50 protein-coding genes and 1 pseudogene (1 of these 51 running past the window's edge) are annotated in these 57,671 nt (G+C 41.9%); 25 read left to right on the top strand and 26 right to left on the bottom strand.

Annotated features, from left to right (window positions below; translation table 11 throughout):
- The 3 genes from H6G97_RS19035 to hetZ all read right to left on the bottom strand — a co-directional run.
- On the bottom strand, positions 1-1,125 hold the start of the coding sequence (locus H6G97_RS19035) for a transglutaminase TgpA family protein (RefSeq protein ID WP_190942285.1). It extends 1,179 nt beyond the left edge of the window; 1,125 of the gene's 2,304 nt are visible here — the first part of the coding sequence; its start codon is at positions 1,123-1,125; its stop codon lies beyond the left edge, outside the window.
- Between the two features lie 349 nt (positions 1,126-1,474).
- On the bottom strand, positions 1,475-2,452 hold the full coding sequence (locus H6G97_RS19030) for a PatU (RefSeq protein WP_190942276.1): 978 nt from the start codon (positions 2,450-2,452) through the stop codon (positions 1,475-1,477).
- Positions 2,445-3,650 (bottom strand): heterocyst differentiation protein HetZ, encoded by a 1,206-nt coding sequence (hetZ, locus tag H6G97_RS19025; RefSeq protein WP_190942275.1) that lies wholly within the window; start codon positions 3,648-3,650, stop codon positions 2,445-2,447. The genes H6G97_RS19030 and hetZ overlap by 8 nt, the downstream gene beginning before the upstream one ends.
- Positions 3,651-3,854: 204 nt before the next feature.
- On the opposite strand from hetZ, the gene H6G97_RS19020 reads away from it, so the two are divergent.
- A complete protein-coding gene (locus H6G97_RS19020; RefSeq protein WP_190942274.1) occupies positions 3,855-4,328 on the top strand; it encodes a hypothetical protein in 474 nt (157 codons plus the stop codon).
- 415 nt (positions 4,329-4,743) lie between these two features.
- Here the strand turns inward: H6G97_RS19020 and sds are convergent, their stop codons facing one another.
- A complete protein-coding gene (sds, locus tag H6G97_RS19015) occupies positions 4,744-5,715 on the bottom strand; it encodes a solanesyl diphosphate synthase (protein ID WP_190942273.1) in 972 nt (323 codons plus the stop codon).
- A 968-nt stretch (positions 5,716-6,683) separates the two neighbouring features.
- On the opposite strand from sds, the gene H6G97_RS19010 reads away from it, so the two are divergent.
- Positions 6,684-6,836: a hypothetical protein gene (locus tag H6G97_RS19010; RefSeq protein WP_190942287.1), complete on the top strand. Its 153-nt coding sequence runs from the start codon at positions 6,684-6,686 to the stop codon at positions 6,834-6,836.
- 66 nt (positions 6,837-6,902) lie between these two features.
- Here H6G97_RS19010 and murI read toward each other — a convergent pair whose 3' ends face one another.
- From murI to H6G97_RS18985, 5 genes are all read right to left on the bottom strand, one after another.
- On the bottom strand, positions 6,903-7,769 hold the full coding sequence (gene murI, locus H6G97_RS19005) for a glutamate racemase (RefSeq protein WP_190942272.1): 867 nt from the start codon (positions 7,767-7,769) through the stop codon (positions 6,903-6,905).
- A gap of 129 nt (positions 7,770-7,898) precedes the next feature.
- The gene (locus H6G97_RS19000; RefSeq protein ID WP_190942271.1) at positions 7,899-9,803 is read right to left on the bottom strand and encodes an N-acetylmuramoyl-L-alanine amidase; all 1,905 of its coding nucleotides are present in this window, start codon (positions 9,801-9,803) and stop codon (positions 7,899-7,901) included.
- A 437-nt stretch (positions 9,804-10,240) separates the two neighbouring features.
- Complete coding sequence (locus tag H6G97_RS18995; RefSeq protein WP_190942270.1) at positions 10,241-12,130, bottom strand: N-acetylmuramoyl-L-alanine amidase; 1,890 nt, start codon at positions 12,128-12,130, stop codon at positions 10,241-10,243.
- A 602-nt stretch (positions 12,131-12,732) separates the two neighbouring features.
- Positions 12,733-14,208 (bottom strand): cation:proton antiporter, encoded by a 1,476-nt coding sequence (locus H6G97_RS18990; RefSeq protein WP_190942269.1) that lies wholly within the window; start codon positions 14,206-14,208, stop codon positions 12,733-12,735.
- 83 nt (positions 14,209-14,291) lie between these two features.
- Positions 14,292-14,462: a hypothetical protein gene (locus tag H6G97_RS18985; protein ID WP_190942268.1), complete on the bottom strand. Its 171-nt coding sequence runs from the start codon at positions 14,460-14,462 to the stop codon at positions 14,292-14,294.
- A gap of 62 nt (positions 14,463-14,524) precedes the next feature.
- Here H6G97_RS18985 and H6G97_RS18980 point away from each other — a divergent pair, with 62 nt between their 5' ends.
- Complete coding sequence (locus H6G97_RS18980; protein WP_190942267.1) at positions 14,525-15,265, top strand: SIMPL domain-containing protein; 741 nt, start codon at positions 14,525-14,527, stop codon at positions 15,263-15,265.
- Between the two features lie 54 nt (positions 15,266-15,319).
- On the opposite strand, the gene H6G97_RS18975 is transcribed toward H6G97_RS18980, so the two are convergent.
- Positions 15,320-15,682, bottom strand: coding sequence for a single-stranded DNA-binding protein (locus H6G97_RS18975; RefSeq protein ID WP_190942266.1), 363 nt, complete (start codon positions 15,680-15,682; stop codon positions 15,320-15,322).
- Between the two features lie 373 nt (positions 15,683-16,055).
- Here H6G97_RS18975 and H6G97_RS18970 point away from each other — a divergent pair, with 373 nt between their 5' ends.
- The 4 genes from H6G97_RS18970 to ribD all read left to right on the top strand — a co-directional run bounded on the left by H6G97_RS18970 (position 16,056) and on the right by ribD (position 20,123).
- On the top strand, positions 16,056-17,063 hold the full coding sequence (locus H6G97_RS18970) for a rod shape-determining protein (RefSeq protein ID WP_190942265.1): 1,008 nt from the start codon (positions 16,056-16,058) through the stop codon (positions 17,061-17,063).
- Between the two features lie 101 nt (positions 17,064-17,164).
- Complete coding sequence (mreC, locus tag H6G97_RS18965; RefSeq protein WP_190942264.1) at positions 17,165-17,959, top strand: rod shape-determining protein MreC; 795 nt, start codon at positions 17,165-17,167, stop codon at positions 17,957-17,959.
- Between the two features lie 24 nt (positions 17,960-17,983).
- A complete protein-coding gene (gene mreD, locus H6G97_RS18960) occupies positions 17,984-18,601 on the top strand; it encodes a rod shape-determining protein MreD (RefSeq protein WP_190942263.1) in 618 nt (205 codons plus the stop codon).
- Between the two features lie 304 nt (positions 18,602-18,905).
- Positions 18,906-20,123 carry a bifunctional diaminohydroxyphosphoribosylaminopyrimidine deaminase/5-amino-6-(5-phosphoribosylamino)uracil reductase RibD gene (gene ribD / locus H6G97_RS18955; RefSeq protein ID WP_190942284.1) on the top strand — a complete coding sequence of 406 codons (1,218 nt, stop codon included), beginning with the start codon at positions 18,906-18,908 and terminating at the stop codon, positions 20,121-20,123.
- Between the two features lie 63 nt (positions 20,124-20,186).
- Here ribD and H6G97_RS18950 read toward each other — a convergent pair whose 3' ends face one another.
- The 3 genes from H6G97_RS18950 to H6G97_RS18940 form a co-directional block, all read right to left on the bottom strand.
- Positions 20,187-20,405 carry a hypothetical protein gene (locus tag H6G97_RS18950; RefSeq protein ID WP_109012126.1) on the bottom strand — a complete coding sequence of 73 codons (219 nt, stop codon included), beginning with the start codon at positions 20,403-20,405 and terminating at the stop codon, positions 20,187-20,189.
- A 356-nt stretch (positions 20,406-20,761) separates the two neighbouring features.
- Positions 20,762-22,534: an HAD family hydrolase gene (locus H6G97_RS18945; RefSeq protein WP_199349473.1), complete on the bottom strand. Its 1,773-nt coding sequence runs from the start codon at positions 22,532-22,534 to the stop codon at positions 20,762-20,764.
- 57 nt (positions 22,535-22,591) lie between these two features.
- Positions 22,592-24,442 (bottom strand): serine/threonine-protein kinase, encoded by a 1,851-nt coding sequence (locus H6G97_RS18940; RefSeq protein ID WP_190942262.1) that lies wholly within the window; start codon positions 24,440-24,442, stop codon positions 22,592-22,594.
- 1,015 nt (positions 24,443-25,457) lie between these two features.
- On the opposite strand from H6G97_RS18940, the gene H6G97_RS18935 reads away from it, so the two are divergent.
- Entirely contained in the window at positions 25,458-26,276 is an 819-nt protein-coding gene (locus H6G97_RS18935) for a carbonic anhydrase (RefSeq protein ID WP_190942261.1), read from the top strand.
- Between the two features lie 425 nt (positions 26,277-26,701).
- On the opposite strand, the gene H6G97_RS18930 is transcribed toward H6G97_RS18935, so the two are convergent.
- Entirely contained in the window at positions 26,702-27,751 is a 1,050-nt protein-coding gene (locus H6G97_RS18930; RefSeq protein ID WP_190942260.1) for a tellurite resistance TerB family protein, read from the bottom strand.
- Positions 27,752-28,099: 348 nt separating this feature from the next.
- On the opposite strand from H6G97_RS18930, the gene H6G97_RS18925 reads away from it, so the two are divergent.
- The 4 genes from H6G97_RS18925 to aspS all read left to right on the top strand — a co-directional run bounded on the left by H6G97_RS18925 (position 28,100) and on the right by aspS (position 33,073).
- Entirely contained in the window at positions 28,100-30,028 is a 1,929-nt protein-coding gene (locus tag H6G97_RS18925; RefSeq protein WP_190942259.1) for an alpha-amylase family glycosyl hydrolase, read from the top strand.
- A 652-nt stretch (positions 30,029-30,680) separates the two neighbouring features.
- Entirely contained in the window at positions 30,681-30,890 is a 210-nt protein-coding gene (locus tag H6G97_RS18920) for a type II toxin-antitoxin system HicB family antitoxin (RefSeq protein WP_185586674.1), read from the top strand.
- 2 nt (positions 30,891-30,892) lie between these two features.
- Positions 30,893-31,090, top strand: coding sequence for a type II toxin-antitoxin system HicA family toxin (locus tag H6G97_RS18915; protein ID WP_242054991.1), 198 nt, complete (start codon positions 30,893-30,895; stop codon positions 31,088-31,090).
- A 195-nt stretch (positions 31,091-31,285) separates the two neighbouring features.
- The gene (aspS, locus tag H6G97_RS18910) at positions 31,286-33,073 is read left to right on the top strand and encodes an aspartate--tRNA ligase (protein WP_190942258.1); all 1,788 of its coding nucleotides are present in this window, start codon (positions 31,286-31,288) and stop codon (positions 33,071-33,073) included.
- A gap of 25 nt (positions 33,074-33,098) precedes the next feature.
- Here the strand turns inward: aspS and H6G97_RS18905 are convergent, their stop codons facing one another.
- Positions 33,099-33,443, bottom strand: coding sequence for a hypothetical protein (locus tag H6G97_RS18905; RefSeq protein ID WP_190942257.1), 345 nt, complete (start codon positions 33,441-33,443; stop codon positions 33,099-33,101).
- A 161-nt stretch (positions 33,444-33,604) separates the two neighbouring features.
- On the opposite strand from H6G97_RS18905, the gene H6G97_RS18900 reads away from it, so the two are divergent.
- Complete coding sequence (locus H6G97_RS18900; RefSeq protein WP_190942256.1) at positions 33,605-34,048, top strand: GNAT family N-acetyltransferase; 444 nt, start codon at positions 33,605-33,607, stop codon at positions 34,046-34,048.
- 321 nt (positions 34,049-34,369) lie between these two features.
- On the opposite strand, the gene pirA is transcribed toward H6G97_RS18900, so the two are convergent.
- Positions 34,370-34,525 (bottom strand): arginine synthesis PII-interacting regulator PirA, encoded by a 156-nt coding sequence (gene pirA, locus H6G97_RS18895; protein ID WP_190942255.1) that lies wholly within the window; start codon positions 34,523-34,525, stop codon positions 34,370-34,372.
- 106 nt (positions 34,526-34,631) lie between these two features.
- Between pirA and H6G97_RS18890 the strand changes: the two genes are divergently transcribed.
- From H6G97_RS18890 to H6G97_RS18880, 3 genes are all read left to right on the top strand, one after another.
- Positions 34,632-35,435: an SAM hydrolase/SAM-dependent halogenase family protein gene (locus H6G97_RS18890; protein WP_190942254.1), complete on the top strand. Its 804-nt coding sequence runs from the start codon at positions 34,632-34,634 to the stop codon at positions 35,433-35,435.
- A gap of 147 nt (positions 35,436-35,582) precedes the next feature.
- Positions 35,583-36,239, top strand: a complete 657-nt coding sequence (locus tag H6G97_RS18885) for a DUF2301 domain-containing membrane protein (protein WP_190942253.1) — start codon at positions 35,583-35,585, stop codon at positions 36,237-36,239.
- Complete coding sequence (locus tag H6G97_RS18880) at positions 36,239-36,928, top strand: YdcF family protein (RefSeq protein ID WP_190942252.1); 690 nt, start codon at positions 36,239-36,241, stop codon at positions 36,926-36,928. Before H6G97_RS18885 ends, H6G97_RS18880 begins: the two co-directional genes overlap by 1 nt.
- A 237-nt stretch (positions 36,929-37,165) precedes the next feature.
- On the opposite strand, the gene H6G97_RS18875 is transcribed toward H6G97_RS18880, so the two are convergent.
- The gene (locus tag H6G97_RS18875; RefSeq protein WP_242054990.1) at positions 37,166-38,326 is read right to left on the bottom strand and encodes an SGNH/GDSL hydrolase family protein; all 1,161 of its coding nucleotides are present in this window, start codon (positions 38,324-38,326) and stop codon (positions 37,166-37,168) included.
- A 98-nt stretch (positions 38,327-38,424) separates the two neighbouring features.
- Here H6G97_RS18875 and dprA point away from each other — a divergent pair, with 98 nt between their 5' ends.
- A complete protein-coding gene (gene dprA / locus H6G97_RS18870; protein WP_190942251.1) occupies positions 38,425-39,540 on the top strand; it encodes a DNA-processing protein DprA in 1,116 nt (371 codons plus the stop codon).
- A gap of 63 nt (positions 39,541-39,603) precedes the next feature.
- On the opposite strand, the gene H6G97_RS18865 is transcribed toward dprA, so the two are convergent.
- The 4 genes from H6G97_RS18865 to H6G97_RS18850 form a co-directional block, all read right to left on the bottom strand.
- On the bottom strand, positions 39,604-40,137 hold the full coding sequence (locus tag H6G97_RS18865) for a hypothetical protein (protein WP_190942250.1): 534 nt from the start codon (positions 40,135-40,137) through the stop codon (positions 39,604-39,606).
- Positions 40,138-40,262: 125 nt separating this feature from the next.
- The gene (locus H6G97_RS18860) at positions 40,263-40,772 is read right to left on the bottom strand and encodes a MarR family winged helix-turn-helix transcriptional regulator (RefSeq protein WP_190942249.1); all 510 of its coding nucleotides are present in this window, start codon (positions 40,770-40,772) and stop codon (positions 40,263-40,265) included.
- 85 nt (positions 40,773-40,857) lie between these two features.
- Positions 40,858-42,423 carry a serine hydrolase gene (locus tag H6G97_RS18855; protein ID WP_190942248.1) on the bottom strand — a complete coding sequence of 522 codons (1,566 nt, stop codon included), beginning with the start codon at positions 42,421-42,423 and terminating at the stop codon, positions 40,858-40,860.
- Positions 42,424-42,597: 174 nt separating this feature from the next.
- Positions 42,598-43,335, bottom strand: a complete 738-nt coding sequence (locus H6G97_RS18850) for an RNA methyltransferase (protein ID WP_190942247.1) — start codon at positions 43,333-43,335, stop codon at positions 42,598-42,600.
- Between the two features lie 407 nt (positions 43,336-43,742).
- On the opposite strand from H6G97_RS18850, the gene H6G97_RS18845 reads away from it, so the two are divergent.
- From H6G97_RS18845 to H6G97_RS18815, 7 genes are all read left to right on the top strand, one after another.
- On the top strand, positions 43,743-45,047 hold the full coding sequence (locus H6G97_RS18845) for a Tudor-knot domain-containing protein (protein ID WP_190942246.1): 1,305 nt from the start codon (positions 43,743-43,745) through the stop codon (positions 45,045-45,047).
- Between the two features lie 263 nt (positions 45,048-45,310).
- Entirely contained in the window at positions 45,311-46,429 is a 1,119-nt protein-coding gene (locus tag H6G97_RS18840; protein ID WP_190942245.1) for a phosphotransferase enzyme family protein, read from the top strand.
- Positions 46,426-46,968 (top strand): DOMON-like domain-containing protein, encoded by a 543-nt coding sequence (locus H6G97_RS18835; protein ID WP_190942244.1) that lies wholly within the window; start codon positions 46,426-46,428, stop codon positions 46,966-46,968. Before H6G97_RS18840 ends, H6G97_RS18835 begins: the two co-directional genes overlap by 4 nt.
- Positions 46,969-47,395: 427 nt before the next feature.
- Positions 47,396-48,799, top strand: a complete 1,404-nt coding sequence (gene leuC, locus H6G97_RS18830; RefSeq protein ID WP_190942243.1) for a 3-isopropylmalate dehydratase large subunit — start codon at positions 47,396-47,398, stop codon at positions 48,797-48,799.
- A gap of 82 nt (positions 48,800-48,881) precedes the next feature.
- A complete protein-coding gene (gene leuD / locus H6G97_RS18825) occupies positions 48,882-49,490 on the top strand; it encodes a 3-isopropylmalate dehydratase small subunit (RefSeq protein ID WP_190942242.1) in 609 nt (202 codons plus the stop codon).
- Between the two features lie 928 nt (positions 49,491-50,418).
- Positions 50,419-51,990, top strand: coding sequence for a calcium-binding protein (locus tag H6G97_RS18820; RefSeq protein WP_190942241.1), 1,572 nt, complete (start codon positions 50,419-50,421; stop codon positions 51,988-51,990).
- A 521-nt stretch (positions 51,991-52,511) separates the two neighbouring features.
- Positions 52,512-52,898 (top strand): DUF6174 domain-containing protein, encoded by a 387-nt coding sequence (locus tag H6G97_RS18815; protein WP_338421770.1) that lies wholly within the window; start codon positions 52,512-52,514, stop codon positions 52,896-52,898.
- A gap of 584 nt (positions 52,899-53,482) precedes the next feature.
- Here the strand turns inward: H6G97_RS18815 and H6G97_RS18810 are convergent.
- Complete coding sequence (locus tag H6G97_RS18810) at positions 53,483-53,746, bottom strand: hypothetical protein (protein ID WP_190942239.1); 264 nt, start codon at positions 53,744-53,746, stop codon at positions 53,483-53,485.
- Between the two features lie 573 nt (positions 53,747-54,319).
- Here H6G97_RS18810 and H6G97_RS18805 point away from each other — a divergent pair.
- Positions 54,320-55,156 (top strand): SWIM zinc finger family protein, encoded by an 837-nt coding sequence (locus H6G97_RS18805; protein WP_190942238.1) that lies wholly within the window; start codon positions 54,320-54,322, stop codon positions 55,154-55,156.
- Between the two features lie 13 nt (positions 55,157-55,169).
- Here the strand turns inward: H6G97_RS18805 and H6G97_RS18800 are convergent, their stop codons facing one another.
- The 4 genes and pseudogenes from H6G97_RS18800 to H6G97_RS18785 all read right to left on the bottom strand — a co-directional run.
- Complete coding sequence (locus tag H6G97_RS18800) at positions 55,170-55,814, bottom strand: Uma2 family endonuclease (protein WP_190942237.1); 645 nt, start codon at positions 55,812-55,814, stop codon at positions 55,170-55,172.
- A 21-nt stretch (positions 55,815-55,835) separates the two neighbouring features.
- Positions 55,836-56,021, bottom strand: coding sequence for a PCP reductase family protein (locus H6G97_RS18795; protein WP_190942236.1), 186 nt, complete (start codon positions 56,019-56,021; stop codon positions 55,836-55,838).
- 131 nt (positions 56,022-56,152) lie between these two features.
- Entirely contained in the window at positions 56,153-57,544 is a 1,392-nt protein-coding gene (gene psbC, locus H6G97_RS18790) for a photosystem II reaction center protein CP43 (RefSeq protein ID WP_190942235.1), read from the bottom strand.
- Positions 57,528-57,671: pseudogene (locus H6G97_RS18785) on the bottom strand (photosystem II D2 protein (photosystem q(a) protein)); the annotation flags it as partial. The gene psbC and the pseudogene H6G97_RS18785, both read right to left, overlap by 17 nt.

The raw sequence follows: 57,671 nt of genomic DNA, 5'->3' as shown, positions 1-57,671 counted from the left end.
GTTAGGCAAATCCGACACTACTGTATAAGTTTGCACTACCTCTTGGCTTTTACCAGCGATCGCAGATGGGGGAATAAAAATTTGGTAAGACCAAGGCGATCGCTTGATAGTTGTAACATCTTCGTTACGAGAAACTTCCCATCCCTTACCTGTATAACGGTCAAATCCTAATACTCGCCAAAAACCCTCAGCTTGCGATCGCACCCGCATCACTACCTTGGGTTTCATCTCACCCCGCAGGTTTTGGTTAATTTGGCTATTAAAACCGTAATAAAAGTTATTATCTATTTTCCCTGGTTGACCAGTTTGATTTTGTCCCGTACCACCGCTACCACTGCCTTGATTATTACCTTTACCTTGGCGGATATAACCGGGATTAATGATACTACGTCCTGTGAAATTACTTTTTACTTGAATAGCAGAACTTACAGGAAAATTCCGTAATTGATAGCCGGGGAATCTGGGTAAAATAGCAAAAATTGCCAGTCCCAGACCGACAATTAGCAAAAAATTTAGAATTAAAAATTTAAAATTAAGACTTGAGGGATTCTTCTGATTGAATTTTTCCTTTTGAATTTTTAATGGCTGTAAACCTAGGCGTGATCGATAATCTAATATTAAAGTTGGCAGAGCGATCGCTAAAAATAACAGCAACACAGGTGCAAATGCTAAAGTCTGACTTAGCGTTGCTGCTACACCTAATAAAATTAGTCCGATAACAATCGAATAGCCCAAATTTTTCCGACGCGGTGTGTCAAAGCTATGCAACACCTGTAGTTGAATTAATAACTCTGCCAAACCCAACCGCGTATCATTCAACTCTCCCACTAATCGCCCAAAGAAAGCACCCAGTGCTACTAACATTCCGATGGCGATACAGAATTGAACTGCAACATTGCGATCGCGGCGACGATAGTAACTCCAAATTGCACCCACTACACTCAGGGGTAACGCCCAAAGACTAAATGAAGTTTCAGCAGCGATATCCGTCGCCCCAATTCCCAAAATAACCAACGCTAGCACCAGCACCCGCAAAGAAATTGAATCTTCCACTTCTATTAAAGGCGACCCCTGCGGATTTTGCCGCCAGAAATTACCTACAGGGAGACGCCAAAACCGATTCATCCTGGATAAGTTAAACATTTGAGTCTAGTAGAAGCAATGATGTAGATGCAAAAAACACAATGCAGAGAACGTAATTACTTACCCTACTACTGTGTCAAAAAAAATAATCAGGCGTAGATATGGAGAGAAACGAGAAATGGGTGACGCGGTGAATCAAGAAATAATCAAATAATTTCTCAAAATCTCCATGTCCCCATATCCTTGTATCTCTGTGTCTTTGTAATAACTGCTTCTCGTAGACACCCCAATGACCGCTTGTTGAAAAATAGGATAAACTTCAAAACCAGGAAAATCCTCTTAATATATATCGGCGTTGATTGACATAATGTGCTAGCGGTGGCAATTTAAACTAAATCGTGGGATTAATGACAAACAACAATGGCTGTTCGTCTATTTCGGGAAACTCAACTTCCAGGGTATAAGTTGGGTTAAGTTGCTCGCAGCCTAACTCTACATTTAAGTATCCCGAAGTCGAAGAAGTTGTCATTGCTAAGGTTCCACTTCCCCGCAGCGTCAAACTTCCTTTAACGGGTAACTCAGCCTGAACAAGTAACTTCGTAAGTTTACCTAGAGACTGGTACTCTACTCTGATGTTCAAAGTACCAACACTGGTTAACCATTCTCTTTCCACCACTGGACTGGTTGCTGAAAGTGGTAGAGTCAGATTTTCCAGCAGTTGTTTAGCTGCTAACAACGACAAAGCCATCTGTTGACGCGGTTGTAAATCTGAGTAATCGCTCTGAATAGCGGGCATTGTCTCCAGAGTACTTACAGATCGATAGGTGCTTCTTAGCACCAGTCCAGCGATATCGTTTAATGCTTGAGACTCGTTAGGAAAAAAGTTCTCCACCACTTGAACTAATTTTGCCCCCAACGGCACAGAAGATGTCACCAATGCCTGACACTGTTCTAGCAATTGCTGGAAAACTCTTTCCGGCAACCGAGTTGGTAAGGTCAACTTCGACTGTTGTACCATCCATCCCCAGCTAGGAACGAGTGTCATTGACGGCTCATCAACAAAATCAGGATATTCGGTTAATTGTGTTTCCCAAGGAAACAATGGTGGGTGCTCTTGGGCTTGGATTTGTAACCGATTTTTAAGGACAGCTTGGAAACGATCTTGCACAGTAGGAATTTCTCCCAATTGAAAGGTCTGGGGCGTTGCTCCTAATTTTGGCTCACTGCTTTTTGAAGCAGTGGCTTTCTTCAGGAGGTTTGTTACCCCGTCATTTTCCTCACATTCTACAGATTGCTCGTTATTTTTGACATTATCTGTCAATAACCAATCGAGACACTGGTGTTGTAAGGATTCTGAGTCACTATTCATGAGTAGATGCACCTGATCCGGAAACTAATGAGTTACGAATTTCCCAAGCTTGCTCAAGAATTTTAAACCATCGTTTTTGCAGTTGTGCCATTGACAGCCCTAAAGTTTTTGCTATTTTTTCATCAGCTTGTCCTTGTTGCTTCAACTCTAATAAAGACCGTTGCTTATTGTCCAGTTGTGCTGTGTATACTTGCCATTGCTGGGGAGTTAAGCCCAAATTGGTGTGCAGAGAAGCTTCCAGCCATTCGTGAACTAATTCCCAACGGTGCAACAGGGCAAACCGAATCAAATGATACTTAAAGCGCTGTTGCAAATAATCTCTCTGACGAGGGGTTAAACCTAAAACCGACTCAATTTCCTGTGCTGATAAATCCTGGAGGCGGAGGGAAAAATAATCAGCGCAGTCAGATTGTTGCCGTTGTTCGAGATAATTCATTAATTCTGTAACAACAACGGAGCGCAAGGTGTCTTCTTCAGGTTCGGGTTCGGCTTGCGTTGCCATTGTGGAGCGCAATTGGTGAACTGCTGGCTCTTCCCAAGAACCATCACCTTCATTATTGCTACCCTCTGAGGCTTGTTCTATATCTACGCTGGTTTCTGGGGGCTGCTGTTGGGAAAAAGTTTGTGCCCGGAGGATAATTAGCTGCTGCTGACGGCCTGGTAAAGGAATGCGTCGCTTGCCGTAGCGCTCGGTAAATGCCATATACTCGGACAATTCCAAGAGCGTTTGCGGGCGATAAGTGGCACCAAGTTGATTTTCTCGCCGGAAAGCGTTCAGCGCTTCTAGATAAAAACTCTGGAGGAAATCTTCAATTATCGTCAGCCGCCCTTGATAGCTCAATTGCCTCTGAGGTGGATTAATATATCGATAAACAATTGCACTCAGAGTACTGTGTAATTCGACCCTGCCCCGATTTGAACCCAACTGATAGTACCTGAGACACTGTTGCAGCCGATGCCGAGCTAGGGTCATCGCCGAGCTTTCTACAGTTCCAGAAGCTTGGATACGTTTGCTTTCATGACAAATCCGGTAGACTTCGGTGGTGATACGTCTTGCTACATCGTGGCAATTTTGTTCCGAAGCTTTGGTTGACTGCTGAAACTCCTTGGACAGGAGTTGAAAGATCACCTCCACGCCTGTAGAATTTTCTCCCAGAATAGTTGCAGATGGAATAGTTGCGGTTGCGGCTGAATTCATAGTCTCGGTTTTCAAAAGACCCTAAGTATTTAAATACAACCTGTAGGACTGTGGGTATTGGCTTGTTCGGTTTTACGTATAAGCTAAACGCAGACCAATCCTACTATTGAGGATGTGGCTGATTTTATTATTCCCAATTCTGATGGGATTGTTCACACTTGATAGATGTTATTGCCATTACCCAGGAGCCGTATACAAGTCATTATGGATTTAGAAGCACAAATTCAATTGCTGATTGACAATGCACCCCGAGATGGTATAACACCACATCTTGTTGCAGCAATTGCTCCTGCCCTTAGAGCGATCGCTCTAAAATTACGCTACTCCCAGTACTATATTCTCCAAAATCTGGAGTCAAGCTGGGTTGTAACTACGTTGAGCAATCGTGCTAATCCAGGATTGGAAAAGCGCGTTCTTTACGCTTTCCCTACCATACAGGATGTCTCTCTAATTTCCCCTGCTGGGCTTGACCCTCAAATGCTAGCTAAAATTACTCCTGTCACCCATATTTTGTTCCAAATGGTGGCATTAGAACCCGTAGATAGTATCGTTTTTTTGGAAACGCCGGGTAAGACCACTCATACCGTCGAAGTTCGGCGAACTGAACTAGAGAAACTCATACAGAAACAGTTACGACAGCAGCGATCGCCTAAACAGATACCCCCTGATATTGCATAGAAAAAATTTGGATGTGGAGTTTTTTAGATACAATCCCACATCCAAAATTTTAAATCTTAAATTCTTTGAAAAAAGTTTTTTAAATCAGTGAAAAAAAGAAATTTTTTCTTTCACTTACACCATGCTACTAACTCAACTCTTGGTGAAACTTAAAATTTGTTAAAAAACAGTTCTCAGTGAACATTTTTCAGTTTTAAAGTTTTAGTTTCTTAGTGAACCAAAGTTTTACACTTAAGAAGTTCCAAATAAAAAAACTCCACTTTCTACCTAGTAAATAGGTGGGTTGAATTAAATGTAAAACTGCTTTAATGTGTGTTAAGGCGTTAGCGCAATACAACATTTCAGGTTTTTGGTGCATTACGGAATCTGTAACACACCCTATACCTAAATTCCCACTTTCCACTTGATAGCCGATTTAATAGAGGCGACTCAGTGTGTACTCAGCTATGTTAATCAATGCCTGGTGAGATTCTGAGGGTGGGAGAACTGCAAGATGTTCAATTGCCAACTTAGCATGGTGAGCAGCCAAATCTCTTGCCTGCTGTATACCATGACTATCTTGAATCAGTGCTAGTGCTTGTTCTAAATCCCCTTCTTGAGCAAACTCTCGCTCAATCAGCACTTCCAAAGATGGTTTTTGGGCTAAAGCAAATAAAACGGGTGCAGTCAGATTACCACTTTTGAGATCCGACCCCACTGGTTTACCCAAGGTATCTGTTGTACTGGTGAAATCTAGAATGTCATCAACAATTTGAAATGCAATACCAAAATGACGACCGTAGCTATACAGATGCTCAACAGTTTCTCGTGACACTTCACTGAGCAATCCAGCTGCTTTAGAACTGTTGGCGATTAACGAAGCTGTTTTGTAATAACTCTTCTGGAGGTAAGTTTCAATAGAGATACTAGCATCAAAACGATTCAGTCCCTGCTGAATCTCCCCAGTAGCCAAATCCATAATGACTTCTGAGAGCAGTTTCACCACCTCCAAATTGTCCAAGTTTGCTAAATACCAGGATGATTGGGCAAAGAGAAAATCTCCTGCTAAGATGGCAATGCGGTTCCCGAACAAACTATGAACGGTAGGGACGCCTCGCCGCACGTCTGATTCATCTACCACATCGTCATGTACCAAACTTGCTGTGTGAATCATTTCTGTAATCTCAGCTAGGCGGCGATGACGCAGTGTAATATCTTGTTCTAACATTGTTGCCCGCGATATTAGCAGGACAATTGCTGGTCTGATACGCTTTCCCCCAGCTCCGAATAAATGTTCGGCTGCTGCAAACAGAATGGGGTGGCGGTTTCCAACTAGCTGTTTTAGGTTATCTGCTAGTAGTCGCAGGTCTGCTTCCACAGGGGTAAACAGGGAGGTGGCTGGGGTCATGGATGGGCGGACTCTGACTTAGGTTACGAAAGTTTACATATCCTATACTCATTTTAAGATAACCCTGTGCCAGCGCAAAGTTTTCATCAGGTAATCCCACATTTATGAGTCTATGGGTGATAATTAGGGTTGTTAATAGATTTGTAAATAAGTAATTATACTTTATTTTTGATAATTCAGGTTTTAAAATAACTTAAAACGGGAATTATCAGTATGAAAAAATAAATATCAGCCTGAATTATGTTAAGTAGTTTCCTCTCTGATGTTTAAGCTACAGTTAAAAACATAATTTAAACAATATTACTTATTGACAAAAAGGAGGTAAATTTAATTTGTCGCCAATAAGTAAGACTAAATTTCTCCCGGACTGAAGTCTAGCTCTTCAAAAAATTTGAAATTTAGCAGCCGATTGAGCTTCAAATTCAAGGTCATTGTGTTACGCTAAAATATAGGAATTTTAAATTTTTCAGATATTCACACCCAAAAGTAAATCAGCTACTAGTTGATTTTACTTACTTGGTATTGTGAGTCTAAAATAAATATTCGTCGGTTAGATTAAGGTAATAGTTCCTTTAATTTTTCCTACGATACGCAAAACTCCTGGTTTGGAGCTGTGTCATATCCCTATGGGAAGTCGCTACACGTCTTAAGCGCACGTTGAGCGCAAACATTGCTCTTTTTACAGAAGTTTGAGCAAAAATAAAGCAGATCAAGTAGACCGCTGAGAATCGTAGTTTTCGATTGCTAAACGGCAACCTAACTGCTGTGCGATCTATGGTCTGCAAGAAGTTGTATTAGACAATAAATTCTTTGTCCGTAGAGGATTTTATCTCTATAGGCAATTTTACCATCATGAAACTACAGCCATCAAGAATGTACTTGTGTGGCTGAGGTTCTACTAATTTTATGTAATTTTATATTCGTTTTAAAAGGGTGCTAGTAGAACAATGATTTACGGAAGTATGCCTATGATGATTTTTATTTTAGCCTCTGGATATTTGTTCACGGTCTACCTGTTATTAGCACTGGCGAAGCGAACGGGTACAAAGACTGTGCCTACAAGTTTCCCTTCATCTGCTGAAGGAAAACATAAGCAGGAGATATCAGTTAATAGTCAATAGTCATTTGTCATTTGTCCTTCGTCCTTGGTCAATTGTTTTGATTCAAGGACTAAGGACTTATTAGTTTTATTGGAGTTGGGAAATAGCGATATCAGTGAAGGAAACCTCTTCAACCATTGGGGTATAGCCTAACCACTGCACTCCTGACTGGGAAAACTGTTTCGGACAACCGCTGACAGCGAAGCGCGTTGGTAATGGTAGGTGAGTATTTCTTAAACCTAGTAAGTCTAGCTCTTGGGCACAAGCTGCCACAACATGAACAGCCGGATCAACCAACTGGACTTGAGAAGGAAGGAGCGATCGCAGTACTGGTGTAAGGTGGGGATAATGAGTACAGCCGTGGACTAGGGTGTCAATTTCCTGCTCTAATAAAGGTTCTAAGTAGGCTCTTGCTACTTCAGCAGTGTAAGGGTCATGAATGCGGTTTTGCTCAATGAGTGGCACAAACTCTGGGCATCCAACTTGCCAGACTTGGACATCAGGAGCAATTTCGAGTATAGCGTGCTTATAAGCATTACTCTTAGCTGTAGCTGGAGTAGCAATTACACCAATGCGTTTTCCTTGCTGCACAGCAGCTTTCGCACCCGGTAGGATTACTCCCAAAATAGGTATGCTAAATTCTTGACGCACGGTTTCTAGGGCTAAAGCAGAACTGGTGTTGCAAGCCATAATCACCATTTTTACCCGCTGCTGTTGTAGCCAGGTAATAATTTCACGCGTAAATCGTAAAATTTCTGCTTGTGAACGAATTCCGTAAGGAAGTCGGGCTGTATCCCCAAAGTAAACAATTGACTCATTGGGGAGTTGCCGATATAGTTGTCGCAATACCGTCAGTCCACCCACACCACTATCAAAGATGCCAATTGGGGCACGTTGGGGTTCTTGATCAGAAAAATCGTCAAGATTCCCTTCAAAAATGGAAGATGAATACACAGGCAGATATAAATTTAGGTTTTGGGATTTAAAATACAGAATTTAGCAGACAATCTTCAAATTGACCACTAGATTCTACGCGTAAAAGAAGTTTAAATACTACCTCTTTAATTAGTAACTTGTACTATATTACCTCTGCTGTAAGTATTTTAGGATGCCACGAGCGATCGCTTCTGCCATCCGATTTTGATATTCTGGTGTCCCCAATCTGGGATTATCCTCATAACCACTCATATAGCCTATTTCTATCAAAATTGAAGGCATAGAGCTTTTTCTGAGAACGTAGAATCTGGCTTTGCGGGTTCCCCGGTCTTTGATAGTACCGATTTCCTGAAGGATGGTTTTACGAACTACTTCAGCCAGAGCATAACCGCTGTCGTAATAATATACTTCTAACCCATTGACATCAGGGCGATTATCAACCGAATTAGCGTGAATGCTGACAAACAAAGTCGCATTAACTCGCTTGGCAATGTCTACCCGTCCCTGAAGTTCGACGAAAAAGTCGGCATCCCGCGTTAGCACTGCTTGAACACCATTTTGCTCTAAAATTGCTCCTACCCTTTTACCAATGGGCAGAATTACATCCTTTTCTAAAAGTCCACCTAGACCAGGAGCGCCTGAGTCTTTTCCACCATGTCCTGGGTCAATAACTACTAGCAATTTCCCTTTAGGAGCCGAGGGACGTGGCCGTGGCTGGGAAATTGGACGGGGATTATCTGTGGAATTCGGTAATTGAGCTTGGTCTGGCGATGGCAGGGAAGGTAAAGCAACGGGCGGTGTAATGCTGCTACCAGTACGTTGTAATTGTAAAGCTAAAAGCTGATCGCCAACTTGGTTGAGTTCGCCAATTTGCACTCCGGCTGCTGGTTGAACTAAGACGTTGATAGTATTGGATTCTTGTGGTTGCAGGCGAACTCGCAAAATAGGGCTATTAGGATTAAAAGTAGGGCCTGTGACTTTGGGAGCTAACTTAGCATTGTTAATAGAAATGCGGTACAGACCAGAAGTTCTATCCCAGCCTCCAATAGCAGATAAAGTTTGGTCGGCTCGAATCAACAGTTGTGTACCATTATTAGCCAGTTCCACAGACTGAATGGTTGCAGTTGAGGTGTTAGCAGATGGTATAGGGCGTGGACTGTTATTTCCAGGCAACTGTACAACGCCACGACTAGGTATAATCACGAAACCACCAACACTGCTAGTAGTTGCTCGCCAATTTGGACTATTTTCATCTACCTGTAAAGTCAGGCGAACAACAGATGGGCTGGTTTGCAGTTGGGTAAACTGTATACGGCTGACACCATAGCGATTAATCGGCAAATCTCGCTGCTCTAGAGTTGATGATAAAGTTGCGCCAGCAATGTCGATGTTAATTGCTTTTTGATTGTTGCTACGATTTACCTGAATCTGAGGATTACCACCATTTGTACGGACAAAAAAACCATCACCTGTGACTTGTAAGCTCTCAATTTGAATAGCCCTGGCGATAACCGTTCCGTTGTTCGGTAGATTCACAGAACCTGCCGTTACTACATTGTAAATATTCCTAGGGGGGAATGTTGGCGTAGATGTTCTCGGAGAAGTTTGTGTGGCTATAACTTCTCCTGGCTGCCCCTCAGTATTTTTTGAGGATACATTTTCAGGTTCTGGCGTAGGTAGTTGTACTGTCCAGCGATCGCCAGTCGTACTGATAAACTGTACTTGTTTGGGGTCTAAAGTATAACCAGGAGTAATTTCAACTACTATGCGTGTTGTTTCTACATCAAACTGCCCAATACGGATTGAACGAATTGCACCACCCACCTGTTGATTTAGCTGCGGACGGCCAAATGTGGTTCCTGGCAAATCAATTACCAAACGAGTGGGGTTAAAAATTAATTGTGCTTGGGGTTGAACATTTCCAAGAGTATTAAATTCTAGCCTGTTCTGATTAGCATCAAAACGCCAAAATTCTAGTTTCGCGGCCATTGCGGGCGACGATAGCATGAAGATGGTTCCAATAGTACTGGATAGTAACCAGCGTAATTTCACAGTCTTTTCTCCTAATTCACATTTATGGGAGCCGTCAACATATCAACATATTGGCAAATCCTCACACCGTCACCACGCACACTTGAGTTTTGCGCTGTTATTAAGACACAGCTAATGGCGTAAAATATAGCACGCTCCTCTGATTGTGCCATGTTATTAGCCTAGATAAATTTGACTGCCAATTTTAGATTTTAGATTGCCGATAGCGCAGCTTTAGCGAGTTATCGAGCATTTTTTAGAGTGCCAATTTTAGGTTATGCCAGACTAAACATCGCGTTACACTAAATCCAAAATCTGTTGACTTGCAAAGCATCAGATGACAATAACAAAGAAGCTACTTCTATTCCGCCGCAAGAATACTTAAATTGTTCTACTACTAAAAAGGATAAAAATGGTAAAGATTAGATGTATTTACTCAATAATTTAGACCAAATTACTTATCTTCTCTTTAGATACTGAAGGATGCCACGAGCGATCGCATCTCCCATTTGATTTTGATAAGCTGAGGTTCTGAGTTTAGCGTTATCATCTCGACCAGTCAAATAACCTGTTTCTACGAGAATAGAAGGCATGGAACTTTTTCTGAGGACAAAAAATCTGGCTCGCCGCACTCCCCTATCTCTGACATTTACATTTTGAAGAATACTGTTATGGACAGTGCGAGCTAGACCCAAACCACTGCCGTAATAATACGTTTCTAAGCCACTAACATCCGAACGACCTGGCCCAACTGCATTAGCATGAATGCTAACAAAGACATCAGCATTCGCTCGTTCTGCTAATTGCACCCTTCCCGGAAGGGTAACGAAATAGTCCGAATCTCGCGTCATAACTACTTGTACGCCATTTTGCTGCAAAACCTGAGCTATTCTTTTGCCAATAGACAAAATAATATCCTTTTCGCGTAATCCCCCAAGACCTATTGCTCCAGGGTCTTTACCGCCATGTCCAGGGTCAATGAGGACTACCACTCGTCCATTGGTAATCGGGCGTTGTGGTTGTATTGAGGGCTGGGGATTGGGATTATTTGGGTCTGGGAATGGCCCTCGGTTTGGCGGTGGTAGCCCAGGTAAAGCAAAGGGAGTCCTTCCAGGGAGTGCAATAATTCGCCGAGAGCCTAGTATTGGTAGAGCCAAAAGCTGGTCGCCGATTTGCCTGGGTTGCCCAAGTTGTACTCCGCCTGCTGGTTGAATTAAGACAACGACAGTATTAGGTTGTTGGGGTTGCAGACGTACTCGGAGAATGGGGCTATTGGCAGCAAAAGTAGGCCCTGTAACTCTGGGAGCTAACTTGGCATTGGTAATTGTGACGCGAAAGATACCAGAGGATCTATCCCAACTTCCCGTAGCAGATAAAGGTTGGTTGCCTCTAATTAGTAGTTGTGTGCCATTATCAGCCACTTGCACAGATTCAATTGTTGCTGGCGAGTTGTTGGCAGGTGGTCTACTAGGAAAGGACGGTGGTTGTGATTGATTGTCCGATAGGTTGTTTAAATTATTACTCTCAGGCAACGTGACAACACGACTAGGTAAAATTACTAAACCACCACTGTTACTATTAGTTGCTCGCCAGTCTGGGCTATTTTTATCTACCCGTAAAGTCAAGCGAACACCAGGAGGTTGGGTTTGCAATGAGGTGAGTTCGACGCGGCTAATACCATGTTTGTTAACGGGTATATTACTCTGCTGCGCCAGACGTGGTGATAAAGATGCGCCAGAGATATCTACAAAAATGGTAGCGCGATCGCGGCTGCGAATTACCTGAATTGGAGGATTACCACCACTGGTACGAATAAACAAGCCATCGCCTGTTACTTGTAAGTTCTCAATTTGAGTCGCCCCTCGTGTAGTAGTGGCGACCCTTGAAATATTGGGTTGAGGTTCAGAGTCTGGGGTAACTACACTGTAAGCACTTCTGGGAGGGGATGCTGCTTTGTCAATTTCGGGTCTAGGTAATTGCACAGTCCAGCGATCGCCAGTTGTACCAACAAATTGTACTCGTTTGGGGTCTAAAGTATAACCAGGGGTCAGTTCGACAACTATCCGTGTTGTTTCTACATCAAACTGCCCAACACGGATCGAGCGAATTCCACCACCGATCTGTTGTGTTAGCTGTGGACGACCAAATGTAGTTCCTGGCAGATCAATTACTAGCCGAGTCGGATTGAAAATTAGTTGTGCCTGCGGTTGAACTGCACCCACAGTATTAATTTCCAGCCTGTTTTGATTGGCATCAAAGCGCCAAGATTCAAGTCTCGCAGCCATTGCCGGCGACGATAGCATGAAAATAGTTCCAATAGTGCTGGGTAGTAACCAGTGTAATTTCACAGTCTTTTCTCCTAATTTACGTTCATGGGAGCCATCAATATCTCAACTCATTGGTAAATCATCACACTGTCACCACCGAAACTTGACCTTGGATGCCTTTTTTGATTTTTAAGATGCTATTAAGACACACTTAAAATTCAGTTATCAGGTTTCATATTCAGTGTAAATCCCCATGCGAAACCGAAACCTTCCACCTGTAAAGGTGGGGGATTTTGACTCCCAATAAAGCTAAAAAACTGATAATTGATAGCTGTTTACTGATAAGTGTTTGTTTTTTGCTGCCATTGATGCACTAAATAAATAATTCCCATTACTGTCAGATGATCTAGCAAAATTTATGGGTGTTACTCCCCAATTGTCTAGAAAATATTTAGATAAAAGCTTACAAGCCAAGGGCGAGTAGAAATAACTAACATTTTGAATGCTGGTAAAAATTAGAAACAAACGATTATTTTACAATCACACGGGACGGAGATTTGGCGAGAGAAGTTTCCACTGCATAATTGGGAGATGGGTGAGAGGGGGAGCAGGAGAATTATATTGAACAAGTTTCTTCCTTATCTCTTCCCAATGCCCCATTCCCAATTCCCTATTTCCAAAGATTAACGATCGCTAGATTCTGGGGTTACTTCCAAATTATCCCTGTCATTTGATGCTGGCACCCTTGACTGAGGTGGTTCAATTACCAGTGCCCCAGAGGAACCATCTAAAATTAGTTGCTCTGAGCTTCCGTCCAGAGTTTTTGGATCTGGAAACACAAATCGTAACAAAGGAGGAGCTAAAAAGGTTGTCAAAATAACCATCATGATAATTGCTGCCCCTAATGGTTTCGAGAGAGCGCCACTGGCAGCGCCAACACCAGCGAACACTAACCCAACCTCGCCTCTAGGAATCATCCCGACACCGATCGCTAAACGGTTAATTCCCGGTTGACCAAACACGCTTAAACCTGTGATCACTTTACCAAGAATGGCTACTATGATCAGGAAAGTTGCCATAATTAGACCTTCCCGATTGTCGGGAATTGCTGGGTTTAAAACTCCCAAATCGGTTTTTGCCCCAACAGTCACAAAGAAAATTGGCACTAACATATCAGCAATAGGACAGACTTGTCTTTGCAGCTCTTTGCGCTTATCTGTCTCTTCTAAGACTAAACCAGCTGCAAAAGCTCCTAAAATTGTTTCTAAGTGGATGACGGCGGCAAGGTATGCCATAGCAAAAGCGAAGATGAATGCTGGTATCACCAATCCACCGCGTGTTTTGAGTTGAACAGCGATCGCCACAAAGGATTTATTGAAAACATTGCCTAGTAGGATTGCTCCCAAAATAAAACCGGTGGCGCTGATAATCAAATAAATGACTTTGCTGACATCCACCACACCGTCTTTAGCTAGGCTAGCTACTACCGCTAAAACGATGATTCCCAGTACGTCATCAATTACGGCAGCACCTAAAATAATCTGCCCTTCTTTAGAGTTGAGTCGCCCCAACTCGGACAGCACCTTGGAAGTAATACCGATACTAGTGGCAGTCAAAGCTGCCCCTGCAAAAATTGCAGGCACAGCCCCAATCCCAAACAAAGTCATCAGTCCCACAGTACCAGCGGCAAAGGGTACCACTACTCCAACTATTGCGACGACGGTGGCTTGAATACCAACTGCCATTAAATCTTTTAAATTTGATTCCAAGCCGATTTCAAACAGCAGAATGATCACACCCAATTCTGCCAAAACGGAAACGACCTCGGACTGCGCTGCAAACACGGCTGGAGTGGCTTCAGGCGTTAAACCAGCAGTTATTTGAAGGAAGGACATGATCAAAGAGTTAGAACTGTCTGTACTGCCTTCTGGAAACACCAAAAGGTGGAAAACAGAGATACCAACTACTACACCACCTACAAGTTCACCTAAGACAGGCGGCAAACCCACTAGGTTTGATAACTCTCCACCAACTTTGCTGGCAAGATAAACTACTACTAAGCTCAGTAGCACTGCTGCTACTACCATTGAACTGTCTGCGGCTTCTGTTGCGGTAGCCAGCAGAGGAAAAGAGAAGTTGATTGAATCTAACAAATGCATAGGTTCTCTGAAAATCCTTCTCTTTGATTCTGACGCGTTTCTGAAAAACATCCTATGGAGACGCTATTAGCAGTTCTTCACTATTATCTTGTGCTATTTGTCAACCCAGTCAGTGTAATTTTTTTAGTTTCCAAAAATGTAACCATTTCAGCTTTTGACGATCGCAGTGTCAAAGTAAGAACATACAAATCGTATCTAGCGATCGCACTTGAGTTGTGAAAAACTTGTGGTGGCTGTTGATTTTCAACAGCCACCACAAGATTGCTACATACGTTTATTCAAAACATCTGTGGATACTTTGAGGAGTGAAAATATTATGACTAGAGCCGCTTTACCCGGTTCTCAATTTCCATCTGGAAATTTGTGGAAAATACTGCCTTTAGCAATCCTTTTATGTGCAACTTTCATACTACCTGCATTCGCACAAGAAAAGGATAGATTATGGCGAACCCTTAGTGTCAGTGGTCGTGGAGTGGAAACAATTCCTACAACCCTGGCCCAAGTAAGTTTAGGAGTAGAAATTCAAGGGAAAACAGCACAGGAAGTACAGCAAGAAGCTGCCCGGAGGTCATCTGCTGTAGTTGCGTTTCTCAAGAGCAAAAATGTTGAAAAATTACAAACTACTGGTATCCGGCTCAACCCAGTTTACAGCTACACCAATAATGTGCAACGGATTACAGGCTATGCTGCCAATAACACTGTAAGTTTTAGTATTCCTACCGAGCAAGCTGGGGCATTATTGGATGATGCAGTGAAAGCGGGTGCAACACAAATTAACGGCATTAGTTTTGTTGCTAATGATGAAGCGATCGCAGTTGCTCAAAAGCAAGCATTAAAAGAAGCTACCCAAGATGCCCAGCAGCAAGCTAATGCTGTTTTCAGTGCCTTGGGTTTTAAACCCAAAGAAGTAGTAAGCATTCAAGTTAATAATGCCACTGCGCCTCCACCACCTATGTTTTTACGTGCTGAAGCTGCAAAATTAGCTGATAATTCCACCCCTGTAATTGGTGGGGAACAGCAAGTAGAAGCATCAGTGACGCTGCAAATTAGTTATTAGTTATTAGTTATTAGTCCTTTGTCTTACGACAAAGGACTAATAAGCAATGCCCAATTAAAAATGTTCTGAAGACATATCACCTGCACTGCCCTCTCCATCTCGCTTAGAGCCTAGTAAATCTAGTTGATCTACTCTAATGATTGGTGTAGAACGATTTGCTCCTGTTTGGCGATCGCTCCATGTGTCAAACTTCAAGGAACCTTTTATGCCGATTAAACTCCCCTTACGGACATAATTACCTGCTACCTCAGCCGTCTTATCCCATAATTCCAACGTGAACCAGTCAGGTTCATCGCTGTTGCGCGATCGCCTTTTGACCGCAAGTGTCAATCTACACTTAACACTACCAGACTCAAAATACTTTATATCAGGGTCGCTGCCTACACGGCCAACAAGGGTGACAATATTAATACTCATCTACGTTACCTTTCAGTACAAATGTACTTAGCAATTCCGACTTTCATCATAGCGAATTGTGAAACACTTGAAAATAATGTGTTAAACAGTTAACAATATAATTGACTTGAAAATTTATACACACTATTTGGAGAAACACATAAAACTATACGGATATACTAAGTTAACCAGAGAATATTAAAAAGTACGGGGCTTGAGACATACTAAATATTCCTGGGAATCATATAAAAATATAATCTAGTTTACTCAACTCAGGATACAAACATAATCGAATCAAGCACGATTAACTCTTACCGTTGTAGTCAAGAAGTAGCGCACATAGGGGGCTTACAGACGCGTGGGTATTTTTAGGAACTTTCGCACATCATGGGACATGGGTATCGATCTTGGTACTGCAAACACCCTGGTTTATGTATCTGGTAAAGGTATTGTACTACAAGAACCTTCTGTAGTTGCTATCGATGTCAACGAAAAGGTAGCACTAGCAGTAGGAGAAGAAGCTAAAAAAATGCTCGGTCGCACACCTGGAAATGTGATTGCTCTCCGCCCTTTGCGGGATGGTGTAATTGCTGACTTTGATATAGCCGAGCTAATGCTGAAAAGCTTTATTCAGCGTGTAAATGAAGGTAGGTCTTTGATTTTACCCCGGATTGTCATTGGTATTCCTAGTGGCGTGACCGGAGTGGAAAGGCGAGCTGTAATGGATGCAGCTCACCAAGCAGGAGCAAGAAAAGTGTATTTAATCGATGAACCTGTAGCTGCGGCTATTGGTGCAGGATTACCTGTTGCCGAACCCACTGGCAACATGATCATCGATATTGGTGGTGGCACAACAGAAGTTGCAGTGCTGAGTCTCCAGGGTACGGTAATCAGCGAATCAGTACGCATTGCTGGCGATGAACTGACTGAATCAATCATTCAGTATATTAAGAAAGTTCATAACTTAGTCATTGGTGAACGTACTGCCGAGGATATCAAGATTCGGCTTGGTTCTGCCTATCCGACTAATGATGATAATGAGGCGATGATGGAAGTCCGAGGCTTACACCTGCTTTCTGGTTTACCGCGAACTGTAACAATCAAAGCCCCAGAAATCCGTGAAAGTATGTTGGAACCGCTATCAGTAATTATAGAAGCTGTGAAGCGGACACTGGAACGCACACCGCCAGAACTGGCCGCAGACATTATTGACAGAGGTATTATGTTAGCGGGTGGTGGTGCTTTGCTCAAAGGCATAGATACTCTCATTAGCCATGAAACAGGGATTATTACCCACATTGCTGCTGATCCTTTAAGCTGTGTTGTGCTGGGTACAGGTCGTGTGTTAGAAAACTTCAAACAGTTGGAACGGGTTGTCACCGAAAGCTCTCGCAATATGTAACAAAAAAAATATCAGACTTGAGTTCTATTTGAGTTCTATTTGGGTTTTATATAAATAGAATCCAAGTAGAACTTAATTTATATAAGTATACAAAGGTATATATGGTTACAATACGGCGTTGGTGGGATCGTAAAGGGTTACAAATTGGGTTGTTAGCTTTAGTATTTGGTAGTGCTTGGATATTGCGACAGACTCAAGGTGAATTGGTGCTTGAGACATACCAGGCAATTACCCGTCCGTTAGAGATGTTGCAGTCAGGGCCAACTCCCGAAGAACGTCTCAGAGATGCCCGGATATTGGAATTGCAAACCCGTATAGAAGATTTGGAAAGTCAAAAGACAAAGTTACAAGCTTTATTAGGCTATGTGGAAAAAGAGCCACTGGCATCACGACCGACTCCAGCACGAGTAATAGGACGTGGTGCTGACCAATGGTGGCAACAAGTCACGCTGAATCGCGGTACAAATGCGGGGATTGAGGAAGGCTTTATAGTCAAGGCAGATGGCGGATTAGTGGGTTTAGTGGAGAGTGTAACTCCCAATACTAGCCGTGTGTTGTTAATCAGTGACCTCAAGAGTCAAGTGGGTGTATTGGTTAGCCGCACGGCAGCTAAAGGCGTTTTGCGAGGAGATTCTTCTGCGGAGGCTGTACTGGAGTTTTATGAAAAAGTCCCAAATGCTAAGGTAGGAGATTTAGTTTCCACATCTACTTACAGTCAGAAATTTCCATCTGGCTTGGCAGTAGGGCGAATCAAGTCGCTAGATTTAAAGAAACTCCCGGCATCAGTGGCGAAAATTGAGCTTTTTCCACCAATCCGCTCTCTCGATTGGGTAGCTGTTTATCCAAAGCCAGAAAATCAAGAGTCAGCAAATCAAGTACCGCAAAAGTCTAAGTAATTCTTTGAAAAAATCCATATAAAAATGAAAATTCCTGCATTCGGTGGTAGCAGGCAGAAAAAGCCAAAATCGTCAGAACGAAAATCAAAATTCCAAATCCAGCCGCTTGCTCGTTGGCATCCTGCTGTACGTCAGTTGTTGAGTTGGATAGTGACGGTTGGATCTGTACTGTTATGTTTATTATTATTGCCAACCCGTCTGCCAGGTATGGAATTATTGGGTATTGGCCCTAACTGGCTGTTAATTTGGGTAGTAGCTTGGAGTGTGAAGCGCACGGTGTTTGCCGGAGCGTTGGCGGGTATAGTTCTGGGGCTACTTCAAGATTCAATGACATCACCTAACCCTTCTCATGCCATCAGTTTAGGTATAGTGGGGGCTTTAACTGGTCTGCTCCAGAAACAGCGTTTTATCGAAGAAGATTTTATTTCGATTGCTGTAATTGTCTTTGTTTTGGCAGTTTTGGCAGAAACTATCTTTGGGTTGCAATTAACTTTGCTTGGCAATGAGCGCAAGGTGACAGATATTTGGACATATTACCAGCGTGTCGCCCTTGCTTCTGCCATTCTGAGTAGTTTATGGGCACCTGTGGTCTATTACCCCCTGAATCTTTGGTGGCAGAGAATGAAATTGTTGGAGCAATAATCAAGGGAGAGACGCGATTAATCGCGTCTGTTAAGAAGGGGATAGGTTACAGGTAACAGATGACAGTAAAGAAAACTATCTCCTGTTACCTGTAACCTAAATATTTTGGGAATTTGGGCAACCTCTGGCAATATGGATTCAAGCTACAGTGAACTGTAAGTGTGAATATTACAGACTCATGTAACTTAAGACAGCGACTAATAGCGCCTAGATATTACTGTTTAATTATCAGGAGCAAAGCGCGATTCCCTTGTGGAAAGGCTGCGCGATCGCGTGCAGAATATTTACAGTGTTGCCTAAAATTATGGATAATTCCCCAGTGGTCGCTCAAGCAGATGCATCCTTACCAAATGACACTCAGGAAAATATACGAATAGTGGAGTCAGCAGTTGGATCGAATTCACCACCGAAGGAAAAGATAGGAAGTGACTTTGACTCTCGCATGATGCTGCGGTGTTTGGAACTTGCCCGCCGCGCTTTAGGGCGCACTTCGCCAAATCCTTTAGTGGGAGCGGTAATTGTCAAGGATGGCGAGATTGTTGGCGAAGGATTCCATCCTCGTGCAGGTGAGCCTCATGCAGAAGTATTTGCCTTGAGAGCAGCAGGTGTTGGCGGCGCTCGTGGTGCAACAATCTATGTCAGCCTTGAACCTTGCAATCATTATGGGCGCACTCCCCCTTGTTCGGAAGGATTGATCGAAGCAGGGGTAGCAAAAGTAGTGGTGGGTATGGTTGATCCCAATCCATTAGTAGCTGGAGGTGGTATTGCCCGTTTACGTGCGGCGGGGATCGAGGTCTTGGTAGGAGTAGAAGAGGAAGCTTGTCATCAGCTAAATGAAGGTTTTGTGCATCGCATTCTCTACAAGCGGCCTTTGGGAATTTTAAAATATGCCATGACTTTAGATGGCAAAATTGCTACTACCTCTGGTCATAGTGCCTGGGTGACAAGCCAAGAAGCCCGCAGTGAAGTACATCAGTTGCGGGCGGCTTGCGATGCAATAATTGTCGGCGGTAATACAGTTCGACAAGATAATCCTTACTTAACCACCCGTCAGGTAGAGGCACATAATCCCCTGCGGGTGGTCATGAGTCGCCGTCTCAACTTACCGGCAAGCGCCCATCTGTGGCAAACTGCGGATGCTCCAACTCTGGTGTTGACACAGAAGGGTGCTAATCCCGATTTTCAAGAACTGTTGCTCAAACAGGGTGTGGAGGTGGTGGAATTAACATCACTTACACCAGATAAGGCAATGGCATACTTATATGAGCGAGGTTTTTGTAGCGTGTTGTGGGAGTGTGGTGGTACCCTAGCTGCTAGTGCGATCGCTCAAGGAGCAGTGCAAAAAGTTTTGGCATTTATTGCCCCAAAAATCATTGGTGGTAGTATTGCTCCCACACCAGTGGGCGATTTAGGTTTTACTACTATGACTGAGGCGTTGTCTCTAGAACGTGTTCGTTGGCGTGTAGTAGGCTCTGACTGCTTAGTAGAAGGTTATTTTCCTGAAAAACCTAATAGTCAATAGTAATAACACTTGACTATTAAATAATTTATCGTGATTTTGCGTTGGCGTAGCCCGCCGTAGGCATCATGAACACTGACGTTCATGGGCAATATCACGTATAAGGGCTAGCCGAGATTGGATGTAGTGGCACAGATAATCAGTTTCGTTAGAATCTAACAACACTTGCGTTTCGGTTTGTTTCACTAACCACTGCACCAAGCTAGCATCATCCAGTTGTAAGAGGAGCTTGGCTTGGGCGGTTTCAACCACTGACCAAAGCTGACGCATGATTGTAGGAGTCATCAGACCTCAATTGAATAATTTAGCTTTGCTGTCTTCAGATTACACAATTTTGATCGTACTTTACGACATGAATGTAGAAGCTGATATAAGTATTATTAAAAACTTAATAATGGTATTTATAACTTTATAAAAATGCAGACTTTCATACCTGTGGCTTTAGCCCATGTATGAAAGCCGCTAAGACGATTTAGTAATGCAATGTTTTCTGCATACTACAATTATGCTATTTATGTTGTTTTATAAATAAAAGTCGTTAACTCAATGGCTTGGCAGTCGGCTTCTGAACTTTCAGCGAGTGTCAAACTCAGGACTTCTAAAACAACCTCTTCGTCTACGTATGTGATGAAAGCTTGTTACTATCTTAATTTATCTTGGGAAATTGGATGCATTTCATTGACTATTTTCAAAATTTGATGTCTTGCCCGGTAGGTATACAAAACGAAAATTATCAAAGTCTGCCAATTCATTAATATAGAAATATTTTCAGTTCCTAGCGCGACAGCAAAAAGTATAAATACAAACAGAAAGATACGAACCAGTTGATTTGGTAAATCTTTTGACCACTCACTTTTAGTCATACGATAAATAAAATAAGGTATCCAGCGACTAATCACTTGTGCTGTGAATAATATCGACCCAATAATATTGCTTGTTGTGACTACCAGAAAGCCAAAGTACTTGTAAGCTTGCAATAAAAAGTAAAGCCAAATTCGTGTCTGCTTATCAACAAGGTTGTAAGCATAGTAACTCACTCGTACCAACACGAGTAGACCGACCCACAGTGCCATATTAGTCAAAATCGCTACTGAGTCTAGGGCACTAATTTCGGTAGCAAAACTTTTATCACTTGAGACAACTTTAGTCAATTCCAGAATAATTAGTCCAGGAACCGCGAAAGTTACAGACCAAAGCCAAGCCTGCCATACACTGATTCGGTTCTTATACTTTTGGTACGTTTCTGAAAGCGTTGGTTTTTTCTCAAACCGTTCAGCAACTATGTCATTTTCCACATAGCCTAGTTCATAGATGCACCAGAAAGAAAGTATTAAAAAAAACATACTAATGGCATGAAGAATTGGTTGGCTATTCACCAAACTCAAACCTACTATTAAGATCACAAGATCATCTAATAATACCTTGGTCAGAAAAAACTTTTTACCTGGCCGCTTTGCTCGCTCTAGATACAAAAACGGAATATAAATGTCGGCCATAGCTGAAACATACTTTGCTTCCGGCCAAATAACTAAACATGGAGTTGCTACAGATGCAAGTAATTGGTTATCATCAACTGAGTCTGTAACTGCGATCGCACGAGCAACTTCCTTTTCTCCCAGTGATGCTGTCACTAAAAAATGTTTTCCTCGCTGTCTATCTATCCCTCCTTGCCAGAATCGACAAGGGATGACATCATCAAAAGTTATAGGTAGGTGTTTGCACAGCGGACGAATAATTAAACCAAACCCTTGGGTGGCTAGTATTACACGTAAATTCGGATTCTTAGTAAGTGCCTGGATCAGGGTAGTGTTGGCATAAGCTTGAGCTAGCTGTTTAGCTCGCCGTTGCCACAAAATTACAGTCCAGGGAAAAAGTATGGTTGCGATTAAAACTCGTATCCAATCTCGTGAAACCTCTCCTTTAATTTTCCCTGGTAGCCAATTCCACGGTTTGAGAACATTCAACAAGGTGAGCAACAAGTACCCAAGTATGCGGGGTTCTAAAGTGTTGAGATACTCTTGTGTGGAATTCCGTAGGAAGACAGTTTCATCTAAATCTACTATGATGGGTGTACCATCCGGCGCTGTTTCAATGATGTTAACTACATCAGCTACGGATGTTTCAGTTTCAATGATATTAACTACATCAGCTACGGATGTCTTAGTTTCGATGATGTTAACTACATCAGTTACGGATGTCTCAGCTTCAATGATATTTACTACATTAACTACGGAAGCTTCAGGTTCGGAAATATTTACTAAATCAGCTACGGGAACTTCAAAGTCAGCAATATTTCTTACATCAGCTTCATGTTCGGCAATATCTACTACATCAGTTACGGGGGCTTCAAGTTCAGCAATATTTGCTACATTAGGCAAGGGAGTTTCATCACTGTCACTGAGTGTATTTATCATAAGGTCAATATTTTGATATACTGATGTAATTTTTTGTGTTATCGATAATTTAATAGATTAGCACTGTTTAGCTGTAGATGGATTCACAAAATCATGTAAATTTACATCCCAGATGCTGATGTAAATAAAATTACATTGTTGGCGGATAATCTGACCCTTGACTGAGCCACTATTAAAACTAAAATTATCAGACTGACGCTGTTGTACTTGTTTGAGTCCCTGCTTTATATCTTCAGTGGCTTGTCCACCTAACATTCCATTTAAGGTAGTCTCCATTACCTGCGGGTCTACCGATTGGGCAAAAGATACCTCAGTTTGACGCAGCACTTTAGAATTACGATCAAATAAGTAGCCAAGGTCAATTTTGTTTGGCACTAGTTTGTAAACGACAGCACGGGTATTACCCCATGCGCCTCTTAAATCTCGATTTGGTTTGCCGAGGGTAGCTTCTACGATGTTTCTTGGTGTACCTGTGGGGAATGCGGGAACGCTTTGCCTGCTGGTAGTTGCAGCTAATTTACTGCGCGGCTTCTTCTGTGGCGTGGAACGCATTTCTGGTGTGGCAACTGGGCTGGCATTACCCAAAGCAGGCATTGCCTCATTCTCTGGTTCTGGCCGTGGTGTAGATACTACTGGCGCTGGAGTATCTGAAGTTACAGGCTCTTTTTCTGGCTGTGGTATAGATACAACTGGGGGATCAGAGGTTGGCAAAGGATTGGAAATTACTCGCCGTCGTGCTGGTGAAGTCGGTACAACTGGGATTGGAGAAGTTTGGGAAGAAACAGGCGGTTCGCTAGATGCAGGAGTGGGCAAAGATTCTGGCGATGGGGTAGGACTTGTGGCAATAGTTGTTTCTGGTTTTTGCTGACGAGTGATGTTAGAAATTGCTACTGTACTAAGCAAACCGCCTATCAGCAAACTACCAACAATCACAGCAGGTTTTTGCCAGTTTCTACCAGAGGAAGATGGTGCGATTGCAGAATTATTTTGTGAAGAATATAATGCCTGGGTTTGTCGAGTCGATGTAGTGGGAGAAAAAATTACTGTGGGAGTATTTGCAGCTAACTCAGGAGGTATATTATTGGCAGACTGCAAAGCATATAACATTTTACTAGCAGTGCTGTAGCGATCGCCAGCATGAGGTTTAATTGCCTGATTAAGTATCGCCGCTAATTGGGAGGAGACATGAGGGGCGTGATCTTGCCAAAGTATTTCCCCAGTTTTTAGATCAGTTTGTAATTCTTGCGGGTGTTTACCAATCAAGAGATAAATCGCTGTTAAACCTAAGCTGTAGATATCAGTGGCGTAAACTGGGCGGCCAACGGCTTGTTCGCTAGGCATATAACCAGGTGTACCAATGACGAGCGATCGCGTGGGGTATCCTGGAGTATTAACCACTGAACGGATTGTCTCTTTGACTGCCCCAAAATCAATCAAAACTGGCTTGCCATCACCAGAACGGAGAATAATATTCTCAGGCTTGATATCCCGGTGAATGATGCCTTTGCTGTGAACATAATCTAAAACTGAAAGCAGACTCAAGAGAATTTGCCGAACAGCAGTTTCACTCTCAAATCCTTTGGCTTCGACTATTTGTGTCAAGGTTTGACCGTGAATCCATTCTTGGACGAGGTAAAATTGTCCATTTTCAGAAAAGTAGGCGTAGAGTTTCGGAATTTGGTTACTACTTTCACCCAAAAACTCCAAGGTTGCTGCTTCCCGTTCAAACCGTTGTTGTATAAGGTGGTAGTTTTGCGGATCATTATTGGTTATCGGTTTTAGCTGCTTGATCACACAGCGACGGCGAGAAGGCATGTGGATATCTTCTGCCAGAAAGGTTTCGCCAAACCCACCAGCGCCGATTACCTGGATAACTTGATAGCGATTGTTTAGCAGGGTTATTGTCATGAGAAATCACAAGCGTAGACACCGGAGACATTCCGTCTCTGGGCTTGTCGTCAGACGTTGCCCTTTCCAAATGTACATCAGATGAGTTCATGAGTTATGGATACTAAATTAAGAACGCCATCTGTTCCCAATAGTTTACTGGTATGCGTGAATTCGTTTAGCATGACATAGCCCGCACTTCGACTTGGCTCAGTGACTATCGTAGACATCGCTTTTAGGTCTGCATTGCGGGTTGGAAGACTGGAAAAACTTAATATAGCTGAGATTTTGAGAGAAAACCTAAGCTTCGAGTACTTGCTGTTCTGCTGGGGGAATAACTCGCCGAAAACAGATAATCATTAAAAAGCTGTTGGTAAAATTTCCGCATTAAAGGATTGTTTGTGCAAATAGGGAATGGGAAATTAGATGACTGGAAAGAGAGAAATACCAAATTTATGACTAATTACAGATTGATTTCACATTAAAACTGTGACCAGAGAGGGTAGTTTGGCGAGACTGTTTAAACAATACAACAACTAATTTCACCCTTTGACTAAGCCGATAGTGCAATGACAAGAGCCGATCAAGTGAGTCAATCTGTTTATAGATATTTTTAAACCATTTAGTCAAAAATTTCGCTAATGCAATATAATATCAAATTCGGGTAACTATTTATGATTGTCACAGTCATTGCACTCCTTCCCTCTCGAAGAGCGGGGAGACAAAGCGTAGCTTTGGCGGGGTGGGGTTTTTGAGGTCTAGCAAGTAATCAAGCGGACATGATAGAACAGTTTGAAGACTGCTTTTTGCTTAGTGCTAGCAAGTTTTAAATCTTAGTTATCTTTGGCAGCGAAGTATCTATACTTGTATTACTTAATGAGGTCATCCACTTTACCCCCGATTTGCTTTTTTCATAAACAATGCTCAATGAAATAAACTAATTGTTGCTTTTGCGCGTCCCTGCTTCCTTAATTTGAGAATTAAATTTTTATTTAGCCAAAAATTTAAAGTATTACTTGTTCATTTAGGTACTCTTATGAAAAAATTAATTAAAGGTTTGCGCGAATTCAAAAGTAGTTATTTTCCCGCCAATGAACAACTGTTTGAACAGCTTTCTCATGGCCAAAAGCCCAGAGTACTATTTATTACTTGTTCTGATTCGCGTATCGATCCAAACCTGATTACACAAGCCGGGTTAGGTGAATTGTTTGTTATCCGCAATGCAGGTAACATTATTCCACCATTTGGTGCGACTAATGGCGGTGAAGGGGCAACAATTGAATATGCTATTCAAGCATTAGATATTCAACAAATTATTGTCTGTGGTCACTCGCATTGTGGTGCTATGAAAGGGTTAATGAAGTTAGACAGCTTGCGGATAGAAATGCCGCTTGTACATGACTGGCTCAAGTATGCAGAGGCAACCCGACGACTGGTGAAAGACAATTATAGCCAATACGAAGGAGAAGAACTCTTAGAAATAATTATTGCTGAGAATGTACTCACCCAGATCGAAAATTTACGGACTTATCCGGTGATTCACTCTAAGCTCCACCAAGGGCAACTCAGCATTTATGCTTGGATTTATCAAATCGAGACAGGAGAAATATTCGCATACGATGCAGGAAAGCACGCCTATGTCTTGCCTCAAAATCAGCTTCCCCCATCGGAGATAGATGAGACGTTACTTAGCCCACCTTCAGCTAGCAACGTGGAAATACGTTTCACTAAAACTCAACAACGGGCGCTTCAATCATCCCAGGAATCCCCTATTTCTACACATGAATGGTTTCCAATGACAGTGCTTTCTCCAGAGCAAATGGAGCGAATTTATCGAGGCTCAACAACAAACTAAAAATGTTACACACTTGTCAAAGGTCACGGATATGTTGAGACTGAATTGAAAGTATTTGACTCTTCAGTACTTAGTATGCTAAATCAATCTGCTAAAAAGCTGAAAACATTGCTATACAACAAAAGCAGGCATTGTTTTTAAAATTTTAGGACATTCTTGGGACTTAAGCGTTCTAAACTTTATCTTAACGTTTAGTTGTGATATTTAATTAATAATTTGGCATAACAGGTACTGAAGAACCAAGTATTTTTAATCAATTATTCCTTTTGATTTGCGTTCCTTCAATCACTATTTAGTCTAAACTCCAGTTAGTAAATGTCACCATCAAAAAAGAATGGAAATCACAGATGCGATCGCATCTGTGATTTGAGCAATATTGGTAAAACTACTAAAGTTTGAACAACTTAACTAAGGTTTATGGCTACCTAAGTGAATTCTATAGTTTCAACAAACTCTAAAATACTCTCCTTGATGTCTTCAGCTTCTTCTTCAACGGAATCGGGAGTTTCGCCGTTAATAAAGCTGTGCTGACTACTAACTATATACAAAAATTCACCACTGATAAAGGAGAGTAGCCCCCGGTACGCATCTAATCTGGTCGCAGTTCCATTATTTTCTTGCTTAGAAATGGTGGAACCTTTGGGCATATCAATTAATACATAGTAAGAGCCTCGCAAAGTATTTTCCAGATACTCGGTATACTCCACAGAAGCATCTGGTACATTGGCGAAAATCGCTTGGGGTATATACTTGTCTACTAAAATTGTTTGTAAATATTCTTCTTGTCCAATAGATTCCACTTCTTCTAACTGTTCCAGTGGGAAAGGATAATAATCGATTCTCAGCAGAGTACCGATGTCATCAGAAAAGCCAACTACTCCTTCCTGACTCTGAATTCTCCCACCCTGCTGCGGATCAACAGGAATCGGCACGGTAAAATTGCCTAATGGGGATTGATATGTCTGTTCGCTAAAATCTTCGATGACTACTGTCTCATCTTCATCGTCTGCATATTCTTCATCTTCTGCTTCTTGAAAGGCTGCGATTACCTCCTTGATAATTTCCTCTGCTTCTTCATCCTCCACTTCTAAGGCTGCTTGTAGCTTTTTGAGGTAAGGTTGTTTGGATTTGGGGATGGCGAGTTCTTCGTCTAAAAGCACTATCACTCCAGCAGCAAAACCATCCAGCACTAATTCGTCTGAGAGAGATACTTTGGCAACATTAAACAAAGGCCCAATTCCCTCTTCTTCTGCAATGGCTAGGAGTCGATCAACTATTTCGGCGATTTCATCCTCTGAGTATTCCTCGAAAACCTCGAATTCCCAAAGAATACCCGCTAAACTTTCTGCATCTACATCTTCAATAGATGAATCAGCGATCGCAGTCACAGTTGCGATCGCCGCCACCGCTTCCTCTGGACTTAGCGATTCCTCTGATGTCTTTGGTGAATTAAAAACCTTGTCATATTTGGTCATAAATGCTACCTGAATTAATTCCTTGATAGTAATAACAGATTGAAAGTGACAATGGTCAGTTTACCAATGGAGCGAATCTTATAGAGAAAAAGTTGGCTAATCCGTGATTTAGTCAGTATTGCTCAGGTGTAGCTAATCTCCAGCGCTAATTCAGCGTTGCTATATTCCTTTGTTTTTATCCTCTAGCAGATGAATTATATCTATCGATAGAATTATAAACTAGCTACCGATAGATACCTACACCGTGGGACGGATGTCACAATACCAAAGTTTGTAACGACATACAATACTCGAAACATTGTACTGTTGGTCTACAAGTATGAATTACATTAAATTTTGAGTTCTTTTATGGTACAAACCCCTCCATCTCAGTTTTCACCAGATCAATATAAAGTTGATTCTGCACAAGAAAAAGTACAAGCTATTATAGAAACACCACCATCAGATACTGAGATTGGCTTAGAGTTTCTTTACACCAGAGATATTGAATTTCGTCAGGAAACTATTTACTTTCTTGTGGTTGATCGCTTTTATGATGGCGATCCAGATAACAGCGAAGGTGCAAACTCAGAACTGTACGATCCAACTAGACAAGATTGGGGTAAGTACTGGGGTGGCGACTTGCAAGGTGTCATCGATAAATTAGATTATCTCAAAAACATGGGAGTGACTGCCCTTTGGTTAACTCCACTGTTTGAGCAGGTTGAAGAGTTATTTGTTGGCAATGCAGCCCTACATGGCTATTGGACAAAAGACTTTAAGCGGCTCAATCCTCGCTACATTGCTGATGGAGAAAATCCTTCTTTAAACGCTACGCAAGAAGAAAAAAATACCACATTTGATCGGTTAGTTACAGAACTGCACAAGCGGAATATGAAGTTGGTGCTAGATATTGTCTGCAACCATAGCAGCCCTGACACTAGCGGTAGTAAAGGTGAATTGTATGATGATGGTGTTAAAATTGCTGATTTCAATGATGATGTCAATCATTGGTATCACCACTATGGCGAAGTGCAAAACTGGGAAGACGATTGGCAAGTACAGAACTGTGAACTATCTGGTCTAGCAACCTTCAATGAAAACAATACTGAATATCGTCAGTATATTAAATCAGCCATTAAACAATGGCTAGACCGGGGTGTAGATGCACTGCGGGTGGATACTGTCAAGCACATGCCTATCTGGTTTTGGCAAGAATTCACTGGTGATATGAGCAATCACAAACCAGATGTATTCATTTTTGGTGAATGGATTTATAGTAATCCTACTGACGATCGCTCAGTGGAATTTGTTAACCACTCAGGCATGACACTGCTAGACTTTGGGTTGTGCGTGGCAATTCGAGCCGCATTAGGGCAAGGTTCAGAAAATGGATTCCACACAATTCAATACATTTTTGACCAAGATTATCGCTACAACGGGGCAACAGAGCTAGTTACCTTCATCGATAATCATGATATGTCCCGCTTCCAATCGCTGAACCCCGATCCAGCGATGTTGAAGGTTGCGATCGCTTTAATTATGACCTGTCGCGGTATTCCCTGCATCTATTACGGTACAGAACAATATCTGCATGACGATACCGATGGCGGTAACGATCCATATAACCGCCCAATGATGGAAAATTGGGATACTGAGAGTGAAGTTTATCGTTGCATCAGGCTACTATCTGGCTTACGGCGACTGAATCCAGCCGTGTCAATGGGTAGCCACTGGCAAAAATACTTAACAGCAGATATTTACTGTTATGTACGCCGCTATCGTGACTCTGTGTGTTTTGTAGCTTTAAACCGGGGAGGAGAAGTTACTCTACCAGAAGTAGAAACAGAATTGCCCGATGGAGAACATACTTGCGTGGTGACTCGCAACAAGTATGAAGTCAAAGATGGCAAAATTTATGACCTAGTATTAGAAGAACGCGGAGTGCTTGTTTTCAGTCACGTTGGGGAACGGATCAAAGCACAGACAATTGTGCGCGTTCAACTCAATGGCGTGGATACCAAACCCGGTGAAATTATTGTGGTGACAGGAGATTGCCCAGAGTTAGGTAACTGGGATATCAGTAAAGCATATCCTTTAGAGTACATCAACTCGAATACTTGGTCTGCGGAAATTCCCTTTGATGAGAGTACTGGTAAGCTGATTGCTTATAAATATGCTATGTGGCGCGAAGGGCGATCGCCCCTGCGGGAAAATCTCGTAAATCGCCGTTGGGTAATTGCCAAAGAAGGTACTGTAAAATGGCGCGATACCTGGGCATCGGGAAGAGAATCGTAGAAATATAGAATGAGGTAGAGTGGAGAATTAAAATTTTGATTCTTCACTCTTTATTATTTATAAATTCAAAGTAACTAAGATTACAACATTAATAAAAAATGTTGTAATCTTAGTTACCACCATTACAACTGATGACTGGTCGGCAATTTTAAAAGCAGGATCGTAAAATCCTGCGATCGCAAGTAAGGGAGACACCACCAAATACTGTTCCTTTTAACAAATCACCTTCCCCACGGGATCTAGATATCTGCGCCGCAGTATATCTAGAGAGGTTTTTTGAGCTTCAGTAGTTTTAAATAATCCTTCAGACCATTCTGATAAAAAGTGCTCGTCTTAAATTCGGACTAAAGCAAAGCGGGTATGGGCATAGGTTAAGCTGATAATCGCTTCTGTAATTGCTTTCTGTGTCATGGCAAATCACTTTACTGTTGCTTATCCATATCAGCCCAATACTTTTCGGATAAACCCAATAATCTCTCTTTTGGTCTGGGAAAAGGTAAATTCAAACCCTTTCCCTTTCCCCCAAAACCCGAAAAGTATTGCATATCAGCTATTGAAACAGTCAAACCTTAATGTCCTAAATCTTTCTTTTGCAATCGCACCTACTCAACTACTCTAAAATTAGATTACCTCACCAAACAACAACCTCAAGATGACCAGAGAATTTAACGTCATTATAGAACGCGACTCTGAAGGTTATTTTGTTGCCTCCGTGCCTAGTCTGGCAGGATGTCACACCCAAGCCAAATCTCTAGACGAACTGATAGAACGGATTAAAGAAGCTATTGAACTTTGTTTAGAGGTTGAACAAGAAAACGCCGAAGCATTAGAGTTTATCGGTGTGCAGAGGGTTTCTGTTTAAGTATGAGCAAACTACCGAGTTTGACTGGACAGGAAGTAATTACAGCTTTAAAAAAAGCAGGTTTCGAGGTAGCAAGAATACGAGTTAGTCACCATTTTTTAATACACAGTGATGGTCGTCGAACTGTTGTTCCAGTTCATTCTGGTGAAACAATTGGTTCTGGTTTGTTAGCACAGATACTCCGTGACTGTCAAATCTAGCCGTGATGAATTCCGAGAACTATTGTAAAAATTGGTAAAACTTACCCTTCTGGTGTCATTGATTCTTTTATATATGGTCTGAGATTATTTGATTTTTTCTTTCACCAGAACTACTACAATTACTATTGATGCTAGATAATGGGAAAGCTTTGACATTTTCTTGCCATTCTAGCCCGGAAACAATAACTAAGACTTATGCGAACTCACTATTGCGGCGAACTCCGAAAAGAACATATTGGAGAAACTGTTACCTTTTACGGATGGGTAGACCGTCGCCGCGATCACGGTGGTGTGATATTTTTAGATTTGCGCGATCGCTCTGGAATTGTCCAAATCGTCAGCGATCCGCAACGCACCCCCGATTCTTACGAATATGCGAACGCCCTGCGGAATGAATATGTTGTCGAAATCACTGGTAGAGTAACACAACGCCCCGAAGAATCGCTGAATACCCGCATCCCAACAGGCGAGGTAGAAATCTACGCCGATAAAATAAAACTCCTCAATGCTGTTCGCAAGCAGTTACCTTTCCAAGTTTCTGTAGCTGACACCGAGACAGTGCGCGAAGACTTGCGGCTGAAATATCGTTATTTAGATTTGCGACGCGAACGCATGGCGCAAAATTTGCAATTGCGTCATCAAATTGTCAAAGCCATGCGTCGTTATCTGGAAGATTTAGAAGGTTTTATTGAAGTTGAAACCCCAATACTTACCCGTTCTACCCCAGAAGGGGCGCGGGATTATGTTCTACCCAGCCGCGTCAATCCTGGTGAGTGGTATGCTTTGCCGCAATCGCCCCAGCTATTTAAACAATTGCTGATGGTATCCGGTTTGGATAGATATTATCAGATTGCCCGTTGCTTTCGTGACGAAGATTTACGCGCCGACAGGCAACCGGAATTTACCCAGTTGGACATGGAAATGAGCTTCATGTCCCAAGAAGAAATTATCGAACTAAACGAGAACTTAGTTTGCCATATCTTCAAAACAGTTAAAGGCATTGAGTTGCAACGTCCTTTCCCCCGCCTAACTTACGCTGAGGGGATGGAACGTTACGGTAGCGATAAACCAGATACCCGCTATGGTTTGGAATTAGTTGATGTCTCAGATATTGTCAAAGACTCCGGTTTCAAAGTCTTTCGGGACACTGTTACCAATGGCGGTATCGTCAAAATCCTACCCATTCCTAACGGTAACGATGTAATTTCTAATGTCCGCATTAAACCAGGCGGCGATTTATTTAAAGAAGCCAGCGAAGCCGGTGCTAAAGGTTTAGCTTATATCCGCGTCAGGGATGATGGCGAAATTGACACCATTGGCGCGATTAAAGACAACTTAAGCGACGAACAAAAACAGGAAATTTTACGCCGTACAGGTGCTAAAGCTGGACATTTGTTATTGTTTGGGGCTGGTGATGCTGCTACAGTTAATAAAACATTAGATAGATTACGGCAAGCGATCGCTAAAGAATTTAACTTAATCGATCCAGAAAAAATCAACTTGCTCTGGATTACAGATTTCCCGATGTTCGAGTGGAATGCGGACGAAAAACGTCTAGAAGCATTACATCACCCGTTTACAGCACCACATCCTGATGATTTGAGCGACTTAAAAACTGCACGCGCTCAAGCTTACGACTTGGTACTCAACGGCGTAGAAGTTGGCGGCGGAAGTCTGCGGATTTATCAGCGAGAAATTCAACAGCAGGTGTTTGAAGCAATTGGTTTATCTCCTGAAGAAGCACAAAGTAAATTTGGCTTTCTCTTAGAAGCATTTGAATATGGTACACCACCGCATGGTGGCATCGCCTACGGTTTAGATCGTTTGGTAATGTTGCTAGCTGGAGAAGAATCTATTCGAGATGTCATTGCTTTTCCAAAGACACAACAAGCACGTTGTTTGTTAACAGATGCACCTTCGAGTGTAGATGCTAAACAGTTGAAAGAATTGCACGTTGCTTCGACTTATAAACCAAAATCTTAACAAAGTGCAAGGGGAGTACAGACAGTTAAACTAAGCTTTTATAGCTCAGTCCCTCTTTAACTCTTCTGTTCTGTTTATTATGCTCCCTTTGCCTTTCATTAATTGCTGGACTGTATACTAAGGGAGACTCTAAACACTCTAAGTGTTCTTTTTCTACATTTTTATAAATTATGATGTGACGATCATTGGTCATTCTATGGATAGCGTAATACTCAAGATACTTAGCATCATCTTTTATCCCAAAAATAAAATTTATTTTCCAACCAGCTTGAAAAATTGAACCTTTCTGACGCTTTTGTATATTCTCTTCTGGCAAGGTAATTTTCCATTTAGCAAAATATTTATTAAATTCATTCGTAATTGCATCCATCTTTATATCCTTTAGCCAAAGTCCTCCTAGTGTAACTCCAGTACAAGTAGGGTGGAAAATGCCGATTAATTACTTGAATTGAGAAAGCAAATATTTTTCTTAGTTTCATCTACCATTTAGCTTAACAGAACAGCATTGCATATAAATCATAAGGATAATCAATGGAAGTTTTCTTAGCTAATATTAATCATCTTGAAGGTATTTCAGTATTATTTGATCAATATCGAGTTTTTTACAATCAGCCATCAAACCTTGAAGCTGCCAAAGACTTTCTCAAAGAACGTTTCAATAATAATGATTCGATAGTATTTGCAGCTAATGACAATGGAGAATTAGTTGGATTTACTCAGCTTTATCCCAGTTTTTCTTCAGTCTCGATGAAACGAATATGGATATTGAACGATTTGTATGTAGAAGAATCACATCGCCGCAGGGGAATTGCAAAACTATTGATGAGTGTTGCAGAAGAATACGCAAAAGAAAGTGGAGCCGTTAGAGTAATTTTAGCTACTCAAATTTCTAACATAACGGCGCAAAAACTCTATGAAGCGCGAGATTACGTTAAGAATGAAGAGTTTTACCATTATGCTTTGCGGTTGCAATAGTGGCATAACAACAAACAAACTCAAAGCCTTAGAGCTTTTTGCTGGTATGGGTGGGTTTCGCCTTTACAGCAACCGCCAGAAATTGGCTATTTAACAATTTTTAATGCACTACAGTGGCGATCGCAATACGGTAGGATTGTTCAGGTAGCAACTACGACGACAACAGTAATCATTAAGATTGTAGGGAGCAGGGGGAAAGAGGGTTTTCCGATTTTTGCATAGATGTGGTAACTGTAACTAATTAGCCGGACATGATATCAAAACAAAAAAAACCCACCGTAGCGGGTTACACAACAAAACTATGAACAATGAAAACTTGATTTAGCTGGAATATCTCATCTCAGCTTCCAGCTGACGAATCAGCTGTTCGTCACCTTTTGCTCTGGCTATTTGCAAGCGATGCTCTAGGCTTCTTTGAATATTCGCTCTGTGAGCTTCTTGTGATTTGCTTACACTTTGTAGTCTATTTTGACTCATAGTGATTACCTGCTTTAATTATTCGTTTTATCTTGTATCCCTAACATAACACATATTTTGTAGCTGTTGCTACAGAAAATAATTTTTTATATAATTTGACCGAAATATGTCCCAGAATCAGATAGGGCAACAACCACTCGTAACTTTGTTGAGCGATTTTAGCGATCGCGATGTTTATGTCGCCATAATGAAAGGAGTCATAGCCCAAATCAACCCCAGACTGACGGTGGTAGACTTAACGCACCAAATTCAGCCGCAAGATATCGCCGCAGCCAGGTTTAGCCTAATGAATGCTTATGCCTATTTCCCCGTTGGGACAGTGTATGTAGCAGTAGTAGATCCAGGTGTGGGAAGCAAGCGACGAGCGATCGCAGTAGAATTTGCTCAAGGGTTTTTGGTAGGCCCAGATAATGGTATCTTTAGCGGAGTACTCAGTCAAAGTCCTGCGATCGCAGCCGTTGAACTCACAAATCTTAACTATTGGCGAACTCCTCAACCAAGTAAAACTTTTCACGGTAGAGATATCTTTGCACCAGTAGGAGCTAATCTTGCTAGTGGTGTCCCCCTCAAACAGCTGGGACAAGAAATTGATCCAGCAAGTTTGGTAAAGCTGGACATAAGCAACTGCAAACAAACAACCAATGGTGTAGCGGGTTGCATTCAATATATTGACCACTTTGGCAACTTAGTAAGCAATATTGCAGGGACTCACGTACAAGGCAAAACTTGGTGTGTGCAAGTCGCTGGGTTGAGTATCCCAGGCTGTGAAACTTATAGTGATGTCAACGTTGGAGAGATCATAGCTTTAGTTGGCAGTCACGGCTGGGTAGAAATTGCCATTAATCGTGGCAATGCTCACTCACAGTTACAGATTAATTTACAAGATGCACTACAAGTTTTATTTGTATAACACTTGAATTGCAATAAAACAACTGGTGAAAGATGTAACTTTAAAAATGGTGACATAAAGTTTGTTTTATTGCCCATAATAATAAAAGTAACCCTTGAACAATTTCCTGTTGTACTCTACTAGAGAATCATCATTATATTCTTAACTATGACTACACAAACACTGTCTGCACCAGAAGTTTATCAAGGTCAGTTTGGCGAATTTACAATTACTCAAAGCGATCGCACTGGCGTAATTATCTACCGTGCTGGATTAATGGTAGCAGCACTGAGCTTTGCTATAGGCAGCGCTTTGGTTTTACTCAACAATACCCCAACTGTTATAACTGCGCTAACACCTCTATATGCTTGTTTTAGTCTCGCTCTTGGTGTAAGTTTATTTACCATTCATATTTACATGGTATCACTGCACCGAACGTTACAAATTTTTTGGGCAATCGGTAATATCGCATCAGTGATATTGGCACTATCTAGTAGTGAACCTTTGGCTCTTGCGGTTTACAATCAGCCGATTACCTTATTCGGAATTGGTTTTATCTTCGTTGCGTTGACAGGTATTTATTTTAAAGAGGCTTTTTGCTTCAATCGCCTGGAAACTAAAGTATTAACCCCAATAGTACCGCTACTATTGTTAGGACATTTAGTAGGAATTTTACCAACTCAGGCAGAAAGTATTTTATTAGGAATTTGGGCAACGTTATTTTTAGTATTTGCTGTGCGAAAGACAGTACAAGCAATTCCTGCTGATATTGGAGATAAGTCTGTATTTACTTACTTGAAAGAACAACGTTTAGCTAAGGTTTAATGCGGACAAAAAATCGTCAGCGTCAAAATTTTCCAAAAATCAAATTAATCAAACGCCAAGAAATCTGGACACTTACGGCTCAGGGCTGGGCGATTGCGATCGCTTTGATTGTTTATTTAATATTTTTCGCCATTACTCATGTACACTCATTTCTTGCTGTAACTTCCCCGATCAAATCAGCAGAAGTATTAATTGTCGAAGGATGGCTACCAGATTATGCTGTAGAGGAAGCATTGGCTGAATTTAAAATCGGTTCTTATCGTCAAATAGTTACTACCGGAGGCTCATTAGGAAAAGGAAGCCATCTTACCAAATATAATAACTTTGCAGAAGTGACAGCCGCCACTTTGATAAAACTCGGTTTAGAAGCAGAAAAAGTGGTAGCTGTTCCTACACCTTTCGTAGTTAAAGATCGCAGCTATGCGTCTGCTGCTGAATTTTATCGTTGGCTATCCAATTCAAATTTACAGATAAAATCAATTAATCTTTTTTCATTGGATGCTCATACTCGTAGGAGTTGGCTACTTTTCAAAAAATTACTGAATCCTAATATCAAAGTTGGTGTGATTGCTGCTCAAACGCAAGATTACAATCCAGAAAAATGGTGGGTTTCCAGCGCAGGTGTGCGAACAATTATTGATGAAGGCATAGCTTATATTTATGCAAGATTTTTGAATTGGAAAGCTTAATACTGTTTCTTTATGAAGCTGCGCCAAATCTCTTAATTTATTATTTCTTCTCTTCGATACGCTTCTCTACGAGAGGCTTCGCCAACGCGAAGGTGCTCTTGGCGGTTTGTTTCTCGTTTACGTGAGGTACACTCGTAGGGGCACGGCATGCCGTGCCCCTACAACTAGGAAAGAGTCTTTTTCCCAATTTGGTTGGGGTTTGAATCCCCATCAAAATTGTCCCAGTCCCTAGTTCAACTACTTACCGAGAATTTGTAATAATGCTTGCCGATAAATTTTTAGACCTTCTGCATTCAGATGCTCACCATCACTGGTCAAATTATCTTTAAGAACATTATTTTCATACAAGGGTGCTAATCCTGATGCTGCGACTGGTACTTTTTCTGCTTCAGCAACTTGATTAATCAGAACATTAATTTGTTCAACTCGAGACAGTGGGGCTGCTACAGTTGGATCTGAGCTTGCTGCAACTGTAGAATAAAAAGCCGGGATTAGAAAAATCTCTTTAGTTCCCATTGTGCGGACTAGTGCGATCGCTTCTTGTAAATTTTTGCTAAACAACTCATCACTAGCTCCATACCAAGCATCATTTCCACCTATTGCAATAATGGCTTTTTCACATTTCACCTTAGTAGGAATTAAAATTTTCAGTTGTTCCAGTAATGAAATTGTACTCAGTCCATTTAACCCAAAATTAAAAGTACCGCTCCCAAGTGTGTTACCAAGTCCGGCTGAAATAGAATCGCCAAATAAACAACCTGAAAACTGTTTATTTTGGGCGGCGAGTGTCTGATATTGCAGGGCAATTTTGCCTAAAGGTGAAGAACTTACATTATCTTTTGGTGGTGCATCAGCAGCACTAGAAGATGAATTTGCCATACCAACTAGTTTAGAAATTTTTGACACATCAACAACTAGTTGATTACTGGGATAAGCTTCTAGAAAGGTAGTTATTCCTAAACCTTCTGGTGATCTTGCTCCTATGATCATGGCAGATCGTAGGGCTTGTATACTGGCTTGATCGCGACGGGCGATCGCTTGGGATGCAAAAGATAAAATTTGCTTGCCCATTCCTGTATTTAGCAGTTTATCTAAAGCCACAATATCTAGAGACATTTTCACTTGCAGAGCATCTTGAAACTTCTCTTTCTCTTTAGCGCTGAGGTAATCTAAGAAAGATTGCAAATCGCTAGAAGCCTTTTGCGTCTCGCCATAGTTGCGTATATCTGCCACCGGAATCGATTGCTCAAACAATCCGTATCTGACAGTGACTTTTTCGGCTGCCAAACTAGGCAATAAACCAAGGCCACTATGCACCAGTAAAAATATTAAGCACCCGGATAGGCTTATTAGCAGACGATAGAAATATTTCATCACAGAAGATAGTGAAATAGTCAAGAGTAGGTTAGCACAGTTGGACTAACCTATTCTCCCTCAGCATTAACACCCAAGCCTAATTTGGGAATACTCAATCCAGTAGGCGTGAGGATGGAACAGTGGTAGAAGAAGGTGCATATTGGCTAGCTTGGGCACAAATTTCTGGAATTGGCCCGGTATTACTGCGACGGCTGCAACAGCATTTTGGTACGCTAGCAACAGCTTGGAACGCCACTAAAGTTCAGTTGGCAGAAGTAGAGGGTTTTGGTTTGCAAACACTAGAAAAAGTAGTACAACAGCGATCGCGTTTGCAGCCAGAACAACTATTTACCAAGCATCAGGAGGAAAACTCTCATTTCTGGACACCAGCTGATGCAGATTATCCCCGCTTACTGCTGGAGACTCCAAGTCCACCGCCGATTTTGTACTATCGCGGTGAAGTCGAACTCCAAGAAAATTTCGGACAAAAACCGATGGTTGGGATTGTCGGCACACGCCAACCTTCAGAATATGGTATCCGTTGGGCTCGCCAAGTTAGTACAGCCTTGGCTAAAAATGGCTTTACCGTTGTTTCTGGTATGGCTGAGGGAATTGACACAGAAAGCCACAGTGCCGCCATGAAAGCAGGTGGACGCATGATCGCAGTTTTAGGAACTGGTGTAGATGTTATTTATCCACATAAAAATCGGGATTTGTACAAGCAAATTTTGACGGCTGGATTAGTTGTAAGTGAGTACCCCACCAAAACCCCACCCGATCGCACTCACTTTCCCCGTCGCAACAGGATTATTGCAGGTTTAAGCCGCGCCATCCTAGTAATAGAAGCGCCGCTAAAATCTGGTGCGTTAATTACAGCCACATACGCAAATGAATTTGGTAGAGATGTCTATGCATTACCTGGAAGACTAGACGATTATCCATCCCAAGGGTGTTTAAAATTACTGAGTCAGGGAGCTTCGTTCATTCTTAAAGAACTAGACGAATTGTTAACAATGCTAGGAGCAATACCACAAATTGATGCAATTGAGGCTTCTACAGCACCAGAGCAGTTAATACCAACTTTATCACCAGAATTGCAAAGGGTAATGGATGCGATCGCAAGTGAAGCTTTACCCTTTGATTTTATTGTCCAACAAACCGGCATGGCTGCTGGCTCAGTTTCCGGCGCTTTATTACAGTTGGAACTTATGGGTTTTGTTTCGCAACTACCAGGAATGCGGTATCAAAAAAGTTAAAACACAACAGTATAATTTAGCTTTAAAAACAAAAAGCTGGTAGCGATCGTACTTTGGATTTTTCTAGCTGTTTGAAGAGGTAGATGCCTCTTGAGATTTCACCACTCTTCTACCCCAAGGTTTGATAACCGAAATGCCGATGATGGCAAGTATACAGAGAGTTTGGGTTGCACCACCTATAAGGACTCCATTCTGGTCAAATATGTACAGTGGATTGCTCAATGCTTGCTCCCGCGCCACATCTGAAATACCTGTCACTGCATTAACCCACGGGCCTAGCCATATAGTTCCTACCACAATCAAAGTAAGTGTCGCAATCCATTTGACAATTACCCAGTAGTGTTTGAAGAATCCCCAAATGGTGAGCCAACAGAGGAGTCCTCCTGTTAACAAAGACAGGTTTGCAGAGGGAATAACCACGAAATCATCAAGCAATTTCAAAGTTGTGTTAATCGCATACAGTTCGTCACCATTGGTAATATTGGCATTCTTCAACGCAATGACAACCATACATAAAGCAGAGCCAAACCAAATACTACCAGAAGCGACATGAGCAGAGAGCAACCAGTTTTTCTGTTTAACGTTAAGTTTGAGCATAAAGTCTCCAGATTTGATGCACGAACAATGGCAGATCAGCTAAAACTAATTAGCTTCCATATAATATGGCTCCTTATTATAATAGGATAAAATTTTCTAACTTCAAAAGTATTTACCTGTTTGAGCTAAAAACCTCGCATCGCTGGTACTCCTGCTTGTAACTTAGACAAGAGTTGTATCAATGTCTTCTGCTCAGTAAGGCTCAGATGAGCCATCAGTCCAGTAGTTCGACAAAAATGATCTGGCAGCATCTTTGTCAAATTCTGTTGCCCTTGCTCAGTCAGTTGCACCATTAAACGGCGTCTATCTTCTGGGTGTGGTTGTCGCTTCACCCATCCATCCCGTTCCAAACCGTCTAATAATCCAGTGATAGTTCCACGAGTTACACCAGAACGTTCAGCACATTCTGAAGGTGTTAAGTGCTGACCCGTTGTTCGGAATAATTGCATGAGAACTGTAAATTTACCCATAGACAACTGATAGCGAGCCAAATGGGTATCCAATGCCGCATAAACAAGGGCTGTGGTTTTCAAAAAGGTTAAACAAGTTTCTACTGCGGGAATATTTAGCTCAGGAAAGTGCGCGGCAAGTTCCTCTAACTCATGCTTTGCTGGGGTTTCGGGAGAAACAAACATATATTTGCACGCATTAGTTGACTAACTGACTATATGCTGCCTTAATAAATCTTGCTTTGGCAACTCTACATTAAAAAATTCTAAATTATCTTGGAGGGTAATACTGCGGATTCATAACTGGAGATTGATAACCGTTAGTCGGTACAATACTTCCCATGCCGTTGGGTACAGGACTCACAATCGGAGGCTGATAAATACTCATAGGCATTGTGCCTGCTGTACCGTTGGGTAAAACAGGATTCATCACCTGGGGCTGATAACCATTTGTAGGTATGGTGTTTGTAGTGCTGTTGGGTGTAACCGCATTCTTGCTAAACTCTTCGTAGGCAGCACGAGAAATTGAGCTAATTAGTTTTTCGGCGCGAGGATCGTTTCCGGGGCGTTGTACCATGACAGCGGCAACGTAGCGCTTGCCAGTTGGAACAATAATTAAACCTGCATCTGCCAACATTGTGCCAATATCGCCCGTTTTGTGATATGCTCTCGCTCCTGTTCCCAAACCCGATGGTAGCAGAGTGTTTCTCTCGGTGCGACGCAAGATATCGAGCATGAGATCGCGTGATGGCATACTTACTAAACTTCCCTGACTGACAATCGCCATCAAATTTCCTAGTTCCTTGGGACTAGTGGTGTTTGTCCCTTGTAAATCTGGGAGTTGATTGCGAATCATCGTGGTTGTCAATCCCCAAGTGCGGAAACGCTGGTTTAAAGCGTCCATTCCTCCCAGTTTAGCAATCAGCATATTTGTCGCCGTGTTGTCGCTGACTGTAATCATTTTAGTGACGACTTCTAGAGCAGCATACTGAGTTCCTGCTGACTTGTATTGCAGATTACCCGAACCGCCAGCGATCATATTCTGTTCCATCGTCAGCATTTCATCGAGGCGGATTTTCCCCGCGTCCACATCCTGAAAAAAGGCAATCAGAATCGGTACTTTAATTGTGCTAGCCGCCGGAAAACTGTTAGAGCCATTGACATCTACATAATTACCAGTATCTAAATCTACTAAGAAAACTCCGGGTGTAAGATTTGGGTTAGTGTCCGCCAAATTTTGCACGGCAATTTTCAAAGAGGCAATTTCCTGAGATAAATATAGGCTCGTCGAAGCTGCGGCTGGGGGAGTTTGGGTAGGTTGTGGCTGCGATCGCACCACATTACTATTAGATTGCTGCGGCGAATTAGTACTGACGCGAGTAGCTGGGTCTAATACTGACAACACAGTACCCACAATGGCACCCATGCCAACACCCACAATCAATAACCGCACAATATACAGCATGGTTTTCGCCATTGGCTTTAACCGCGTCTTTGGCGATGAGCGCCTGCCCATTTTTGGCTTTTCCATCCGCACTGTTTTGACCATCACAGCACCTGGTCGAAAGGGGGGAATCCCCTTTACATTAGGTATTGGTTTTACTGCTGCTGGCATAACTAACCCCGATTTTACCCTACGTCTAGCACCAGGGATTGGGGGAGGACTAATCGGATTTTTTGGGCGTGTTAGCGCTCCTTCTCGTCCATTCGTAGTTTGCTGCTGGCTGTTAGCTTTAACTTTCTTTTTTACCACTTTTTGAACTTTTTGTGGCGGCTGGCGGCGATTTAAGGGCTGACGCCGCGAGAAACCTGTTAGTTCGTCACTTGACTCTGACACCGTTACTCCTTGTGACCCACTTGACTGTTTTCTTGCAGACTCTTGACCCAAAATTTAATCTTTAAAAGCAATATTAATACTTAAATTACACTTTGCCACTAAGTAGCATTTTGTGTTTACTTTAAGTCATATTAAATATTTTGGGGGATGATTGCGTATATGTTAAACAAATAATTACAACTTTTCACCATCCCTCTGACTTTCAAGGGCCCATTCAACCTGCTGCAAAATTCCTCGCAGCATCGCTACCTCCTTAGTTTTTAGGTGAGCGCGATTATACAGTTGTCGAAATTTTCCCATGCGACTAGCTGCGGTATGGGGATATACATAACCAATTTTCAGTAATAGTGATTCTAATTGCTGATAATATCCTTCCACAACTTCTATTGGTGCGAGTTCAGTTTGGGGTAAGGTTTCAGTGTCAGGTTGGGCACATTGTGACAATTCATAACAACAGATTGCCACAGCAGTGGCCAAATTCAGGGCGACATAATCTGGACTTGTGGGAATGCCAACAAATCGCTGTGCATAATTTAATTCTTCATTGCTTAATCCCCGGTCTTCCCTGCCAAAAATTAATGCTGCGGGTTTTTCTGGTTCCTCCAGTAACCAGGGTAGTGCAGTGCGGGGATTTTCTAGAGGTGTTTCCAAACTGCGGACGCGACCAGTGGTAGCGATCGCCCTGACACATCCATGTAATGCTTCTGGTAAGGTCGGCACTAATACCGCAGATTCTAAAATTTCTTGAGCATGAACAGCCATCATCAAAGCTTCCGTCGATAGCGGATCGCATTGGGGGTTCACTAATACTAAATGATATAGCCCAAAATTTTTCATTACCCTGGCGATCGCTCCGATATTTATCGGCCCAGCTGGCTCTACCAAAACAATTCTTAATCCAGCCAAGCTCATTTTTTGCCTCCTGCGATCGTACCATAAGATATTTTTAGGCTAAATTTCAGCATTATTCTGTTTTGCTGACAAGTTTCCTTGACATCATTGTAACTTTGTAAGTACATACCTCCCGATGGTCAGGAAGAGGAAATGGGGCAGGAGGCAGGGAGCAGGAAGGGGTTATTTCTTCTTGCTACAGATGGTTCTTGGAGGATTAGAGCAAGCAATTCAAGTAAGTGATCGCCTGTGCAATATCTTTAGGTGTAGCACCTGTTACTAATATCGTTATTTTTTGCTGAGGTCGGGGAACTCTATAAATACGGTTCAGTAATTCGTCCAGCGCCGTCCAGAAAAAGTCTTACTGTGGGTTGTTGGGCTGATCTGAACCGTGTTGTAACAATATTTTGAGTTTTGAGGATCGGTTTATGGATAAATCAATTATTCAGTTGGTTGACGAATTACCAGCTGACAATATCACCGTCAAAGTTTTAAAGGCTCTTGATTACGTAGCACCAGGTGAATGGAGCAATTTGACGGGATTTGACAATAATATTCGCACCATTACTGGCGAAACCGATGCTAAGGTAATCCAGAAAATTCGTGATCGCGCTGTTGTTCTCTACCAAGATTCTCAACAAGGCTACCAATTTGCAATCAAACTTTATCAAACAATTGATAAGGCAGACACAGCTATGGCAGCAGCAGCTTTAGCAAATAAAGTTAGTGAGAAAATTGGCTTTCTCTCTTTTTTAGGCAAAATTACTCCTAAAGCTGATGTCACTCAATCCATTGACTTGGTACTCAAAATAGCTATCGAAATCATCGCCTTTTGCAAATTAAATGGCATTCCTCAACCTAATCCCCAAGAATTTGCTAATTCCTTGACTAACAACTATCAAGATGCATCCCTGATGCGGATGGTAGCTCTAGTTTGTCTAGATGGAATTCTACCATTAGGCCCCGACTTCCTTAGCAAAATTCACGGGGTTATTAGTGGTACTGATGCTAACGTAATCACTCAAAATCCGGTTTTTTTAGCCGTTAATAACTTTCTTCCAGGCAGTAATCCTTCTGATAAACTTGGTTTTATCAATCAGAGTTTCAACTCTGTGCAAGGCTGGATGAATAACTTAGTATCTAAGACAGGCATAACCCCGCAATCAATTTCTAGTAATTTGGGTAATTTTATTCAGATTGCTGATGATAATTTAGATTTGGTTGCAGCATTCCTAGATCAAACTACCAATTACTACGAGCATACAGGGATTCAAACTGTTGCACGCAGGTTGATTTTGCAAGCATACACTCTAGTAAAAGAGGAAATTAAACTAGAGGAGCAAAAGCCGATTCAAGATGTCTCATCTGCTGTTAAATCAGATAAAACTCAGTATGAAGTTAGCAAAACAGTAGAAGTCTGGGATAATGAGGATGAAGATTGGTATCAGGGAACAATCGAGAAAATCCAAGATGACCAATTCTTTATTCATTACCTTGGTTACGGTTCATCTTATGATGAGTGGGTAGGCGAAGATGAGATTCGGACTCGCGATCTTCGCGCTGCTGATGACAATGGATATGCAGTCGGTCAAAAGGTAAAATGTTGGGATGAAGAGCAAGAAGCTTGGTATTCTGCAACGATTCAGCAAATCCAAGGTCAGCAATACTTTGTTAGTTACATTGGTTATGACTCATCCTATGACGAGTGGGTTGATAGCGATGAGATTTCCTAACTGTTGAATTAGCACGGGGTTGACGAAAATTGCAACCCGCAAATTCCCGACTTTTCAAAATAGTCGGGGATCTTGTTTTTCACGAATGGATTTAGAATTGTTCTAGTACTTTGAAAAATTCATAATTGACAGTTTGGTAATCAATTACGAATTACGAATTACGAATTACGAATTACGAATTACAAATTATCTTGACACTTGCGCTACGATATCCCCTATTGCCTTTGTGCAATGTATGTAAGGAGTAGTGCAGGTCAATACAGATGACAGAAGAATTCAATACACAGGGCGCAGAAAATCTAGTCGCGATCGCTAACCAATTTGCCCAGTTGGGGAAGGTTACAGCCGTTAAACCATTGGGAAGTGGTAATATCAATGATACCTTTTTGGTGACTATAGATTCCTCAGAAGAACAACATTTTGTCCTGCAACGCATCAACACGCAGGTGTTTCGTCAGCCAGAACTGATTATGCAGAATATGTGTACCTTCACTAAACATGTTCGCCATCGGTTACAGCACACACCCGTGAATCGTCGCTGGGAAGTGCCACGCGTACTATTAACCAAAAACGCTCATGATCACTGGAAAGATGCAGATGGCTCCTTTTGGCGGGCAATTAGCTTTATCGAAGGTTCTCAGTCCTTTGATACTATAGGCGATCGCTCACACGCGAAAGAAATTGGTTATGCCTTGGGGATGTTCCACAATCTAATCAGCGATTTGCCAGCAGAAAAACTCGCTGACACCCTTACCGGATTTCATATTACACCGCTTTATCTCCAGCATTACAAGGATGTTTTGGCGAAAGCTAGTGTGAGCCAATCTTCTGAAGTTAACTATTGCTTGCAGTTTGTTAGCGATCGCCAATCCTTTGCACATATCCTAGAAAATGCCAAATCTCAAGGTATTCTACCTCTGCGGCTGATGCACGGCGATCCAAAAATCAACAATGTCATGTTCGACACTGTTACCCAGCAAGCCGTTAGCGTCATAGACCTCGACACTGTTAAACCCGGTTTGGTACATTACGATATTGGTGATTGCCTGCGATCGGGTTGCAATCTTGCTGGTGAAGAAACCGAGAATTGGGAAAGTATTCATTTCGACACTGATTTGTGTCAAGAAATCCTACAAGGTTATCTTGCTGTTGCCAAGGCATTTCTTACGGAGAATGATTATGCATATATATATGATGCAATTCGTTTAATTACTTTTGAACTAGGACTGAGATTTTTTGCCGATTATTTAGCGGGGAATATCTACTTCAAAGTCAAGCATCCAGAACATAACTTGGTAAGAGCGATCGTCCAGTTTAAGCTTACCGAAAGTATTGAATCTCAAGAAATACAGATTCGTAACATTATTAAAGATATCAAATGAACGACCAAACATTTACTCTGCAACCCTTCCTCTCTATCCAGTCCTTTCCTAATTTAAAAATTGCAGGCAATATTGCTCGAAATGCTAATCAACTTACCATCTCCTATACCCTTGAAGGCGACTTAAAAAAAATTGCAATTGCTCCAGAATCAAATGCACCATCACGCCAGCATAAATTATGGGAAGACACCTGCTTTGAGTTCTTTCTTGGCATCAAGGATTCTCAACAGTATTGGGAATTCAATCTTTCCCCCGTCGGTCACTGGAATGTCTATCGGTTTCATGGGTATCGTCAAGGAATGCAAGAGGAAATAGCTTTTGAAAAGCTACCCTTTAACGTTCAAAATCAAGCTGATAGTTTAACACTGGCTTTAAATATTAATTTGGATAAAATTATTTTGGCAGAACAAGCCATTGAAGTTGGTATTACTACCGTTATTAAAGATAGAGATGGTAAGGTGACTTACTGGGCATTAACTCATAAAGGTGCAGAAGCGGACTTTCATCTGTGGGATAGCTTTATCATTGAGTTGCGATAAATTACAACAAGCCATCTATTTAAACAATATGTGAAAATTGAAATATGCAGATTCCTGAAATTAATCAAGTGGTCTGACAGATAAAAGCATATATTCTCAGCGTTATAGCGAAAATGCAAGGACAGATAAGACAGTTAAGTAATTAATTATTAAGTACAGATAATCGTAGAGGCACAACATGTTGTGCCCCTACCCGTGTACTTCATTTACCTGAAATACGCTGTATTTATGGATAGAGCGTGAAGATGGCAGATTTATGGCGTGGCTGAACTTGGCTACAGGATTTCTGTTGGCGTGCATCTGTTGCTGCGGTATTTAAATATTTGAGTAATGACATCCTTACGCTTGAGAATTTGGTGATACCGCTAAACCTAGACTTTTTTTTGATACTATGTTGAGGCCGGACTGTTTAAATATTGATTGACGTATGAGCAAAGGTACCCTGTTTGATAAAGTTTGGGACTTACACACCGTTGGTACACTTCCTTCAGGGCTGACGCAACTATTTATTGGGCTTCACCTAATTCATGAAGTCACCAGTCCCCAGGCTTTTGCTATGTTACGCGAGAGGGGACTAAAAGTACTCTTTCCAGAGCGTACCGTTGCTACAGTCGATCATATTGTGCCTACAGAAAATCAGGCGCGTCCCTTTGCCGATAGCTTGGCAGAGGAAATGATTCAGGCGCTCGAAAATAACTGTCGAGAAAATAACATAACTTTTTACAATATTGGTTCTGGCAGTCAGGGTATAGTTCATGTCATCGCTCCAGAACTTGGGCTGACCCAACCAGGAATGACGATCGCTTGTGGAGATAGTCACACTTCGAGTCATGGGGCATTTGGTGCGATCGCATTTGGTATCGGTACTAGTCAAGTCCGGGATGTTCTCGCTTCCCAAACTCTCGCCCTCTCCAAACTGAAAGTTCGCAAAGTTGAAGTTAACGGCACTCTCAACTCTGGAGTTTACGCCAAAGATGTCATCCTGCATATCATCCGCACCCTCGGCGTTAAAGGTGGTGTGGGCTATGGCTACGAATTTGCAGGTACGACCTTTGAGCAAATGAACATGGAAGAGAGAATGACTGTTTGCAATATGGCGATCGAGGGTGGTGCCAGATGCGGCTATGTCAACCCCGATAAAGTCACCTACAATTACTTGCAAGGTAGAGATTTTGCTCCCAAAGGTGCAGATTGGGATCAAGCAGTAGCTTGGTGGGAATCCATCAAAAGCGATGCTGATGCCGAGTACGATGATGTGGTCGTATTCGACGCGGCTGAAATTCCTCCTACTGTCACCTGGGGAATTACTCCTGGTCAAGGTATCGGTATCAACCAGTTAGTGCCTCAGCCAGAAGAACTGCTGGAAGAAGACCGATTTGTTGCCGAAGAAGCTTACCGCTACATGGATTTATATCCTGGTCAACCCATTAAGGGTACTAAAATAGATGTCTGCTTTATTGGTAGTTGCACCAACGGCAGAATTACTGATTTGCGGGAAGCGGCGAAAATCGCCAAAGGTCGCCACGTTGCAGAGGGAATCAAAGCCTTCGTTGTCCCCGGTTCCGAAAGGGTAAAGGAAGAAGCGGAAGCTGAAGGACTGGACAAAATTTTTGAAGAAGCTGGATTTGAATGGCGTGAACCGGGATGTTCTATGTGCCTAGCTATGAATCCCGATAAGCTACAAGGAAGACAAATCAGTGCTTCCTCATCTAATCGCAACTTTAAAGGAAGACAAGGTTCCTCTTCCGGTCGGACGTTGTTAATGAGTCCGGCGATGGTGGCCACTGCTGCGATTAAAGGCGAAGTCTCTGATGTGCGTGAGTTGCTGTAACCCCACTTCCTAGCATAGAGAAATCTCTTAAACTTTTCTTTCTTTCCTTTGCGTTCTTTGCGGTTTGTTTTCTATAAAATTTATGGTCAGTGAAGTTAAAACAGTTTCAGGGCGCGGTATACCCTTAGTGGGGAATGATATAGATACCGATCGCATCATACCCGCGCGATATTTAAAAGCCGTTACCTTTGATGGATTAGGCGAAGGTGTATTTATTGATGACCGGACAGCACTTAAAGGTGAACATCCCTTTGACCAACCCCAATATCAAGGTGCAAAGATTTTAATAGTCAACCGTAACTTTGGCTGTGGTTCATCACGAGAACATGCACCCCAAGCGATCGCAAAATGGGGAATCCAAGCTTTAATCGGTGAAAGCTTCGCTGAAATCTTTTTCGGTAACTGTGTGGCAATGGGTATACCTTGTCTGACAGCCGATGCTGTTACTGTTAAACAACTGCAAGACTTAGTTACTGCCAATCCCCAAGCAGATGTGACGGTGAATTTGGAAACTTTGCAAGTGCAAATTAGTGATTACACAGCCCCAGTTGTGATCGGTGAAGGTACAAGAAGTACATTTATTTCTGGGACTTGGGACGCTTGCGGTCAGTTAGTGGCGAATGCTGACCAAGTTCGGACAACGGCGGCAAAATTACCCTACGTCGGTTGGGGCAATTTTGCCGCGAGTTAATATTTTTTCGTTCCCTGGTTGTCAGCTAGGGAATGAGGAAATACCGAGAATTTTATAATCGTTCCGTAAGAACATCAAAACTTGAATCATCACCCCAAGTTACGGGTTATTAACCAATAGGCTTGGGTTAAGCCCAAACCTATTGGTTAAAGACGGGAAATGTTACTGAAAAGAATCAATTCAAGCGATCGCATCATTCTAGTGTAATCTGCGGTAGCAGGCATTGTAACAGTCATAGGATGTTGAACATAGGCTGCTTGTGGATTTTGAGTTGTCGTTTTGGAAGACCAGAACTTTACTACATCACCCCTCTCTCTTCATACTCTTTTTTTGGTGAAGGTATTGATTAAAGTATTATATTTTACTTATTAGATAGATACTTGTTTGAAAGTAAATGCAAAAATAAATGCTTTAAATTCAGTAAAAACAATTAGTAACTAACTGCATAAATTGATTTGTAGTGGCGACTTTGAGGTAGCTAGCAGTTTTAAATACTTTAGATAAAGACTCAGTTATTAATACTGCTTAAATATTTTGCTTTTGTTATTAGAATTACAGCATAAACACGGGTTACTATTTGATACTGTCATCTATTGAAAGCTATTTACATTCATTTGAACTTTAGCAAAAATTATTTAATAAGTTGAAACCTAGTTTACGCAAGGTATTCAGGAGCCGATTTTATTTTTTACATGACGTTAAAAGTCAGAAGATAGTAAGGTTTGCCTACAAAGCTCATAGTAAAGAAATTTTACAGAAACCAATATTCTGCGTAAAAGAAGGACATATCTCTGAAGTAATACTTAGCAGCTAAAAACTATAAGTTTTGCAGTTTGTAGATAGAAACTAGTACTTTTACTATTTTCTTAGAAATGAAGTACTAGTAACTCATTGTTCACTTAAACATTAAGAATTAGGAGTATTAATCATGGCAGTAAATTGGATTCCAGGCCCAGGGCCAACCAATGGAGCAGATAGAGGTACTGGTGATGCCGCTTATGATAGTTTCAGTGGTTGGGCTGGAAATGACACCCTCAATGGTGGCGCTGGTAATGACACTATCTATGGTGATGCTGGTAATGACTTGTTACTAGGTGGTGATGGCATCGACTTTTTATCCGGTGGGGACGGGAACGATACCATAGTCGGAAATCGGGGCAACGACACCTTCATCGGCGGAAACGGCAACGACCGACTCATCTGGAACAATGGTGACGGAAGCGACAGAATCAGCGGTAACGCTGGCTATGACGTGGTTGAGGTTAACGGCGCAGCTGTAGGAGACAACTTCCGCCTGCAACGAGATGCCCAAGGCAGAGCAATTTTTGATCGGCTCAATCTAGTTCCTTTCACCCTGACTGTGGATACCGCAGAGAGGTTTGAAATCAATGGTGGTGGCGGTGATGACACCCTTGATGTCAACGACCTAACAGCAACAGGAGTAAATGCGGTATGGTTCACAGGCGGGGCTGGCAATGACTTGCTTGATGGTAGTGGCACAGCTACACCGTTGACAGGCTTTGGCGGTGAAGGGAATGACAGCCTGACAGGTGGTACTGGCAATGACAACCTCTATGGTGATGCTGGTAATGATTTGTTACTAGGTGGTGATGGCATCGACTTTTTATCCGGTGGGGACGGGAACGATACCATAGTCGGAAATCGGGGCAACGACACCTTCATCGGCGGAAACGGCAACGACCGACTCATCTGGAACAATGGTGACGGAAGCGACAGAATCAGCGGTAACGCTGGCTATGACGTGGTTGAGGTTAACGGCGCAGCTGTAGGAGACAACTTCCGCCTGCAAAAGGATGCTCAAGGCAGAGCAATCTTTGATCGGCTCAATCTAGTTCCTTTCACCCTGACTGTGGATACCGCAGAAAGGTTTGAAATCAATGGTGGTGGAGGCGATGACATCCTTGATGTCAATAGTCTGGCAGGAACAGGGGTAAATGCGGTATGGTTCACAGGCGGGGCTGGCAATGACTTGCTTGATGGTAGTGGTACAGCTACACCGTTGACAGGCTTTGGCGGTGAAGGGAATGACATCCTCACAGGTGGTGCTGGCTATGACAGCCTCTATGGTGATGCTGGTAATGATATCTTGCAAGGTGGTAAAGGTAACGATGTTCTCACAGGTGGTGCTGGTAGCGATCGCTTTGTGTTCAACTCAGGCGCATGGTTCAATAGTGCTGATCTGGGTGTAGATAAAATTACTGACTTCAGCCGCACTTATGACAAAATTGTCCTAGATAAGACAACTTTTGTCGGACTTAATGATCTGTCTCAAATTAAGATAGTAGCTAATGATGTAGCAGCTGCAACTAGCTCTGGACTCATTACTTACAGTCTTGGAACTGGCAACTTGTTCTTCAACCAAAACTTGACATCACCAGGCTTTGGCACAGGTAGTCTGTTTGCCACCATTGATAACGATAACAAGCCATTCACAGCCCCACCAGTATTAGCAACTACAGACTTTGAGATCGTTGTGTAAACATCTCTCAAAATCTATAGAAACTAAGCCATATCTTCAAGCTTGCAGCTAAATCCTAATTAGCAACATTGATGATTGCTAATTAGAGATAATTTAATCCTCCTCATACTTCAAGTACGGGGAGGATTATACAGTTCAATCCAGATAGATACGAAAAACCTAAGAGTTGCTGCGATTGCTTTGGACAAAGAGGCAATTTTGGGCGCTCAAAGGCAAAGTTCCTAATTTATGTTTTTAAAATTGGATGATGGACGGGTATTATTAAAAATGCAGGTTTATTTTCCTACAAAAAATAATTAAAAAATTAAAAGAGAAAGTTTATTTAAAGAGCCTCTGGTAAATAAATTGAAGTTTGCTGTAGTATAATAATAGTTAGAGTTTTTACAACTAATAAATCGATCAATATGCGTTTACCTATCTTTATTAGTGCAACACTATTACTATCTCTAGGTCTGAATCTACCAGTGATATCCGAAACTAACGCAGAAAAAACACAATTTCAAACGCAAACGAATAATAACTTGAATTCAAGACGGTTAAGATTTAATAAGGGTTTGTGGGATCGGGCAAATATTTATAACTATCACATTACAGTTAGCAACAGTTGTTTCTGTATAACAGATGCTAGAGGTCCAGTAGTTATTCGAGTACGTAATGGTCAACCAACTTCTATCACTTCTGTAGCTACAGGTCAACCAGTTAATCCGCAATTCTTTCAAAAATACGATACAATTCCCGAACTCTTTAATGTGATTCAAGATGCTATCAACCGTAAAGCATACAATGTAGATGTAGAATATAATGCTAAACTCGGCTATCCAACTAAAATTAATATCGATTACGATAGTCGAATAGCAGATGAAGAAATATTTTTGACAATTGAGAATTTTCAGGAACTTAAAAAGTAGACGCTAAACTAATTATTTGCGCTCAATCTAGACCAAAAATGGGGGTAAATTAGCAACTCCAAAGCGAGATTTAATACTTCACTTTCCCCCAAAAAGCTAATAGCGATCTAATACGCTTGAGTTAAGGATTATTGGTATAGATAATTGGTCTTTCAAGACGCGATAAATCACATCTCTACATCTGGGTTTTCTTGCTCATTCTGAATTGTATTGGATAGCTATTAGCTTTTAATAAAAATTAACAATTAGATTAAGTTATGTTGATTTTGTGCAAGTAATCCTCAATTATTCAACGAATTTGTTGTGTTTGAGGGCTTGACTAAAAACAGTCACTTCTGATAGGCTCAAATTACTTGATAAGATTAGCAGTTCGTGTAAATTTATGCGCTAGTTGTGCTCAAAGTAACTTTACTAATACCAGACTAGAATTTAACTTTTTACAGATGGCTTAAAGCTGTACGCAAATCTGCTTATACCGATTTTTCACCATCAAAATGAATTTCCACACCGTTTGCATCTTGCTCAAAGCCGATACAGCGATGATTGAGGTGAATGATGTCAGATGGCAATTCAGATGCTAATACTTACTTTAAACGATACCACCAAATAGTCAGTAATGGTTGTCCATATTGCTCTAAATATTTAGTTGCGTTAGCCCGAATTGTTTCTCCTTGAATATTCTTTAAAACCGTGTGGTGAACCTCGTGTCCTAAACTTTTGAGGGTTTCGACAATTCCCGGTGCGTTGGCGCAGCCCGCCGTAGGCATCGCATCTAAAAAGTTCAAGCCATTGGGAGCTAGTTCTAGTCCAGTTCCAATCAGACGAAATTCTTGTGATTTTTCGTACACTTTAACATCTATTCCTTAGCTTCTAAGTGCGATCGCAGCAGCCAAACCGCCTGGGTCAGCACCGATTATGGCAACTTTTTCTACCATAAGTTTAGATAATTTATCAGTTAGATTTGTTTTCATTTATAAACTGAAAATAATAAGAATAGATTACTATATCAAATCCTGGAAATGTATTCACAAACAGAAATGTGTAAAAACTATATAAGTTATATTCAAATACTTGCTCTAACTAAAGTACAAGATTACCGACTTCTCAAATAAGTTGGTAATTTGAAATCGCGTGAAAATTTAGATCCAGAAGAGGGATAATAAATATAACTAAAAGACCATAACATCTACTACGATGGTCAACATCTAGGAGTTGTAATTGCTCAAACTTTAGAACAAGCTGAAACTGCTACCTCTAAGGTAAAAATTATCTACGAAGAAGCCATTCCTATAGTCACAACGGCACACACAGAGATATTTGCGAAACTGATATGCTCCCAATGATAAGCGCTATAGTCTGAGATAACTGTCACAAAACTAGATCAACCCATCCATTCCATAATTTGGAATTTTAAATTAATTATGACTAATTACACATTACAAGCAAGTCGAGAATGGTGGTCACAACAATGGCTAGATTTACTCGATTCCTATCGCTTTAAAAAGCGTTTAGAACGTGCGAGAAATTATGCTCGCCAAGGAAATGTTTTGAGCATCGAATTTAAAGGTGCAAAAGTATTAGCTAGGGTGCAAGGTAGTGAAGTAGAACCCTATAAAGTTTCCCTTTCCCTTGAACCATTTACCGATGAACAATGGGGTTATGTAATTGAAACCATGTCCCAAAGGGCAATTTTTGCTGCCAAGCTACTAGCAGGAGAAATGCCACAAAATATAGAAGAAGTGTTCACAGCTAATGGTCTTTCAATATTTCCATTTACCCTTGGTGATGTCCAGAGTAAATGCTCTTGTCCTGATAAAGCAAATCCCTGTAAACACATTGGTGCCCTGTACTATCAGTTAGGCGATCGCTTTAGTGAAGATCCCTTTGTATTATTTCAATTACGCGGACGCACTAAAGAGCAAATTATCAGTGATTTACGTCAATTACGTAGTGCCAAAATTCAACCCAACACCACAGAAACGCCCGATATTCAACAGTCAATTCCTAATAATAAGTACTCGGTAAAAATTGATTCTTTCTGGCAATACAATGAGCCACTAGAGTCATCTTTGGTAGTGATCGCACCATCTACCAGCGAAATGGTATTAGATGTATTAGGAGCAATACCCCTAGCGAAGGAAGAGGAAAATGCAGTAAATTCAACTTCGAGTGATGTGGTAATGAAGTATTTGAATACGGTTTACAGAGATGTAAGCCAAAAGGCTTTTTTAGCAGCGATGAATGTGGGAGGAAGCTGATAGTAATTCGTAATTATGAATTAGCTTGATTGGGTAGTTCAATATTTACCCATTCCCGCACGGCCCGACGAATTATCCGTCTGCAATTTACCCGATTTTCTTTAATCAGTTTCGGGAGATATCGAATTGCTAAAGTAGGAAACACTAAACTGTTCTCTGACTCGACATATTCCCCATTTTGTAGGAGATAAATCTTTAATTCACTAGAGTCATAACACCAGAGTTCTGGTACTCCCAGGTGGGCATAAATGGGAAAACGATTTAAAGACTTATTGGTAACATCAATTTCCAGTGCCAAATCAGGCGCTGGGTCTTGTCTCAAGTCCAGATCCAATCTACCGCGAATTGCAGCTTCATTCTGGAAATAGAAGCAGTTATCTGACTCTACCCCTGCCATTCGGCTTTCTCGCTTCCAAGTAGTCGAACCATAACTTTCATAGTCTAAATCCAGTACATCAGCGATTTCTTTGACCAAATCGCCAATTACCTGTTTGTAATGTTCGCGTTCTGGTAAAGGTGTCATAATTTCCAAAGTAGTGCGATCGTAAGCTAACCTTACTACCCGATGCTCTCCCAAGTCTTTTAGAAGATTTTCAAACTGTTCCCAGCTAATGTCATAAAGCATTACTCGGTCTGCTCGATTTTTGGCGACTGTCATTGTTACGACCTCCAGAATGTTTTATTGTCCAAACTCAAGCCTAGCCTGTTCTACCAAATCAGTGGTAACAAGCTCTTGTCCTGCTTCACGAGCTAGTTGTTCAATTCTGGCTTTAGCTTGAGAGCGGACAAAAAAGGGAATATTTTGCAATTTTTCCTTAGCTTCAGATGTCCATCGTAAAGCATCTATAAAATTGGAATCGCTCATGATATTAATGACCTTGGTAAGTCGTTCAGTTTAATCAATAGGTTTACTAATTTTCCTATAAAAAAAGCCCTTGCTTTTACGCAAGAGCTTTTAAATTATTTAGTTGTCAGTGATGGGATAAACTTTACAACCTAATCTAGGTCGTCCATAAACATCACTGGCTCAGTATCACGGTTAATTCCTTTCTCAAAACCACCAGCCGCAGCCCGTGCGCGACCAGCATGCCACAAGTGACCAACTAGGAAGAAGAATCCTAGTACGAAGTGAGAAGTCGCCAACCAAGCGCGAGGAGATACGTAGTTGAAGGAGTTAATTTCAGTAGCCACACCACCCACGGAGTTCAAAGAACCCAAAGGTGCGTGAGTCATGTATTCAGCAGCGCGACGAGCTTGCCAAGGCTGAATATCATTCTTGATTTTTTCCAAGTCAAGACCATTGGGGCCACGTAGAGGCTCCAACCAGGGGCCACGGAAATCCCAGAAGCGCATGGTTTCACCACCGAAGATGATTTCACCAGTTGGAGAGCGCATCAGGTATTTACCTAGACCAGTAGGGCCTTGGGCAGAACCAACGTTAGCACCCAAGCGTTGGTCACGAATCAAGAAGGTCAAAGCCTGAGCTTGTGAAGCTTCTGGGCCGGTAGGGCCAAAGAATTCGCTTGGGTAAACGGTGTTGTTAAACCAAACAAAAATTGAGGCAATGAAGCCCATCAGAGAGAGAGCGCCCAAACTGTAGGAGAGGTAAGCCTCACCAGACCAGATGGATGCACGACGTGACCAAGCAAAAGGCTTGGTAAGGATGTGGAAAATACCGCCAGCGATACAGATAAAGGCAACCCAGATGTGACCACCGACCACATCTTCTAAGTTATTGACGCTGACAATCCAACCTTCGCCACCAAAAGGAGACTTGATTACATAACCGAAGATAACGGCTGGGTTCAATGTCGGATTGGTAATAACACGAACGTCACCACCGCCTGGTGCCCAGGTGTCATACAAACCACCAAAGAACATTGCCTTCAGCACTAACAGCAACGCACCGCATCCCAAAATAATCAAGTGGAACCCGATGATGTTGGTCATCTTGTTCTTGTCTTTCCAGTCGTAACCAAAGAAAGAAGAGTATTCTTCTAAGGTTTCTGGGCCACGAACGGCATGATAAATACCGCCAAAACCAAGAACAGCTGAAGAAATAAGATGGAGTACACCGACAACAAAGTAGGGGAAGGTATCGATGACTTCACCACCAGCACCAACACCCCAACCCTGAGCGGCGAGGTGAGGTAACAAGATCAAGCCTTGCTCGTACATGGGCTTTTCAGGAATGAAGTGAGCGACTTCAAACAAAGTCATCGCTCCAGCCCAGAATACAATCAAACCAGAGTGGGCGACATGAGCACCCAGTAGTTTGCCAGATAGATTGATTAAACGCGCATTACCAGACCACCAGGCAAAGCCTGTGGATTCTTGGTCGCGTCCAGTGCCGCCTAAAATATTTGGTCTATTAGAGAGCGTTACCACGTGGTAATACCTCCTCAGGGAATACAAATTGTTCGTGGGGTTGATCTTGAGGAGCCATCCAAGCGCGGATACCCTCGTTCAGCAAAATGTTTTTGGTATAGAAGGTTTCAAACTCAGGGTCTTCCGC

It is taken from the genome of Nostoc flagelliforme FACHB-838 (assembly GCF_014698065.1).
Lineage (GTDB): Bacteria > Cyanobacteriota > Cyanobacteriia > Cyanobacteriales > Nostocaceae > Nostoc > Nostoc flagelliforme_B.
This window is presented reverse-complemented; position numbering and strand designations above follow the sequence as displayed.

Bases quoted from the DNA above. Each gene is read 5' to 3' on its own strand.
- mreC (WP_190942264.1), top strand. From the start codon at position 17,165: ATGGTTACAATACGGCGTTGGTGGGATCGTAAAGGGTTACAAATTGGG.
- H6G97_RS18845 (WP_190942246.1), top strand. From the start codon at position 43,743: ATGGATAAATCAATTATTCAGTTGGTTGACGAATTACCAGCTGACAAT.
- H6G97_RS18885 (WP_190942253.1), top strand. From the start codon at position 35,583: ATGACTACACAAACACTGTCTGCACCAGAAGTTTATCAAGGTCAGTTT.
- H6G97_RS18840 (WP_190942245.1), top strand. From the start codon at position 45,311: ATGACAGAAGAATTCAATACACAGGGCGCAGAAAATCTAGTCGCGATC.
- H6G97_RS18950 (WP_109012126.1), bottom strand. From the start codon at position 20,405: ATGACTCCTACAATCATGCGTCAGCTTTGGTCAGTGGTTGAAACCGCC.
- aspS (WP_190942258.1), top strand. From the start codon at position 31,286: ATGCGAACTCACTATTGCGGCGAACTCCGAAAAGAACATATTGGAGAA.
- H6G97_RS18860 (WP_190942249.1), bottom strand. From the start codon at position 40,772: ATGTTTGTTTCTCCCGAAACCCCAGCAAAGCATGAGTTAGAGGAACTT.
- pirA (WP_190942255.1), bottom strand. From the start codon at position 34,525: ATGAGTCAAAATAGACTACAAAGTGTAAGCAAATCACAAGAAGCTCAC.
- H6G97_RS18925 (WP_190942259.1), top strand. From the start codon at position 28,100: ATGGTACAAACCCCTCCATCTCAGTTTTCACCAGATCAATATAAAGTT.
- H6G97_RS18890 (WP_190942254.1), top strand. From the start codon at position 34,632: ATGTCCCAGAATCAGATAGGGCAACAACCACTCGTAACTTTGTTGAGC.
- H6G97_RS19020 (WP_190942274.1), top strand. From the start codon at position 3,855: ATGGATTTAGAAGCACAAATTCAATTGCTGATTGACAATGCACCCCGA.
- H6G97_RS18795 (WP_190942236.1), bottom strand. From the start codon at position 56,021: ATGAGCGATTCCAATTTTATAGATGCTTTACGATGGACATCTGAAGCT.
- sds (WP_190942273.1), bottom strand. From the start codon at position 5,715: ATGACCCCAGCCACCTCCCTGTTTACCCCTGTGGAAGCAGACCTGCGA.
- H6G97_RS18990 (WP_190942269.1), bottom strand. From the start codon at position 14,208: ATGCATTTGTTAGATTCAATCAACTTCTCTTTTCCTCTGCTGGCTACC.
- H6G97_RS18970 (WP_190942265.1), top strand. From the start codon at position 16,056: ATGGGTATCGATCTTGGTACTGCAAACACCCTGGTTTATGTATCTGGT.
- H6G97_RS18835 (WP_190942244.1), top strand. From the start codon at position 46,426: ATGAACGACCAAACATTTACTCTGCAACCCTTCCTCTCTATCCAGTCC.
- H6G97_RS18820 (WP_190942241.1), top strand. From the start codon at position 50,419: ATGGCAGTAAATTGGATTCCAGGCCCAGGGCCAACCAATGGAGCAGAT.
- ribD (WP_190942284.1), top strand. From the start codon at position 18,906: ATGGATAATTCCCCAGTGGTCGCTCAAGCAGATGCATCCTTACCAAAT.
- H6G97_RS19010 (WP_190942287.1), top strand. From the start codon at position 6,684: ATGATGATTTTTATTTTAGCCTCTGGATATTTGTTCACGGTCTACCTG.
- H6G97_RS18945 (WP_199349473.1), bottom strand. From the start codon at position 22,534: ATGATAAATACACTCAGTGACAGTGATGAAACTCCCTTGCCTAATGTA.
- H6G97_RS18940 (WP_190942262.1), bottom strand. From the start codon at position 24,442: ATGACAATAACCCTGCTAAACAATCGCTATCAAGTTATCCAGGTAATC.
- H6G97_RS18800 (WP_190942237.1), bottom strand. From the start codon at position 55,814: ATGACAGTCGCCAAAAATCGAGCAGACCGAGTAATGCTTTATGACATT.
- leuD (WP_190942242.1), top strand. From the start codon at position 48,882: ATGGTCAGTGAAGTTAAAACAGTTTCAGGGCGCGGTATACCCTTAGTG.
- H6G97_RS18920 (WP_185586674.1), top strand. From the start codon at position 30,681: ATGACCAGAGAATTTAACGTCATTATAGAACGCGACTCTGAAGGTTAT.
- hetZ (WP_190942275.1), bottom strand. From the start codon at position 3,650: ATGAATTCAGCCGCAACCGCAACTATTCCATCTGCAACTATTCTGGGA.
- H6G97_RS18900 (WP_190942256.1), top strand. From the start codon at position 33,605: ATGGAAGTTTTCTTAGCTAATATTAATCATCTTGAAGGTATTTCAGTA.
- H6G97_RS18865 (WP_190942250.1), bottom strand. From the start codon at position 40,137: ATGCTCAAACTTAACGTTAAACAGAAAAACTGGTTGCTCTCTGCTCAT.
- H6G97_RS18930 (WP_190942260.1), bottom strand. From the start codon at position 27,751: ATGACCAAATATGACAAGGTTTTTAATTCACCAAAGACATCAGAGGAA.
- H6G97_RS18880 (WP_190942252.1), top strand. From the start codon at position 36,239: ATGCGGACAAAAAATCGTCAGCGTCAAAATTTTCCAAAAATCAAATTA.
- H6G97_RS18905 (WP_190942257.1), bottom strand. From the start codon at position 33,443: ATGGATGCAATTACGAATGAATTTAATAAATATTTTGCTAAATGGAAA.
- H6G97_RS18805 (WP_190942238.1), top strand. From the start codon at position 54,320: ATGACTAATTACACATTACAAGCAAGTCGAGAATGGTGGTCACAACAA.
- H6G97_RS18850 (WP_190942247.1), bottom strand. From the start codon at position 43,335: ATGAGCTTGGCTGGATTAAGAATTGTTTTGGTAGAGCCAGCTGGGCCG.
- H6G97_RS18915 (WP_242054991.1), top strand. From the start codon at position 30,893: ATGAGCAAACTACCGAGTTTGACTGGACAGGAAGTAATTACAGCTTTA.
- mreD (WP_190942263.1), top strand. From the start codon at position 17,984: ATGAAAATTCCTGCATTCGGTGGTAGCAGGCAGAAAAAGCCAAAATCG.
- H6G97_RS18935 (WP_190942261.1), top strand. From the start codon at position 25,458: ATGAAAAAATTAATTAAAGGTTTGCGCGAATTCAAAAGTAGTTATTTT.
- H6G97_RS18975 (WP_190942266.1), bottom strand. From the start codon at position 15,682: ATGAGTATTAATATTGTCACCCTTGTTGGCCGTGTAGGCAGCGACCCT.
- leuC (WP_190942243.1), top strand. From the start codon at position 47,396: ATGAGCAAAGGTACCCTGTTTGATAAAGTTTGGGACTTACACACCGTT.
- H6G97_RS18980 (WP_190942267.1), top strand. From the start codon at position 14,525: ATGACTAGAGCCGCTTTACCCGGTTCTCAATTTCCATCTGGAAATTTG.
- H6G97_RS19030 (WP_190942276.1), bottom strand. From the start codon at position 2,452: ATGAATAGTGACTCAGAATCCTTACAACACCAGTGTCTCGATTGGTTA.